Raw genomic sequence first — 44643 nt, forward strand, 5'->3', positions numbered from 1 at the left:
AAGCAAAAAAAGAAAAGAAAGGTAATAGTAGTATTAGTAGGTCTTTTATATCTTAGTTGAACACATTATCTGTCCTACATATAGGGTACATTATACAGGTCAACGACCAGAAGCTGGCAGAACAAGCTTATACAGCATTGCAAGCCGCCAGCGTTGCATTGCCGGTACAATGGACTTTTCAACCTGCTGAACATTTGTTCAGCGCAGTGGTTGCTTACCCTGTTTCCCACGCCCCTCCCCGAGGCATTGTTCAGCCCATCTATTTGCTAAACAGCAATTTCAGAATTTGATTTCGTAATGGTTATTAGAGCCAGGCATTACTACATGCCCGGCTATAGGCATTTGTGGCCGTCATCCTGAGCGAGCGCAGCGAGTCGAAGGAGCTGCTGAACACTCGGTCAGATCCCTCGGCTGCGCTCGGGATGACGACGCAAAATGCGCTCGGGATGACGATCAAATCAATCAATACATTATTCTTTATTTATTAAAACGATAAACATGAAAAAGATCAAAGTACTGCTCGCAGCAGCGTTCAGCGTATTCGCAATGGCGGCATTCGCCCAGTCTAAAACAGAAACCTTTAAAGTCTATGGCAATTGCGGTATGTGCAAAAAGCGTATCGATAAAGCGGCGGCTGTGGATGGCGTTAGCAAAGCCAACTGGAACAAAGACACCAAGATCATGTCGGTAACTTATGATGCTTCTAAAGTTAGCATGGATGCTATCCAGAAAAAGATTGCAGGTGTTGGATACGATACAGAAAAGTTTACAGCAGACGATAAATCGTACAATCAACTGCCCGACTGTTGCCAGTACGATCGTAAGAAGACCAGTAAGAAGAGTAAGTAAAATTTTCTTCCGTCATCCCGAGCGCATTTTGCGTCGTCATCCCGAGCGCAGTCGAGGGATCTGCCTGAAATTACAGCAGCTCCTTCGACTCGCTGCGCTCGCTCAGGATGACGTGCTTCGACTCGCTGCGCTCGCTCAGGATGACGACCTAAGGATGAAGTTTCAAAAACTTTAAGCTAACGCTATGGTACATCGAATCATTGAATGGAGTTTACGCAACCGCTTTATTGTGCTGTTGCTCTCGGCCGGTTTGTTTGTATGGGGCTATTTTTCCGTGAAGAAAAATCCCATCGATGCCATTCCCGACCTGTCTGAAAACCAGGTGATCGTTTTCACCGAATGGATGGGCCGGGCGCCGCAACTGATCGAAGACCAGGTTACCTATCCATTGGTAACCAACTTGCGGGGATTGCCACGCATCAAATACGTGCGCGCGAGTTCCATGTTCGGCATGAGTTTTATCTATGTGATCTTCGAAGACAATGCAGACATCTACTGGGCGCGCGAACGGGTGCTGGAAAGACTCAGCACCGCAAGCCGCTCCCTGCCGCAGGGCGTAACACCACAACTAGGCCCCGATGGAACAGGCGTGGGACATGTGCTCTGGTACACGCTTGATGCACCTGGTATGGACCTGGGCGAGCAGCGTGCGTTGCAGGACTGGTATGTAAAATTTGCGTTGCAGAATGTATCCGGCGTTAGCGAGATCGCTTCTTTCGGCGGCTTCCAAAAACAATACCAGGTAACCATCAACCCCGATAAATTGCTGTATTACAAACTGCGCATTTCAGATGTGATCAATGCCGTTAAATCGAACAACAACGAAAGCGGGGGAAGAAAATTCGAGATGAGTGATATGGGGTATATCATCAAAACAGATGGCTACCTGCGTTCCACACAGGAAATAGAAAACCTGGCGGTTGCAAATCAGAACGGTATACCGGTACGTGTATCGGACCTGGCATCGGTACAAATGACCGGTGAAAGCCGGCTGGGCATTTTCGATCAGAACGGAGAAGGAGAACGGGTAGGCGGTATTGTGGTGATGCGATACGGAGAGAATGCCGCGGCTGTGATCGATAAAGTGAAAGCGAAAATGAAAGAGGTTGCCAAAGGCCTGCCACCCGGCGTGAAGTTCGATATCATTTACGATCGCGGAGAGCTGATCAAAGAATCGATAAACAGCGTAAAACGAACGCTGATCGAAGAGATGATCGTGGTATCGTTGGTGGTATTGGTGTTCCTGTTCCACTGGAGAAGCGCACTCAGCATCATCATACAGATACCCATCACGCTGGCCGCCAGTTTTATCCTGCTCAATGCTTTTGGTATCAGTTCCAATATCATGTCGCTCACCGGTATTGCACTCGCTATCGGCGTAATTGTCGATAACGGCATCATCATGAGTGAAAACGCTTATAAACACCTGGCAGAGAAATACGAAGCCTGGCAAAAACAATCATCTGCACAATCTTAATGTACTCCATCATGAAACAACGATTCAACCCATTCAGGAAAAAAGAAAGCTGGATCAGCGAAGAAGAAAGGATGGCTACCATTGAACAAAGCAGCAAGCAGGTAAGCCGGGGTGTTTTCTTTGCTACGGTTATCATCATCACTTCTTTTCTTCCTGTATTCATGCTCACAGGACAGGAAGGCAAACTATTCCATCCACTGGCTTTCACCAAGACCTTCATCATGATCGTTGATGCATTATTGGTGATCACATTGGCGCCGGTGCTGATCTCTTTTTTCATGAAGGGCAGGTTCAGGCCGGAGCACAAGAACCCGGTGAACCGCTTGCTGGAAAAGATCTACACGCCCATCATCCGTTGGGTATTGAAATGGCGCAAGACCACGATCGCTATCAATATCATTGCCCTCATTATTACCATCCCCCTGCTCAAAAGCCTGGGCTCTGAATTCATGCCACCGCTCGACGAACAAAGCATCCTGTTCATGCCGGTTACATTGCCCGATGTGAGCAACACGGAGATCAAACGCATTTTGCAGGTGCAGGACAAACTGATCAAATCGGTTCCGGAAGTAGATAAAGTATTAGGTAAAGCAGGAAGGGCCAGTACTGCTACAGATAACTCTCCCATCAGCATGATAGAGACCATCATTGTGCTCAAACCAAAAACGGCATGGCGTAAAGGCATTACTAAAAAAGATATCATCCATGAATTGGATGACAAGTTGCAGATCCCTGGTGTGGTGAACGGGTGGACGCAACCCATCATCAACCGCATCAATATGTTGTCTACCGGTATCCGCACTGATGTGGGTATCAAAGTATTCGGACAAAAACTGGATACGATCGCTTCGGTAAGTGAACGGGTAAAAAAAGTATTGGAAGGAACGCCGGGTATCCAGGACCTGTATGTGGAGCCCATTACAGGAGGCAAGTACCTCAACATACATATAAACCGCGAAGCGTTGAGCCGGTACGGACTGAATGTAGATGATGTGAACCAAACGGTGGAATCGGCCATTGGCGGAGCGCCTGTTGCGCAAACCATTGAAGGAAGACAACGATTCAACATCAGCGTAAGGCTGGCGCAGGATTACCGCAACAGCCTCGAACGCATCAGGCGCATACCGTTGATGAGTCCATCGTCCGGCACTGTAGCATTAGGTGAAGTAGCGGATGTGGCATTGGAGGAAGGGCCGCCCATGATCAGTTCGGAAAATGCGTTGCTCCGGGGCGCCGTGCTGTTCAATGTACGCGAGCGAGACCTGGGCAGCACCGTACAGGAAGCCATCCAAAAGATCAATGCATCAAAAGATATCCTTCCCGAAGGGTATTTCCTGGAATGGAGCGGACAGTACGAGAACCTGATCCGCGGCCAGCGAACATTGTTATGGATCGCCCCGATTGTACTGGTGGTGATTTTTCTTTCACTCTATTTTGCTTTTCATTCTATCCGCGAAGCATTCCTCAGCCTGATTACAGTTCCTTTTGCACTGATAGGTGGCGCTTATGCCATATACCTCTACCAGGTTCATCTCTCCGTTGCTGTTGCAGTAGGGTTCATCGCGTTGTTTGGCATTGCAGTGGAAACAGGAATTGTGATGGTCATCTACCTGAACGATGCCATGAACCAGTTAATCAAAGCTAAAGGTAACAGCAGTGAATCTATTACGCGGGCCGATCTGGCAGCGTATGTGATCATAGGCGCCGCCAAACGTCTCCGGCCCAAACTCATGACGGTTTGTGTATCGCTGTTCGGACTGGTGCCGGTAATATGGGCTACAGGCGTGGGCACAGATGTAATGAAACCCATTGTGCTGCCCATGATCGGCGGCGTACTCACTTCATCAACACATATATTGCTGGTAACACCCCTGATCTTTTTACTCACCAAAGAATATGAATTGCGCAAATACGGTAAACTCGAAGTATATGCAACGAATCACTAAATACATATTGGCCGCTGCCATGGCATTCCCCTTGTTCTCCTACGCGCAGCAGGCGCCGGTATTAACACTCGACAGCATCCTGCAACGCATCGACAAGCAGAATGTACGGCTACAATCTTATGCGTTGAAAGCGCAAGCATATCAATCAAGTGCAGAAGCGGCAACAGCCTGGACGGCGCCGATGGTAGGTGCTGGTACTTTCATGACGCCTTATCCGTTGCAGTCTGTGATGGAGTCCCGGGATAAAGGGCAACTGATGTTGCGTGTAGAACAGGATATACCCAATGCCGCTAAACTGAAAGCAAAAAAAGAATACATCGCTTCGCAAGGTGCTATTGCCAGTGCCGGGAGAGATATTACGCTGAACGATTTCAGGGCCAGGGCCAAAAGCCTGTACTATACCTGGTTGGTGAATATAGAAAAGATCAAAGTAGCGGGAGAAACAGAACGGTTGATACTGGTGATGAAAAAGATGGAAGAAGTACGGTACCCGTATAACCAATCACAACTCAGCAGCATCTTCAAAGCCGATGCAAGGATAGAAGAGAACCGGAATATGATAAAAATGTATGAAAGTGAAATTGCGAAGAGCAGGGCCTGGCTCAACGGCTTGATGAACCAGACCGGGGATTATATGTTCAGTATTGATACAGCAGCTATTCCTGAATACAAAGAACAGTTGCATGATACCGCTTTGCTTGCAGGCAAACGAAAAGACATTGTACAGATGGATGCTGCTATCAATAGCCTGAAATTGAATATCCGGAGCATGGAACTGGAAAAGAGACCTAATTTCAAAATACAGTTCGATCACATGTCGCCTTTGGCGGGTATGATGCCGCAGGCTTTCAGTGTCATGGGAATGGTATCCATTCCCATTGTGCCATGGAGCAGTAAAATGTATAAACAGGAAACCAGGGCCATACAATACAATGTGGCGTCCATGCAAAAGGAAAGAGAGGCGATGCTAAACGAAACACATAGCATGTTGATTGGTATGCAATACGAGATCATTGCAACGCAGCAACGTATCAGCAATTTTGAAAACAGGATCATTCCTGCTTTGCAAAAAGTGTTCGATGCCGATTTCCAGTCTTACGAAGAAAATAAGCAAACTGTTACTACTGTATTGAGCGATTGGGAATCGTTGATTATGATGCGGATGAATGTATTGGATGAAAAATTGAAATTGTATCAAATGATCGTCAGCCATGAAAAAGAAGAATATCAATAAATACTGGATACCAGGTTGGATGCTGCTGCTGGCATTTGCCTGCAAACAACCGGCTGATATCAAGGGCCACGAACACCATGCGCATACAGCCATGCGTTCCGTTGTTGCAGATACCGGTATCTCGCATTTGATCAGGCCTGTAAATGAAGAAGTACTTTCCAAAGTGCAGGTGCTCACACCTGCTAAAACCACTAAAGCAATTACAGTAAAAGTACAGGGCGTGGTAGGCTATGATACCAGGGAGAATACCAGCCTTTCGGCAAGGGTGGGGGGAAGGATTGAAAAATTATATGTCAAATACAATTACCAGCCTGTACAAAAAGGACAACTGGTATTAACCATTTATTCGCCCGACCTGGTAGCGGCGCAGAGAGAATTGATTTTGCTGGTAAGAACAAATGGAGAAGATCAGCTCGTTCAGTCCGCCAGGCAACGACTGCGATTACTGGGCATAACAGAAGCGCAGATAGAAACCATTGCCCGTTCAGGCAATCCTGTTTACAGCATACCGGTATATGCAAATGCCAGCGGATACATACTGGAGCAATCCGCACCTGCCAATTCAGCTATTGCTACCCGTGAAGGGCAGTACGTTACAGCGGGACAAACACTGTTTACCATTTATACCAACCAGGCGCTGGTAGCAGATTTTTCTTTTAGCCCTGCACAGGCGGCGTCTATTGCAAAAGGAAAGGAGTTGTCGTATTACCCGAGCAGCAATCCCAATCTCAGTTATACTGGAAAGATCGGTCTGGTGCGGCCTGTATTGGGATCGGGACAAAACTTCACACAAGCAAGGGTATACCAGGTGCCAAGGAATCTTAAGCCCGGTCAGCAGCTTACCGCTGAAATGACCATCGTCACCGGATCGCACTACTGGCTGCCACAGGAAGCAGTGTTGGATATGGGAAATCATCAAATGGTATTGTTCAAAAAAGAAGGACCGGTATTTACGCCTGTATACATTCAAACGGGTATAAAGGCAGATGAACAAATAGAAGTGCTGGATGAGATCGGCAACTGGCAGGTTGCTGCCAATGCTTATTATTTGGTAGACAGTGAAGGCTTCATACCTCAAACACAAAAACAAACCCCATGAAAAAATTTGTTCTCTTATTCATAGTGTTGTTCCCACTTTTTGTTTTTGAATCCTGCAAGGGGAAAAAAGAACAGCCCGTTACTACAGCCGTTCAGCAGCTTACCTATACCTGCTCCATGCATCCGCAGATTGTGCAACATCATCCGGGTACCTGTCCCATTTGCGGAATGGACCTGGTGCCCTTCGATAAGGACAACCAGATCCCCTCGCTCACACTTAATAAAACGCAGCAAGCCCTGGCCAATATACAGGTAGCCGAAATTGGATCCGCTACTTTCAGCGACGCTGTAAGACTGAACGGCCGGCTGGTAGTAGATCCACAACAAACAACTGTCATCAGCAGCCGGGTGGCCGGGAGAATAGAAAAATTATTCGTGAAAGAAACCGGTGTTCATGTTACAAAAGGACAACCGCTTTATGAGATCTATTCAGAACAATTGCTCACACTGCAACAGGAATTGCTGGTAGCGGGTGCACAGGCAGCTGCTTTTCCCAATAACAACCGGTTAGTAAAAATGGCGGAAGGAGCCAGACAAAAACTGTTGTTGTATGGCCAGTCGGCCAACGATATAGATAAGCTGTTGCAATCCAAACAAACACATCCATATATCCTTTATACTGCCCCGGCATCGGGTGCCGTATCAACACTGGATATTACACAAGGACAATATGTTGCCGAAGGCGGCATGATCATGCAACTGGAAAACTATGAGCAGTTATGGGTGGAAGCAGACCTGTACCCCAATGAAGCGTCACTCATCAAACCGGGCGAAAATGTACAGGTGATCATACCGGGCTTTGAGCAGGAGCCACAGCAAGTGAAAATTAATTTTACACAACCGGCTTTACCGGCCGGAACACAGCTATTGCAGGTGCGTGGCACCATTGAAAATAAAGGAGGCCGGTGGCAACCTGGTATGCAGGCCCTGGTCATCGCGCCGCGCAGCAGCGGAAAGAAAGATATGGTATTGCCAGTTGATGCTGTGATACGCAACGGACAAACCAATCATGTATGGGTAGCAGTGAGCGATGAGCAATTCGAACCGCGGGAAGTAACCCTGGGTGCAGAAAATGCCGACAGGGTTGAGATCACAGACGGACTAAAACCAGGCGATAAAGTAGTGGTCAGCGGAGCCTATCTGTTACACAGTGAATTTATATTGAAGAAAGGATCCAACCCCGAAATGCATCATCATTAAAATGAACAGTTCTTATTTCTCTTTTCGGATTTCTTTTATATCAGCCAAATCCTGGGCTCTTCCAGAGGCCATTTTGTTTCGAATAAAATCTTGTAACCCTATATAATGAATACTTAAATCATCTTCAAGAAGGATGACTTGCATATTCTTCTTTGCCTCTTCGAAACTTAAGCCGTCAATTTCATTAAGAATATCAATACGTAATGGAGGATATCCGATGAAATGCTAATGCATATCCTCCAACTACCATATAGTCAACATGGTGTTGGTTCAATAGTCTAATAAAGTCTTCGAAGTCTTTTTCAAGTATCATGAATGCATTTTACGCCGACTAGCAAAAGTGCGGTCCATCGTCTGACCAGGCTTTAAAGTCTGCTTGATCAGCATCGTAACAGCAGCGACCCTTTCTTGCGGGCTGCGAGACAACCAGTATTGCAGATCTTCTTCTTTTTCTTCAAAACCTTTTACTGGTCTTTTATGTGCTACAGCTGCAATTTTTCGCATGCCTAAGGGTAGGCGAATTTTCCGGGTTTTATATGGTAAATCCTGTTAATTTCTTGACTTTGTTAACAGGTTCGCATGCGGATGTTGACACCCGGTTATGATCTCCGGATTACGAGAGACAGTGTAGTGGCTTACCTGCCTTATTTTGGAAGGGCTTACTCGGCACCGCTTAATTTAATGGGAGGAGGTGTTCAGTTCACGTCTGTTAAATTTGATTACAAAGTAGAAGAACGCAAAAAAGGCGGTTGGAACATCATCATCAAACCCAACGATGTAGATGATAATCAGCAATTGAACCTCACGGTTTTCTCAAATGGCAGCGCTTCGGTACAGGTCACCAGCAATAACCGGCAAGCCATCCAGTTCAACGGATACATATCAATGGCACAATAAAAAAATCCGTTAACGTTTGGTAATAATCTTTGTGCCATCCTTCAGTTCTTCACTGGCTTTTGCAACCAGGGTATCACCAGCTTTGATATCACCAAAAAGTTCCTGCTTATCACCCATGTTGAAGCCGGCCCTTACATCTACCCAGTGAACAGTATTACCTGTTACTTTGATCACAAATTTTCTTTCCTGTGTAGTAACAATCGCAGATACAGGTGCTGTCAATGACCGGCCGCTTCTTACGAATTGAAGTTTCACATCTGCGTAACCACCTGCTTTGAGTTCTCCTGTGGTGTTGGGAATTTCAAATTCCCACAATTCGCTGCGTGTATCACTGCTGATGCTACCCGATTTGCGCATGAGTGCGGCTTTGAATTTTTTATCGGGTAAAGAACGGGTGGTCAATTCCCCGGTATTGTTGAATAATCCAGCGTTGGTATACACTTCGGGAACGGCTACCTGCAATCTTAATTTGCCATTGCTTTCCAACTCAAATAGGGGTTTGTCGGCAGGGTTTCCTACGAAAGAACCTACTACTACATTCCTTTTGGTGATAGTGCCGTTATAAGGAGCAATGATGGCCAGGTAATTGCCCACCTGCCGGTAAGACTTTGCCGCCAACACTGCTGCATTGTATTCAGAACTGTCGGCCATCATTTGGTTTTTGATCCTCTCCAGTTCCAGAGGAGCTATTACACCATCTGATTTGGAAGCAAGTGCAATGCGATCGAAATAATCTTTGCTGGCATGATAACGGGCCATCGCCGCTTTTACTTTTTCATTCAGTTCAAGCACACGGGTGTTTATTTCCGGTGCATCGATCAATGCCAGCACCTGTCCTTTATTTACTTTGGAACCAATGTCTACAGAAAGCTGGCGTACATATCCTTGTATTTTAGATCTTACCTGCGCGTTCTCATAAGGTAATAATTCGCCGGGCAGCGAAATGGCTTTTTTTGCAGAATCCAAGGAGAGTACCAACACTTTTACCGTATCGGTTTTGGCATCTTCTTTAGGTATGCCGGCTGCTTCCTGCGGTTGGTTACAGGCCGCCGCAGCGCTCAACAAAACAGCGGGAATAAGGTATTTCATTCCTATCGTATGTTTATTTACTCTTGTCATAATGAATGGAATTTTCATCGTTGGGATCAAGTGATACAGGAACCGGTTTTTTACGGCCGGTCAATCGGTCGTATACAATGGGTACCAACCAAAGACTGGTGAAAACGCTGAACAATAATCCTCCTACTACTGCAATACCCAATGGAGCCGTTTGTTTACCGGTATCGCCCAGTCCCAGCGACATGGGCAGCATACCGGCAATCATTGCAATGCTGGTCATGATAATCGGACGGAAGCGGTTGAATGCAGCCTGTGCCCCCACACTCATATTATGATCGGGCAGTTGACGCAGTTGCTCTGCTTTCGATACCAGCAGGATGGCATTCGATACGGCTACACCTATTGCCATGATGGCTCCCATGAACGACTGGATGTTCACCGTATTACCTGTGAGCCATAACAGTAATAATGAACCGGCCAGTACGCCGGGAAGAACAGACAGCACCACCAATGCTGTTTTGAAAGACTGGAAATAAGCGGTCAGCATCAGGCAAATCACCACAACTGCCAACAACAAACCGGTAGATAATTCAGTGTTGATCTGCGTTAATATGTCGGACTGCCCGCGGAGATACACTTTTACACCCTGTGGTAACGCTCCCAACTTTTTGATAGCGCCATTTACTTCTTTGATGGTATTGCCCAGGTCTTCCTTGTAGATATTTGCTGTGAGTGTGATGAAACGTTGCTGGTTGATGCGATCATATTCGCCAATGGAGTTTCCTTTTTTCCAATCGGCGATATCCCTCAGGTAAATATTGCGATCACCTGCTTTTCCTACAGGTATCTGTTCTACTTGTTCCGGACTGTTCATGGCCAGCTGCGGATATTCTACCTGTACCTGGTAAGAGTTGCCGGATGATTTATCGAGCCAGTACACGGGTTGTACCAGGCGACTGGATGATGAACCTTCGGTCACCGATCTGCCGGCCTGCTCCAGGTTCAAGCCCATCTGGCCCAGCCTGAGCCTGTCATAATTAATTTGTATGGTTGGATAATCGAGCGGCTGTGATACCTGTACATCGCGCAGGTAAGGAACAGTATGCAGCGATTGTTTGAGTTTGTTGGCAATATCCCTGCTCTGTTGTATGTTTTTTCCCTGCACTACTATTTCAACCGGGTTATTGGCGCCCATACTCATCACCTGGTCTACCAGGTCGGCCGGTTCGAAAGAAAGCAATATGCCGGAATCGGTTTTGGTAACGGCAGCACGCAATTGTTCTTTCAGCGTTTCAATGTTGATGTTTGCATGCTGAGCAAGGTTTACTTTGATCACAGATTCATGCGGACCGCTCGTATACAGGAAGATGGGATTGATGGCGTACGACTGTCCCTGCAATCCTACAAAAGCCGATGTGATGGATACGTTTTGCTTACCAGCCAGGCTATCAATGATGTTCAATACTTTTTTAGTAGCATCTTCTGTTCGTTCAATTCTCGTGCCAACGGGCATCCTTAACCTTACCTGCATTTGTCCGGCATCTATTTTCGGGAATATCTCCGTTCCTGCATTCCTGTAACCAATAAATGCCAGTAACAATAAAAGAATGATCACAACAGGAACGACAACCGCACTTGTTGTTTGAATACCCGATACAAGGCGTTGTTTTAATTTTTCAAACAAACCTTCACTTGCCGCTGCATGACCGGCTTTCATGATCCAGTTAGATAATACCGGTACCAGTGTTTGTGATAAGAGGAATGAAGCGATCATGGCAAAAGCCACTGCCATGGAAAGCGGCATAAACATTGACCTGGGCACGCCCGACATGAACAGGGCGGGTACAAACACGGCCAGTATACTGAGCAATATCAACAATTTGGGTATGGCTATCTCTCCGCAGGCATCCCATATGGCCCGCGACCTCGACTTGCCCATCTCCACATGGTGGTGAATGTTTTCAATCGTTACCGTGGATTCATCTACCAGGATACCTACTGCCAGGGCGAGACCGCCCAGGGTCATGATATTGATGGTTTGTCCGGTGAGGTAAAGGCATACCACCGATGTAAGCAGTGCCAGTGGAATGTTGATGATGACAATAAAAGCGCTGCGTAAATCTTTCAGGAACAGCCACACCATCAGTCCCGTAAGCAAAGCGCCCAGCAACCCTTCAAACAAAAGGCTTCGCAATGAGTTGACCACATAGCCCGATTGGTCGAATTCGTACGACACTTTAATATCGCCTGGTATCGCGGCCTGCATGTCGGGCATGGCTTTCTTGATAGATTGTACCACATCCCAGGTAGACGCATCGGCTCTTTTGGTAACCGGTATGTACACGGAACGTTTGCCATTGATCAGCGCATATCCTGCGGTAATATCTGCGCCGTTGTCAACACTGGCCAGGTCCCGCACCAATATAGGGGTGCCATTGACATCCCTGACAGTTACATTTTCGAGTTCTTTGAAATTATCCGCTACACTGTTTGAAGCAGTGATGATGGCTTTATCGGCTAGGCGGATATTACCGGCGGGAAGGATGGGGTTGTTTTTTGCAATGGCAGTAACCAGTTCATCTGCCGTGATATTATAACTCCTTAACCTGTCGGGGTCGGCTTTCACTACAATGGTCCGCTGGTTACCACCAAAGGGCGGAGGAGCAGATACCCCGGAAAGGGAAGCAAACATCGGACGCACTTTGAACAGCGCCAGGTCCTGTATCTCATTCAGTGAACGGGTGCTGCTGCTGAAAACGAGCTGACCAACCGGTACCGACCCGGCATCATACCGCATGATAAACGGAGGCAATGTACCCGGCGGCATGAATGAGCGGGCACGCGTGGCATAAGAAACCACTTCAGCCATCGCCGCTGCCATATTGGTGCCTTCATGGAACTGTAATTTGATCAGTGATAAACCCTGGATCGATTTACTCTCTACCGCTTTGATGCCGGTGATATAAAGAAAGTGGTATTCATAATAAGAAGTGATGAAACCTTCCATCTGCTGGGGCGATAACCCGCCATAAGTTTGCGCCACATAAATAGTAGGCGCATTAACAGCCGGGAAAATATCGATAGCCGATTTGCGAATAGCCAGAATGGAAAACAATATCACGCCGAATACCAGCACAATGATGGTAACAGGCTTACGAAGTGCAAATTGTATGAGACGAAGCATGGTATTACCTGGTTTCATTTAAAAAAATAGACAGATCTCCTTTTACCGCAGCCTGTAGTAATAAGGCTTTCCAGGCATCCCAATAAGCCTGCTTAACGTCCAGCTCTGCTTTTAACAGGTTATACTGTGCTTGTACCAGGTCGGCAAAATTCACCAGCCCGGTATTGTACCGCACCTGCATGGCATTGAAAGCATACAGGCTCGATCTGTGCTGCTGTATTGTTTCGGCAGCTACCGCCAGGCTGTTCTGAAAAGTAGTATTGGCAATGTGCTGGCGGGTAGAGAGCGCCGATTTATTTTCCATCAATCTTTCTTCGGCGGCTTTGGTAAGTAAGTTTTGTTGTTGCAATTGCCGCTTCACTTCACCATACTTCATAATGGGGAAAGCCAGTTGCAGTCCGGCGCCATAATTATACCGGCTCAGGCCCAGTCCGTCCCAGGTTTTAATAGAACCATCGGCTAAAAATCCCGATCCCCGTGCAAAAGCGGTGCCCCACACATTCAGTTTGGGCAGGTACGATTTTTTCAGCACCGCTTCTTTTGAATTGTTCAGCAATACCTGGCTCTGTGCATATTGAATGAGCGGGTGATTGGAAAAAGCGGAATCGGTTCCCGAAAAGGATGGGGGGAGCCGATCCAGGAAGCCGATATCTGCCGGTACCGGCAACGTGTCTGTTACGATGAGTTGCGCCAGTAACCATTGTTGTGTCTCTAATTGTTTTTGCGCATTTAGCCGGTCAACTTTCGCTTTGGAAAGTTCCGATAAGAAAAGCGCGGTATCCACGCCCGGCTTGATGCCGGTATGCGCCAATACCCTGCTTTGCTGCAGGCTGGCCTGCACCCTTTCAATGTTGTGCAGGTGTATAGCTACCATGTCCTCCGCCAGCAATACATCGAGGTATTTGCTGATGACATTGATGGTGTGGTTGAATAAGTTCTGCTTGTAATTGGCTTCCTGGCTGCGTGCTTCAGCCGCGGAAAGATTGATTTTGGCATTGCGTTCTCCAAATGTAGATGCCTGCCAGTTCAATAAAACGCTGGCGGCGCTGCTCGCAGCGGGACTATAATTATTGTTTGCAGAAGGCGGACCTGTCATGGGCACTAGACCATTCGGATAAAATACGCCGATGAGGTTATTGGCTGTAGCAAAGCCGGCCTGATAGGTAGCATCGATAGAAGGTAACCTGCTGTATTTGGCAACGGCTACATTTTGGCTGGCGGCTTCTGTTTCATACCGACCTGCCGCTAAGAGGTGGTATCTGCTCTCCGCCATCTGCACGGCGTCTTTCAGGTGTAAAAGGGTGTCGGCAGTTTTTTGTGCTGCAACACCGGAACAGATCAACGAAGTGAAAACAGGCACTAATCCATATATCATGCGGTATCTCTTATTCATTGAACCGGGTGATTTAAACGAAACGTAAAGCTATTGCAGGATTTTGGAGAAATTTAGATGCCAGATTTACCGAAAAGTTACTTTTATCATATGCCATCCATCCAGGTATTGATAGCTGATTTGATATTGATACAACAACACAATTTGTTTCACCAGCGACAGTCCCAGTCCTGTTGTTTTGGTTTGATAAGAACCTTTTTTAAATCGCTCAAACAGTTCCATCGGATCAATATCCGGTTTAGGTCCTGTATTTTGTATGAGGAGATAGGATGAGGAAAGGGTAACATTCATTTCTCCATTCTCCTTATTGTGTATGATGGCATTGTTGACAAGATTGGAGAGGAGTATTTCTATCAATGATCTGTTTGCCTGTAATACAACATGGTCTTCAATGTTGCAGGTGAGCGCCGGGAAATATTCATAATGCTCCTGGAAGCTATTCAGTAAATGACGGAGCATTTGCGATACATCTATGGGGCCGGCATCGGGAAACTGGTTGTTCTCGATCTTGGACAATAAAAGCAGGTTGCGGTTCATCTGGCTCAGGTGGTCATTGGCTTCTGTAATATCCTGCAGCATAGATGCGCTCTTTTCTGTAAGGCCGGGCTGGTTGATGAGCAATTCCAGTTTTGAACGTATGATGGCCAGCGGCGTTTGCATTTCATGCGAAGCATTTTCTACAAACTGTTTCTGATTGAAATAAGCCGTATTGGCATTATTGACGAAACTGGTCATGCTTCCATTCAATTCGTCGAACTCGGTTGTACCCGTATGAGTGGCCAATGCAAGCGGCTGGTTGCGGGCGATATCATAATTGTTTGCTGCATGCAGGGTAGAAAAAAATGGCTTCCACAACAACTTTGAACTTTTCCGGTTCAGTATTACGATGGCAACCAGCAGCAGCAATAAAATAAATGCCTCCGTAATGAATACCTTGATGATGAGGTGGGATATTTCTGTTGATGAAACATAAGTGGTAAGGTTATAAGAAGTATTGTTCCACTGCATGCGACCGGTGAGGATCTCAAAAGGAAGAGACTTCTTTTCATCGGCATAATAAACGAGAGTATCCCTGGATGCATTCAATGCAACAGGCTGCGTTGCTTCAACGATATCGTATTCTCCGATGATATGCTTTTCAATATTGCCCTTGTTGGCTACAAAAGTTTTCCAGACATTTTCTTGTTTAAGCAGCAGTTGCTTTTCCTGCATGTGATGAGCCTGCATGCGTAACATCACATAAAATAAAAAAGAGCAGAACAGCAACACGACGGGCAGCCATGTGAGCAGGTAGCGGGTATTTCTTTGCAGCAACGGTTTGCTCATAACGATAATTTATAGCCCAGTCCGTATACGGTTTGTATCAGGTCATCGCATCCTTTTTCCTTCAGTTTTCTTTTGAGGTTCTTTATCTGCGAATAAACAAAATCGAAAGAAGGCATATTGTCCGACTGGTCTCCGTAAATATGCTCTGCGATGGCCTGCCTGCTTACTACGCGGTTAGGGTTATTCATCAGGTAAGCCAGCAGATCGAACTCACTTTTGGTAAGCGATAATTTTTGCTGGCCGCAACTGGCGGTACGTGAAAAAAGTTCTATTTGCAGGTTGCCCAGCTCCAGTGTATCAGTACCATGCACATATTTGCGGCGCAACAGCGCTTTTACCCTCGCGTTGAGTTCCGAGAGGTGAAAGGGTTTGGTAATATAGTCATCGGCCCCGTAGTCGAGCCCTGTGATCTTATCCTGCAAGGAATCCCGCGCAGAAATGATGATCACGGCATCGTCTTTTTTTTGCTTGCGCAGGTGTTGCAGCAGGCGGAGACCATTGCCATCCGGCAGGTTGATATCGAGAATGATGCAGTCGTAACTGAAATCTTCTATTTTATTAAGTGCGTCGGCATGGGTGGCAGACCCTTCGCAAAGGAATTCTTCCTGCGTAAAATATTCCAGAATACTTTGCAGCAGTGTGTGTTCATCCTCTACCACCAATAACTTCATCTGCCAATTTTAACACTAAAGTACTGTGTAAATTTGGAGAAATTTGGATACGATATTTCCGGCCTCTTACTGCTATTTTATTTTTACTACTGCTGCGGGACGCAGGCCTGTACCGGTTTGTTTGGTAAGGTCATCACCCAATTCTTTCCTGTATTGATCGGCCAGTGCATTGAGTTGCGCTACGATGTCTTTGTGCTTCTCCTGCACATCCAGTGTTTCTCCCGGGTCGGTTCTCAGATCGTACAGAGCGAGTTGCACCGAATCTTTGGCGTATTTGCCGGGCCAGCCATCATTACCAATCGCAGATGGTTTTTTGTAGGTCTGTGATATGCAAGGGAAAGTAAGTTTCCATTGTCCCTTCCGGATGGCTTTAAGACTGTTGTTATCGTAATAATAAACAAACTCATCGCGTGGGTTGGCTCCAGGCCGCCGGAAAAGCAGTGATTGAATATCTACTCCGTCGATCTTTTTAGCAGGTTTGCCGGCGCCGCAAATATTTGCCACCGTAGGTAATATGTCCATGGCAGCTACTATATTATTACAGATGGTGCCTGCTTCGATCTTGCCCGGCCAGCGTATAATACAAGGTACTCTCAAACCGCCATCCCATGCTGTTCCTTTGCCTTCGCGCAGCGCGCCGGAGTTGCCGGCATGGTTACCGAATGTAAGCCAGGGGCCATTATCACTGGTAAAAATAACCAGTGTGTTTTTAGTGAGTCCCTGCTCTTCCAATGTTTTCATAATGGTTCCTATAGACCAGTCTACTTCTTCCATTACATCTCCAAACAGGCCGGCCCCGCTTTTGCCCCTGAATTTTGCAGAGGCGGCAATAGGTACATGCACCATCGCATGTGCCAGGTATAAAAAGAAAGGATGTTGTTTATTTTGTTTGATGAACTGCACAGCCCGCTCAGTATAAAGCGTGGTCAATAATGATTGGTCTTCGAGTGTATTGATCTCCCGTATTTTTTTATTGCCTTCCAGTAATGGCAATGGTGGATATTTAGATTTCCAGTCGCTGGTATCGGTGATGGGTTTGCCATCATAATTCACCGGCCACATATCATTCGAATAAGGCAACCCAAGGAATTCATCAAAACCCTGCTGCAATGGCAGGAAAGGCTCTTTATCTCCCAGGTGCCATTTTCCTATTATTCCCGTTCTGTATCCTTTGGCTTTCACCAATTCTGCAATGGTCTCTTCGGAAGGGTTCAGCGCTTTGGTACTCCATGGATTCAATGCCCCTGAAATACCTAAGCGATTGGGATAACAACCGGTTAGTAACCCTGCCCTTGAAGCGCTGCACACCGCCTGGGCTGCATAATAATTGGTGAAACGCATGCCCTGCGCAGCGAATTGGTTGATATGGGGGGTGTGATAAGGGAAGCCTCCATAACATTCCAGGTCGCCATAGCCCATATCATCCATCAAAATGATGATGATGTTAGGAGGTGTATCCCCTTTGCCGGCGCCTGGCAATGGCTGGTGGTAACTGCTGCACAAGAAAAGCAAAGGCAGCAGGAAAAACAAGCTGTTTTTCGATTGAAAAATGACAAGTCGTTTCATGAGATATGCTATTGATGATAATAATGCTAAAAATTCCATTCATCTATTGTGGAATGCGTGTGTGCATGCTTTGCCAACCCGCTGATCTTTTTTGCCAGATCCGGATGTTGTGCTGCTATGTCATGCGTTTCATGTGCATCGGCGGCAAGATCGTACAGTTCCCAGCGGGCGTTTTTATCTTCTTTTACGCGATACTTCACTGCTTTCCAGTTACCCATCCGGATGGCCTGCCGGCCTCCGTTCTCATGGAATTCCCAGTAGAGGTATTCATGCTGTTGCTGCCGGCCTTTGTTCAGCAGTGTTGGCAAAATCGAAATACCATCTATCTTATCTGTTACCGGCACGCCTGCCAGGGCCGCGAATGTTGGGAAGAAATCCCAGAAAGCGCCTACGAAGCCGGATGTCTCTCCTGCTTTGATCATCCCCGGCCATCTTGCGATCATAGGTTCCCGCATCCCTCCTTCATACAGATCTCTTTTGATGCCCCTGAACCCACCGCTACTGTTGAAGAAAGTGGGGTCGTTGCCGCCTTCTGCATGCGGACCGTTATCGCTGCTGAAGATCACCAGCGTGTTCTCGTCAATGTGTAAGGCTTTCAGCTTCGCCATCACTTCACCCACATAGTTGTCGAGCTTCGCTACCATTGCCGCATAAGCTGCATGTGGGTATGCCTGGGGCTGGTAGCCAATTCCATTCCATGCTTTGATGGCTACAGGCTGCTCGTTGAATTTGTGCTTATACCATTCAAACAAACTGTCGCCTGCGGGCAGTTGAAGGGCTGCATGTGGCAATGTATAAGAAAGATAGAGAAAGAAAGGGCGGGACTTGTTGTCGTCTATAAAAGAAAGGGTTTTTTGTTGTATGAGGTCACCGGCATAGGCAGGCTGCTTGCCGGGTGTATTGGGCAGATCGATTTTTGTATCGTTATCCCATAAATGATCCGGAAAATAATTGTGCGCCTGCGCCTGGCAATTGTATCCGAAGAAACGATCAAAACCCTGTTTCACTGGATCGCCTTCAGAGCCAACATAACCCAATCCCCATTTGCCGAAATCACCGGCGGTATAGCCGGCTTTTTTAAACATTTCGGCCATGGTATAAGTACTGTCGGGAATAGGCCACTGGCCTTCGGGCTTCACTTCACGGTTGCCGCGTATCGGTGTATGACCTGTATGCAGGCCGGTCATTAATGAAGCGCGCGAAGGAGCGCATACCGATGTGCCCGAATAGAACTGCGTAAACCGCATGCCGGAAGCGGCAAGCTGGTCGATATGAGGTGTTGCGATCAATGGTTGCCCGTAACAACCCAGGTCGCCATAGCCGAGGTCATCTGCCAAAATGAAGATCACATTGGGACGATTGGCTGTTTTTTGAGCGACAGTCTTATCTAAATGGAGTGATAAGATGAAGATAATAGCAAGAGATCGCAATAAGGATTGTTTCACTGGATGCAATTGGTTGAAGGCGGTTTAGATGATGGGCGTCAAATGCGCTAAAACTACTTAAAAATCAAACAAATATTTCAGTATGGATTCGCTGTAATTATCTACACTTTATATGTAATTAGATATAAAAGTGGGTTTTATTTATTTTTATATGTAATTGAATATAATTATTGCTATTTTTACACTATTATATCTTTAAGCATATAAATATAAAGATGGAACGACTAGCTGAATTTGTCAAACGCAGGCGTAAGCAGACGGGGATGAGCCAGCAGGAGTTCGCCGAACGCTCGGGCGTAGCCCTTACTGTTGTGCGCAAAATCGAGCAGGGGAAAGAGACCCTCCAGTTGGAAAAAGTGAACCAGGTACTTAAAATGTTTGGGCATGAACTGGCCCCGGTCAGCAGCCGTGAGCTCGGTAACCTGCCTGAAAAAAATGAAAACCCGGCGACATGAGAAAAGCGGCCGTACTATATGGTACCATCATGGCTGGAACGCTCACAGAGACGGATGAGGGAGAATATATCTTTCGCTATGACCGGGCTTACCTGGCATTAACGGCGGCGGCACCCATCACGCTTACCATGCCACTTCAAGCGGAGCCCTATGTTTCTAACCGCCTGTTCGCTTTTTTTGAAGGCCTGATACCAGAAGGCTGGTTGCTGGATATTGCAAGCAAAAACTGGAAGCTCAATCCCAATGACCGTATGGGTCTCTTGCTGGCCTGTTGCAGGAATTGCATAGGCGCTGTCAGTATTCAACCGATCGAACTCAACAATGAATAAGCGTTGTCTATATTGTTATGAGGAACTACCGCCGGAAGCGGAGGGTGATTTTCATGCCCATTGCAGTAGCAATTTTTTCGGAACAAAGGATGCGCCGCAGTTCAACTATACACTGGATGATATGTCTTCGCTGGCACAACAGGTAGTAGCAAGAAGCATTGCCGTACCAGGTGTTCAACCTAAACTTTCGCTGACCCTTGTACGGCAGTCCCTTGCCGAAGGCGGATATAACCGGTTGACGGTTGTAGGTGCATTGGGCGGTAATTATATTTTCAAACCTCCATCCGAGCATTATCCCGAAATGCCACAAAACGAACACCTAACAATGCGCATCGCAGCGGCTTTTGATATCCGGGTGGTGCCTTCAAGCCTGATACGGTTAAAAACAGGAGAATTGTCATACATCACCCGGCGGATCGATCGTACGGAAAAAGGTAAAAAGATCCACATGCTAGATATGTTCCAACTCCTGGAAGCTGTAGACAAATACAAGGGATCTATGGAAAAGATAGGTAAGGCGATCAACACCTATTCTGATAATACGTTGCTGGATCAATTGTATTTTTTCGAGATTGCAGTCTTCAGTTTCCTAACCGGCAACAACGATATGCACCTAAAGAATTTTTCGCTGATCCATACGCAAGGGCAATGGCAGCTTGCGCCTGCTTATGACCTGCTCAATGTCAGCATCGCCAACCCTGTTGACAGCGAAGAACTGGCTTTGACACTGGAAGGAAAAAAGAAGAAGTTGCACAGGGAACATTTCGAACGGCTTGGGCAAGGGTTGGGGTTAAATACCCGACAAGTGACGAGTGTATTCCGTCGGTTCGGAAGAAAACGCGCGCTTGCACTTGATTGGATCGAGCGCTCATTCCTGTCCCGGGAAATGAAAGATGCTTACCTGAACGTGTTCAATGAACGATACCGGCGATTGGGAATCTAGGATTGTATTAAAAACACAAAACCCACCGAAGCGGGTCTTGTGTAAGAGATTGAAAGTCTATCGGTGCGGATGATAGGAGTCGAACCTACATGCCGTAAGGCGCTAGATCCTAAGTCTAGTGCGTCTGCCAATTTCGCCACATCCGCAGAAAGCGGGAATGATCTCCCACCGGGACGCAAAAGTAGGGGTTTTAGTCGTTAGTTGGGCAATGCTTCCAACACGGCTTTCACCACATTATCCATTGCATTTCTCTCGATCCAGCGCATCACTACAACCAGGTTGTGTTCGGGATCTACATAGATTACATTGTTACCGTTGCCCAGGTGTGCAAAAGCGGTGGCGGGTGCACTGGGCAGGAATTTTTTATCGGTATTGAGAAAAAAGTTCATGTACCCATAGTCTGTCTTTACAGGTGTAGGCGTCAACGCCTGCTGAATCCATTGCTTGCTCAGCAATTGTTTGCCATTCCAGCTGCCTTTGTGCAGGGTCAGCAATCCAAACCGCGCCATATCATACGCGTTGATAAACATGCCACTACCCCAATGGCCGCCCCCACTCACACCAGTAGGCTCGCCACGTTCGGCAAAAGGACCAATGCCTTCCCCAAATGGTTCTTTACCAAACGTGCGGTAATGGTTGACCTCCATGTTGCGGGGATTCTTGCTCTCACCCGCCTGGGCCAGTTGAATGGCTTTGGAAATACCAGCTTCCTTCAATTGCAGCGCAGCAAGTGTTCTGCGTTCCCATTGTTGTGCCGTGGGAAAATAATCAGCAGTCTGGGCATGTATCTGCATTGAGAAAAGACATGCCAGCAAGCAATAAACAGTTCGCTTAGTCATACAACTAAATTAGGCGAAATATTTTTGCCGCCACAGTATGTTAATGCTGCCTCCATTGCTGGTTATTGCCGCTGTATCGCCTGCTGTCGCCACCCCTGAAAGACCTGCGCTGCGGCCGATGTTCGTTCTGCGCCGGCGCTGGTTTTTTTGCCTCTTGAAGTGAAGTATTGCGCATGGCATAAGGCTGGTCTGTAACAACCGCGATGTTCATGCCAATCAGTTTCTGGATGTCTTTCAGGTAAGCTTTTTCTTCCTCATCGCAGAAGGAAAAAGCAATGCCCGCCGCGCCAGCCCTGCCTGTACGTCCGATCCGGTGTACATAGGTTTCGGGAACATTCGGTAATTCGAAGTTGATCACATGCGAGAGATTGTCTACATCAATACCCCTCGCTGCAATATCGGTAGCTACCAGTATGCGGGTTTCGCCGCTCTTGAAATTGGTCAATGCCCGCTGTCGTGCATTCTGCGATTTGTTGCCGTGAATGGCTTCGGCTTTGATGCCTGCTTTGTGCAGGTCCTTCGCCACTTTATCTGCCCCGTGTTTGGTGCGTGCGAATACCAACACCGATTTGATGGATGCATCCAGCAACAGGTGTTTCAGCAATAAACGCTTGTTCTCTTTTTCAACAAAATAAACAGATTGCTGAATGGTTTCTGCGGTGGATGATACCGGTGTTACTTCCACTTTCGATGGATGCTTCAGAATGGTATTGGCCAGTGAAGCAATCTCGGGAGGCATGGTAGCGGAGAAGAAAAGGGTCTGTCTTTTAGCCGGTATTTTGGCAATCACTTTTTTTACATCGTGAATAAAACCCATGTCCAGCATGCGGTCCGCTTCATCCAGTACAAATATTTGCAGTTGGCTGAGGTTGATGAATTGCTGCTCTATCAGGTCCAGCAGCCTGCCCGGTGTAGCGATCAGGATATCCACGCCATGTTTTAATGTGCTCACCTGCGGTACCTGCGATACACCGCCAAAGATCACCGTATGTTTCAACCCTGTATGGCGTCCATAAGCCGCGAAACTTTCGTCGATCTGTATGGCCAACTCGCGTGTAGGTGTAAGTATCAATGCTTTGATACCCTTGTTGTGATTGCCCGCTTTCCTGTCTTCATGTAATAACTGTAATACAGGAATGGCGAAAGCGGCAGTCTTGCCGGTACCTGTTTGGGCACAACCTAAAAGGTCTTTGCGCTGCAATACAATGGGAATAGATTGCTCCTGGATGGGAGTAGGTTCTGTGTAACCTTCGGTCTGAAGGGCTTTAAGAATAGGCTCAATAAGGCCTAATTGATCAAATGTCAATGGAATGAAATTTATTGTAAAAACACCCAAAATGGTATCAGGTGGTATATACCTTGTCCGTTATTCTGACTTGATGAACTTTGTCACGGAAGGAAATCTAAGTCGCGTAGAAAGCGTATATGAATGGCGCAAAGGTAAGAAATAAATGCGAAATGGTTTTTTGATCAGGGAATCAGGGCCACGATGGACTCAAGGAAATGCCTGTCGGTCTCATCGAACTGGTCCAGTTCATCGCTGTCTACATCGAGCACACCCATCACTTCATCGCCTTTAAACAACGGCACTACGATCTCTGATTTGGATAAACTGCTGCAGGCAATATGCCCCGGAAATTTTTCTACATCGGGTACAATGAGGGTACTGGCTTGTGCCCAACTGGTACCACAAACGCCACGTCCTTTGCGGATGCGCGTGCAGGCTACGGGTCCCTGGAAAGGCCCGAGTACCAGCTCATCGCCCTTCACCAGGTAAAACCCTACCCAGAACCAACCGAACTGTTCTTTCAGTGCAGCGGCTACATTGGCCAGGTTGGCCACCTGGTCGGGCTCACCCTCCAGCAAGCCTTTGATCTGGGGAATCAGCGACTCGTATTGTTCCTGTTTGGTGCCCTGTGCAATGCTGAGGTCTTCTGCCATGTGTACTCCTTTTGAATTGTAATGCAAAGGTACGTCATCCTGAGCGAGCGAAGCGAGTCGAAGGACCTGCTGAACACTCGGTCAGATCCCTCGGCTGCGCTCGGGATGACGATCGAACAACGCTCGGGATGACGGGTGAATTAATGGATGTATTTACCGATGACAGGTAATTTCTGAAATTCTTTTTTCTCTACTTGTAAAATGAACCAGCCATACGCGCCCAACAATAACAATCCCAACATGAGTTGGAACCAGATTTTCGGATAGAGCAGGGTAATGCCTTTGTGCAGGAAGAACAGCAACACCACTATCATTATGTACGCCATCAGCTTTTTAGTGGCGTAGGGAATGCGGTATTCTTTTTGTCCCCATTGATAACAGATCACCATCATGGTACCATAGCAAAGGAAAGTAGCCCAGGCGCCCGCCATATAACCGATATGCGGGATGAGAAAATAATTGAAAGCAAGGGTGATGGCTGTTCCTGTAAGCGTAATATAAGTACCGGCAATGGTTTTATTGCTCAGCTTGAACCAGATGGTGAGGTTATAATAAATGCCCAGGAACATATTGGCCAATAAAAGAATGGGTACAATTTTCACTCCAACGCGGTATTGCGGACCAATCAGTTTCTCCCAAATTGGCAGGAAGAGACTCACCGCCAGGAACATGAAAGTGATCACAATTACAAAGAATTTCATCACACGGGCATAAGTGCGTTGCGGGTTCTGTGCCTCTGCCTGTTTGAAGAAAAACGGCTCGGCGCCCATGCGAAAAGCCTGTATAAATAAAGTAATGAGCAACGAAAGTTTATAACAGGCGTTGTAGATACCTACCTGCTCCTCGCGGTATATTTCGGTTCCGGGAAGCCATGCTTTGAGCATAAGCCTGTCGAATGTTTCATTTACAATGCCACCCAGGCCCACGATCAGCAATGGCAAAGCATATACCATCATCTCTTTCCAAAGGCGGGTATCGAACTGTAGTTTTACCATGCGAATCTCTTTCGAGAGTAGGAGCAAGGTGAGAATACTTTGAATAAGATTGGCTAATACCACATATACGATGGGGTTGCGATCGGGGTCGAAGAAAAGGCCTACCCAACTGTTTGGGTTTTGTTCATACTTAGCCGGACAATAATTCACAAAAAACCACACCAGCAAAATATTACAGAGGATACCCGTAATGTTCACGAACGCATATTTCATGGGCCGGTCTTCCTGACGCAGTTTGGCAAAAGGAATACGGTTCAGGGTATCGATGGCGATGATGAAAATGGTAAGTTGAATGATCAGCGGCACATCGGTAAAGCCGGTGATCTTTTCAAACGGTGTACGGAATTGCCAGAGCACCAGCGAAAGCAGGATGGTGCTTACGAAGATGGACAAAAAAGAGGTACTGTAAATGCTCTTCTTGTATTCCTCCCTGCTTGAAAACCGGAAATAAGCTGTTTCAAAACCATAGGTGAAGATCACGCTCAATACCGGTATGGCCGAATACAAAAGGCTCTGCCTTCCGAAGTCGGCCGTTTTTACAAAACTGGAATAAGTAAGTAAAGGCGTGAGTAAATAACTGATGAAACGGGCCGCAATGGAGCTGAGCCCGTACCAGATAGTTTGTCCCGCTAATTTCTTTATGCCACTCAATGGATATTCTTTTATTGCACGTCATCCCGAGCGTAGCCGAGGGATCTCATGAAGTTTTCAGCAGGTCCTTCGACTCACTTCGTTCGCTCAGGATGACGACCTCGCTCGGGATGACGGAAATGCAAAGTAACGAAACAGAGCCTTACAGATGTATATCAACTGGTGCTTTACCAATGTTTTCACTACCGGGCGGAGCAAAACGCGGGTTGGTAAGGAAGCTGGAATCGGTGAGGGTATAGAGAAAAGCCGTGAGCTGTCCGATCTCGAAATTCGACAAGGCCAGCTTGTGTTGCAGCAATGAATCGGTATTGTGCATCACCGTCATCCCGTTGCGATAGTGTTCAAACACACTGGAGAGGGAAAAGAAACGCCCATCATGCCCATAGGGAAAAGTGCGGGCCACATTGCGCAGGCTGGGCACCCTGAATTTGAGCGAGTCGGCCGGGTTGCCGGTGATCTTCATCCTGCCAACATCGTTGAGGTAAGGGTCTGCTTTGAGGCCGGTATTACGGTAAGAAAAGTCGGTAAACAGCGGCTCGGTGTGGCAGCTGTTGCATTTCTTTTTGAAGATATCATAGCCCAGTTGTTCCGGTAAGATGAAACTGGCTTCGCCACGTTTTACCTTATCGTATTTGCTGTTGCTGCTCACCAGCGTGAGCACGAACTGACTGATGGCTTTGTTCATGCGCTGGGTATTGATGGTTTCATCGCCGAAAGCGGCTTTGAACATAGCCCGGTATTTTTTATCGGCTTTGAGTTTGGCCATCACGTTCTCCAGGGTTTCCGCCATTTCATTGGGCGCCGTGAGGGGCGCCAGGGGTTGCAGGTCGAGGTGGTTGATGCCGCCATCCCACATGAATTCCTTCTGCCAGGCCAGGTTGAAGAGGCCCGGCGCATTGCGCGTAGTAAAAGAGTTATCGAACCCGTGGCTGAGGTTATGATCATAAGTATCGAAAGCGCCGAACTGCTGGTGACAGCTACCGCAGGAAAAATTACCGTCTTTGCTCAGCCGGCCATCGTAAAACAGTTCGCGGCCCAGTGCAATGCCTTCCTGTGTGAGCGGGTTGCTTTTAAAATCATAGACAGGTTGCGGCCACCCGGCCGGTACTGTAAACTTCACAGGCCTGGGCCTGAAATAAGCATTATCGGCTGCAACCCATGCTATGCCTGTAACCAATAACAACACTACTACCCATATGGTCTTGCAAAACCTCATTAACGAACAGATGAAATGGAAAACATGCCCTTGTAATTATCGGCAATTTGTACGGCCAATCCACCCGGACTATGACATATCGGATGCTCCCCAATCTTAAGTAAAAAGCCGCCTTTGAACCATGCATTGATATCGGCCGCAATGTTGATCTCATCAACCGGTGCAGTGCCTGGAGGCAGGTCCAGTGTAATAACTCTTGCAGTATTGTCCGCCGCTTTGAAGCCACCCACATGATAAGTGAATTGTTGTCCCGGCACATGCGCACTGCTGGATACGCCTTCCAGCTTAGCCATGATGTACCCGCTGTTCCAGGTCCAGAACATACCATGCAGCGGATCAAGCGCACCGGTTTGTACGCCCGATACATTGCGGATGCTGTCGACACCCAACGTAAAGCGTACCTGCTTCAAGGGTAGTGCAGGTATCTTTAGTTGGATAGATTGAGAAGCGCTGTCTTCTGCATCTACCAGATAATAACGCCGGGGAAATAAATACACATCCTTGCCAACCGCATCAGTGATAATGATGTTGGATACATAGTATTTGAACCGTTGCACCGCAATGGTATCTCCCAGCGCATTCACATAAGAACGGCCGAGTTCCAGCGAATGATTACCTATTACGGAATGAAAGCGTAAGGTTACTACATGAGGCTCGGGTGGGTGTTTGCCGGTAAAAGACAACAACAGGGCCAGGCAACCGGTAAAAGCAATGTATTTGGCAAAGCGGTTCATCAGTAATCGTTGCGGTTGATCTTTTTGCGCATGTCTTTGTTGAAAGTATTGCGTTTCTTGGTATCCAGCCTTTTTTCTTTGGAAGCCCTGGTAGGACGTGTAGGCCGGCGGATCTTTTTCTTCACCAGCGCCGAAGCCAGCAACTGGTGCATTTTGCGAATCACTTCCTGTTTATTGCCCAGTTGCGATCTTTCGGTTTGCGATTTCACCAGCAACAAACCTTCATCGGTAATCTTGTTCTGCAGCCGTTCCCTGATCTGTTCTTTTTGTTCGGCAGAGAACAGCAGCGATGCATCGATATTCCACCGGCCCTCTACCATGGTCTCCACTTTGTTCACGTTCTGTCCGCCTTTGCCGCCACTGCGGGCGGTCTGAAACTGTATCTCCGGTGTAATGTCTATCTTCATCAAAATAAAGTTCGCATAAAAATCGGTAACAGCTATGAGAATTGTGATCCAGCGTGTAACGGAAGCATCGGTAACGGTAAACGAACAAATTACCGGCGCTATTGGAACAGGATTATTGGTATTGATGGGAATAGAAGATGCCGATACGGAGGAAGACATCCAATGGCTCAGCAACAAGATCGTGAACCTGCGCATTTTCAATGACGAGAACGGCGTGATGAACCTGGGTATCAAAGAAGTGAATGGCGATGTGTTGCTGGTGAGCCAGTTTACGCTGCACGCCAGCACCAAGAAAGGCAACAGGCCTTCTTATATCAAGGCATCTAAACCGGAAACGGCGATACCGATGTATGAAAAGATGATCAAACAACTGGAGACCGACCTCGGCAAAAAAATCCAGACCGGCATCTTCGGCGCCGACATGAAAGTGCGGTTGCTGAACGACGGACCTGTGACCATTGTAATCGATTCGAAAAATAAAGAATAATTTTCTACGTCGTCCCGAGGTCGTCATCCTGAGCGAGCGAAGCGAGTCGAAGGAGCTGCTGAATATTCGGGCAGATCCCTCGGCTGCGCTCGGGATGACGATCGTGAATGCTCAGGATGACGAAAGAAAAAACTTAAAACATTGCATTATGACAATCCTGGAGGCACAACAACAGGTAGACAGTTGGATCAAAACAGTGGGGGTGCGTTATTTCAACGAACTCACCAACCTGGGTATTCTCATGGAAGAAGTGGGGGAACTGAGCCGGTTGATGGTGCGGCAATACGGCGAACAATCCTTCAAAGAGTCTGATAAAGGCCGTGATATCGCCGATGAGATGGCCGATGTACTCTGGGTGCTCATCTGCCTGGCCAATCAAACAGGGGTGGACCTCACCGCCGCGTTGCAAAAGAATTTCGAGAAGAAGCATATCCGCGATGCTAACAGGCATAAGGATAATGAGAAATTGCAGTAAGGCTAAAACCCATATTTTTGCTGCGTTATGAGCACGCAACAAGAGAACAAATTCCAGGCAATTATTTCCCACGCCAAAGAGTATGGCTTTGTATTTCCCAGTAGTGAAATTTACGACGGCCTCAGCGCCGTTTACGATTATGGTCCGAATGGATGTGAGCTGAAGAAAAACCTCCGCGACTACTGGTGGAAGAGCATGACCCAACTGCACGAGAACATCGTAGGGGTGGATGCCGCCATTTTCATGCATCCTACTACCTGGAAAGCGAGCGGTCACGTAGATAATTTCAGCGACCCCATGATCGATAACAAAGACAGCCAGAAGCGCTACCGGGTAGACCACCTGTTGGAAGCCAGGGCCGATGCGTTGCGTGAGAAAGGCGCCGAAAAAGAAGCCGATGCGCTGATCGCTGAAATGGATCGTTTGCTGGCGGCAGAAGATTTTGTAGCGCTCAAACAACTGATCGCCGATCAACAGATTGTCTGTGCCATCAGTGGTACCGGCAACTGGACCGATATCCGCCAGTTCAACCTGATGTTCTCTACCCAGCTGGGTTCAGTAGCGGGAGAGGCCGATACCATTTACCTGCGTCCCGAAACCGCACAGGGTATATTCGTGAACTTCCTCAACGTGCAAAAAACCGCCCGGATGAAAATTCCTTTCGGCATTGCACAAACAGGTAAAGCTTTTCGTAACGAGATCGTGGCCCGCCAGTTCATTTTCCGCATGCGTGAATTTGAGCAGATGGAGATGCAGTTCTTCATCCGCCCCGGCACACAGAAAGAATGGTATAACTACTGGAAAGAGACCCGCCTGCAATGGCACCTGAGCCTGGGCATACCGGCCGAAAAATACCGTTACCACGACCACGTGAAGCTGGCGCATTATGCAGATGCTGCGCTGGACATTGAATATGAATTTCCTTTTGGTTTCAAAGAAGTGGAAGGCATACACAGCCGCACCGATTTCGACCTGAAAAACCACCAGGAGTACAGTAAAAAGAAACAGCAGTATTTCGATAACGATATAGACGAAGCTACCGGCAAGCCTTATGGCAACTATATCCCTTATGTGATCGAAACATCCATCGGTTTAGACCGTATGTTCCTGCTCATCTTAAGCCAGTCTTACGAAGAAGAAACCCTCACCAAAGAAGACGGTACTGCCGACAGCCGCGTGGTGATGCGCATCCCTGCTAAGATCGCCCCCAATAAACTGGCCATCCTGCCGCTGGTGAAAAAAGATGGTCTCCCCGAGATCGCGCGTGAGCTGATGAATGAATGCAAGCAGCATTTCAAATGTTTCTACGAGGAAAAAGACGCTATCGGTAAACGTTACAGGAGACAGGATGCTATTGGTACGCCTTTCTGCGTAACCATCGATCATCAAACCAAAGAAGACAACACGGTAACCATTCGCCACCGCGATTCCATGTTGCAGGAACGAATACCCATTTCGAAGGTTAAAGAAATCGTGCAAGCCGCTTTATAAACATAACGTCATCCCGAGCGAGCGAAGCGAGTCGAGGGATCTGCCCGAATGTGAAGCAGGTCCTTCGACTCGCTTCGCTCGCTCAGGATGACGGAGCTATTTATCCATACAGCTCTTGGTGGATGTCTTTCTTCTCATACCCCATCGCAACAATCCGTTGCTTGGCTTCATCGATCATATTCTTCCAGCCGCATAAGTAGAAATTGGCGGGGCGTTTGTTTTGTTGTAGGATGGATTCGTACACGGCGTGCACATAGCCTTTATAAGCGCCATCACCCACATTTTCTTCGCGGGAGAAAACAGGATGATAATAAAAATGACGCTCGTCTTTTTGTAATTGTTCCAGCTCCTCGCGATACAGGCAGTCGCTGAATTTGCGGCAGCCGAAAATGAGGTGGATTTCGCCGTGTGTTATTTTATGCTTGTGCAGGTAATGCGCCATGGAACGGAAGGGGGCCACACCGGTGCCGGTACAGATCAGGAACAGGTCTTTCTCCAGCGGATCGGGCAGGGTAAAAACACCCTGAGGTCCGCGCAGCACCAGCTCACTGCCTTCATGTATTTCGTTGAAAAGATAATTGGTGCCCAGGCCGCCTTCGAGCAAAACGATCACCAGTTCAATAATATTGGTGCCGTCCGGTGCAGAAGCGATGGAGTAGCTGCGCCATCTTTTGTTTTTCTTTTCGTGTATGGGCAGGTCGAGCGTAACGAACTGGCCCGGTTTGAAATCGAAAGAAGCGGCATCGGGAATTTCAATCCAGAAGCGGCGGGTAGAAGAATTGGCATTTTCAATTTTAATCACCTTGCCGGTGCGCCATGGTTCAAGCATCGGTTATATTTTACACAATATAAAGAAATGTCCGGGATGACGTTCAGATCAGATATTTATTGCTTGGGATCCAATGCACGTTTGATCCTTTCAGACACATCCTGCAAATGATACTTGCTCATGCGATCTCCGGTGCCGGGAATGGCAGCGTTGATCTCGGCTTGTAAAGCCTTGAGCTGTCCTCTCGCAACAGATGTTACATCGGTATTCTTGGTTTCTGTTGTGGTTATCTGAACGCCGGATGAAGTGAGGCCGGTTATTGCAGTGATAACATTCGGATTCAGCAGGCTGATCAGTTTATCGGCATAAGCTTTCTGCAAATTGCGGCGATAAGCGTCGATGGGTTTGTGAGAGCTCAATTCACTCCACACACCTTTTTTAACATCGTCGATCATTTCATCGATGCCGTAGGTGTTGGCCACTCCGTAACGGTTGCCTGCGACCACCATGCGGTACAGCCGGGCGCCATCGAGCAAACCGTTGAGGGCATTCACCTGGATGGTCTGCACCCTTTCATTGGCAACAGGTGAAGCGATCTTATTGAGGATATTTTTATCGAACAGCCAGTTGGGTGTTTCAAACACTTCTTTGTTCAGGTAAGCCACTGCAGTTTTCTGGATGGCTTTGGGTGTGGCTTCGTACACATCGCCGGGCTGTTCTATGCTTTTGAAAGTCTCGTACACGCCACCTACGTTTTTGAGCACATGGCCGGTATAGCGACTGAACTGGCCTACTACCTGCATGTACATGTCTGACAAGTTCTCGTATCGATCGGCTTCTTCTTTGGTCCATTCGGGCAGTCCTGCTATTACACGCTTGAGGTTCTTAATACCATATTCGCTGGCTTTAACGCTGTTATCACCCAGGTCTTCCATTTGCGCACGCGGGTCTGTATTGTACGATTCACCGCCAAACCACAGGCGGGGATTGGCGCCCAGGCGATTAACGATCCACTTGTTGTTGATGCGCTTATCTTTCTCCACATCGCCTTCGCCGGTATAGCGGTAGCCCCATTCAATAGCCCATTTGTCGTAATCGCCAATGCGTGGGAAGAGACCCGCTTCAGAGATATTGTCTTCAGGCTGCGCTACGTAGTTGAATCGGGCATAGTCCATGATAGAAGCGGTATGTCCGTTGGCTTCCACCCATGCTTTGTTGCGCAGGTTCTCCACAGGGGTTTTGCTGCTGCTGCCCATATTGTGACGCAGCCCCAGGGTATGTCCCACTTCGTGGCTCGATACAAAGCGGATGAGTTGACCCATCAGTTCATCATCGAATTTCATTTTACGGGCTTTGGGATCTACGGCAGCGGCTTGTACCATGTACCAGTCGTGCACCAGCTTCATCACATTGTGGTACCAGCCGATATGGCTCTCGAGGATCTCACCACTGCGGGGGTCGTGCACTTGCGGACCATAAGCGTTCTCTATATCGGAAGCGAAATAACGGATCACGGAATAACGCGCATCTTCCAGGCTCATGGTGGTATCGTTCTCGGGCCATTCTTTACCAACGATGGCATTTTTAAAACCGGCTTTTTCAAAAGCTTTCTGCCAGTCGTTGATACCGGCAATCAGGTATGGCCTCCATTGTTTGGGTGTGGCAGGATCGATATAGTACACGATCTGTTTGGCAGGTTCTACGAGCTCTCCGCGCTTGTATTTCTCCATGTCTTCGGGCTTGGGCTCCAGGCGCCAGCGAACGGCGAAAGTCTGGTTGTCTACTTTCTGCTGGTCGTCGCTGTACACGGTGAAATCATCGGCAAAGAAACCCACGCGCGAATCGAAGAGGCGGCGGTGCATAGGCACTTTGGGCAGCAATATCATAGAAGTATTCAGTTCTATGGTAATAACGCCCGCGTTGCGTGCGGCCGGTAATGAAGGCGTAGGGAAAGGGGATGGCATACCCGTGGGCGAAGGAGCCATCGCGCCGAAAGTCTTCACCGTACGGATCTCTGTATTGATGGGGTAGGTGTTGATGCTTTGTATGTACGACCTGTCGGGCATGAGACCGGTGAGACCGAACTGCCTTTTATCGTTGGGGTCGAGGCCCACGATCTGGTTATCGCCTTTGAAAAAATCTGTCACGTCGATCACATAACCGGAAGAATCTTTTCCCAGCGATTTGATATCGAATGCAGCGGCGATGGGATCGAGGTAAGAATTTTTAACAGCTTTGGAAATCACATTGGTTGAATCGGCCGAGCTGATCAGGGTTACCACCCTGATGAAGATATTGTTATTGGGACCTTTCTCGAATGTGAGCGATTGCTGGTTGATCTCTTCCCCGCCATATTTACGGGCGCCGCCGGGAACTTTCACCAGGCGAGTAACGGCCAGGATCTCGCTGCCCAGCAGGTTTTCGGGGATCTCGAAATAAAATTTATCGTCTACTTTATGAACAGTGAACAGCCCTTTTTGGGTGATGGCCTTGTCGGTAATGATGTCCTTATAAGGCTTTGGACCGGGTTTGGGGATGACCGGCGCTATTGCGGGCGGACCAGCTTTGGCACGGGTTGTGTCTGGATGTTGTTGTGCCAAAGCCGCTACAGCAAATAACAGCGCAGAAACGGTGGTAAAATGTTTTCTCATAATAGTATGTCTATAAATGTTTTAGAATGACCGCTAAATATAGCCGAGTATTCCATATAATGGAATTTTAAGGTGAAGAAATGGATGAGTGGTTGAATAACGGGATAATGCCCCCGGAAGATCAAATTTGTGGTTTTCGGGAAAACCGCTAATTTGGAGGCCCCTTAGGAAACTTTTGAACGAATGTTTTGTCATTTCAAAACTTTTTTCATTAGAATTGCGAGGACATTTTTTTTTAAATCAACTGTAATTTCTAAAAAACAAAAACAATCGAATCATGGCTGAGACAAAACCAATCGCAACAGCTGTTGTAAAAAGCTCATCTTCCGCTCAACCGAAGAAAGGCTCCAACACAATTTCATGGCTTGCGCCAATTTTATGTATTGCTCTGGGATATACCATCTGGCGTTTTGTGTTGGGTGCTCCGAGTAACTTTACACAACCCGATCTTTCTGGTGGTTTCTGGCCACAGCACAAAGGACCTAAAGCCTCTGCTACATTTGCCAAAATGTATGAAGGTGGTATCATCGTTCCTATCCTGATCGGTTGTTTCTTCATTGTACTGACTTTCGCTATCGAAAGGCTCACTACCATCACCAAAGCTGCCGGTTCCGGTAATATTGCAGAGTTCGTTCGCAAAGTGCAGTTCCATCTTGCTAATAAAGATGTGGACAAAGCCATTGCTGAGTGCGACAAGCAAAAAGGTTCTGTAGGTAATGTAATGAAGGCTGGTCTGAAAAAATACAAAGAGATGATCAGCAATGCAGAACTGAGCACCGACCAGAAAGTACTGAACATCCAGAAAGAAGTAGAAGAAGCTACTGCGCTGGAACTGCCTATGCTGGAAAAGAACCTGGTGTTCCTGTCAACCCTGGCGTCTGTATCAACCCTGCTGGGTCTGCTCGGTACCGTATTGGGTATGATCAAATCGTTCTCTGCACTGGGTGATGAAGGTGGTGGAGACGCTGCCCGCGAACTGTCGAAAGGTATCTCAGAAGCGTTGTTTAACACCGCCCTGGGTATCGGTACTTCAGCAGTAGCGATCATCATGTATAACGTATTCACTACCCGTATCGATGCCATCACTTATGGTATTGACGAATCTGGTTTCACACTGACTCAAAGTTTCGCTGCCAACTACAAATAATCTTCAGGAATAATTTCCTCAGGAATTTGTATGGAAAACGGAGCATTTTGAATCTTAATTAGTGATAATCAATATAAATAATTAACAATGGGTAGAGCCAAATTACCACGGAAGAGTACCATCATCGACATGACGGCGATGTGTGACGTGGCTTTCCTGCTGTTGTCGTTCTTCATCTTAACAACAAAGTTCAAGCCGGCTGAAGCCATTACGGTAACCACCCCTAACTCGGTGGCTGCCAAGGTTGCCCCCGATAAGAATTTTGTGCTGATAACGATCGACAAGGACGGGAAGGTATTTCTTTCGATGGATGATAAACAAAAGAAAGAAACCATAGCGAATACCTTGAATACCACCAAGAACCTGGGCCTGGACGTGAAGGCTTTTGCCGCCGCTGATTTCATCGGAGCGCCGCTTGCGGGCCTGAAATCATTCCTGGCAATACCGAGCGACCAGCGTAAAGGTGCGGCGTTACCGGGTATTCCTGCGAAGGATTCCACCAATAATGAAATGACCACCTGGATGCGCCTGGTAAGTGATGCTTATATGGGGCAAACCGCGCCGGCTTACCTGGTGAAGGGTGATAATGCAGCCAAATACCCCGCTTTTAAAGGGGTGGTGGATGCATTCAAGAAAAACGACATCCTGAAGTTCCAAATGGTAACCAACCCGCAGAATGTACCCCAGGGGTCTGAATTGTATAAGAGTGTTATGAAAGGAGAGAAGCGTTCAGACTAAGGGTCTGCCGCGAACTATTATTAACTAAAAAAATCTACCGCAATGGCAGAAATGGATACCTCGAGTGGCGGTGGCCATAAAAAAGGCCCCGGGGTCAAGAAAGGGAAGAAGCTGTCTACCAGGGTTGACCTTACACCCATGGTGGATCTGGGCTTCCTGCTCATTACTTTCTTCATCTTCACCACTACGATGAGTCAGCCTACGGCCATGAGGCTCTTTTTACCGAAAGATGCCGATAAGCCGGAAGACCAAAATAAGGCGAAGCAGTCCGGTGTTATCACCCTTCTCCTGGGAAAAGACAATAACGTTTTTTACTACGAAGGAGAGTTGACCAACAACGGTTCCAACTTCAAGTCATCTAATTTCAAAGAGATCCGTAACGTGTTGCTCGACAAAAAATCGCGCACGCCTGAGAAGGACCTGGTGATCATCCTGAAGCCATCTTCAGAATGTACGTACCGGAACGTGGTGGATATCCTGGATGAGATGACCATCGACGTGCTGAAGCGTTATGCGTTGGTGGATATCACCGACGTGGAAGAGAAGCTGGTGGTAGCATCGGAGAAAGCCGGCGCTGCAACAGCATCAAACTAAACATTACTTTAAAAAATCCATAATAATGGACGTAAACAAAATTTTATCCGCGGATATACTCGATATTATATTCGATGGCAGGAACAAAGATTACGGGGCTTACGAGCTGCGCAGGACCTACAATAAAAGGATGGTGACTGCACTCGTGGCTACTGTAGCTGTTTGTTTGCTGTTTCTCGCGGGTTCCATTATTGCCAACTCTGCCAAGAAGAAGACCACTTCATTGGTAGTGCAGGCGGATGTGCAGCTGGAGAAGGTGCAGGAAGAGAAAAAGCCTGAGCCGCCACCACCGCCACCACCGCCCAAGCAGGAGCCCCCGAAAGTGGAGATCACCAAGTTCACTCCTCCCAAAATTGTGAAGGATGAAGAGGTGAAACCCGAAGAAGAGATCAAAGAAGTAGAAAAACTGCAAGACACCAAGATCGGTACCATCAACCAGGAAGGTACCAAGGATGAGGGAATTGTAGCGCCGCCCGTTGAAGCCAAGGGTACCGGTGTGGTAGCGGCTCCCAAGCAGGAAGAAGACTACGATAAAGTATTTACCGTAGTACAGATACCCGCTGAATTCCCCGGTGGTATTGCCGGCTGGACCAAATACCTGGAGCGTAACCTGAACAGGGATCTGCCTGTTGAGCAGGGCGCGCCTCCCGGCAAGTACACAGTGTACGTTTCCTTTACCGTAGACAAAGCGGGTAATATCAGCGACGTAAAAGCTGAGAACGACCCCGGCTATGGTACCAAAGACGAAGCGGTACGTGTAATTAAGAAAGGCCCCAGTTGGAAGCCTGCCGTGCAAAACGGACGTAATGTGATCTATCGCCACAAGCAGGGTATCACATTTGTGGTAGCAGAAGAATAATCATTCTTACTTTCTTACGAACGAGTATATAAATCTCCCGTAGCAATACGGGAGATTTTTTTATGATTTTCTGCGAAATGTTTATGGAATTTTTCGGGTGTGGAATTTTTTTGGGGCGGCGTCCCATTTAAAAACCTACACATATGGAAAAGAAAGACATTCTTGCTGCCGATTTTCTCGACCTGTTGTTCGAGGGACGGAACAAAGCCTATGGCGCTTATGACCTGCGCAAAACTTACAACAAACGTATTACTTATGCATTGGGTGGCACCACGCTCGTGTGCATGCTTTTTATTGCTGGCTCTATCTGGGCACATGCAAAAAAGAAAAGCGATGCGGTGCTGCTCGTTGGCCCCACAGTGGTGTTGGAGAACATCAAACAAGATGAACCCAAGCCGGAAGAAATCAAGCCGCTGAAGCCCGAGCAGCAGAAAGTGGCTACCACGCAGTATGTGGTGCCCAAGATTGTACAGGATGACCAGGTGAAGCCTGAAGATGAGATGAAAGATATGGCGGTGCTGGAAGACACCAAGATTGGAACAATGACTGTAGAAGGAACGAAGGATGATAATATCATAGCGCCGCCAGTGGAAAAAGGTACAAGTAAGATAGAGGCTCCCAAGAGCAAGGACGAAGATTTGGACAAGATCTTCTATTCGGTACAAATCCCCGCTTCATTTAATGGGGGCGAACAAGCCTGGCGCAAATACCTCGAGCGCAACCTCAACAGCGATGTGCCTGTTTCTAACGGTGCTCCTCCTGCAAAGTACATTGTGATCATTTCTTTTGTGGTAGACAGGTTCGGTAAGATCAGCGATGTAAAAGCCGAGAACGATCCGGGCTATGGCACCAAAGAAGAAGCGTTGCGTGTAATATTGAAGGGGCCCGATTGGGTACCTGCTGAACAGAATGGAAGAAAAGTGGCATACCGCCACCGCCAGTCGATTGGATTCGATCTACGTGACGCAAACTAATACCACCTTCGCTAAAGCTACGGTGGGCAAGCAAGTAAAGAAGCCCCCAGAGAATTTGTGTTATTTTTGGCGAAACGAACAAGCGCATGAGTCAACAATTAATGGGCTGGGACGATACGATCGTGGCGCTGGCTACCCCTCCGGGTATCGGCGCCATTGGCGTGATAAGGGTAAGTGGTAAGAAAGCCATTGAAGTGGTGAATGCATTGTTCCCTTCCAAAGACCTGCAGCAGCAGCCTTCGCATACGCTGCATGTAGGGTTGCTCAAAACCGGCGCTACGGTGTTGGATGAAGTGGTGATCTCTCTTTTTAAAAACCCGCGTTCTTATACGGGCGAAGACGTGATAGAGATCAGCAGCCACGGTTCTCCCTTTGTGCAGGAGAAGATCATTCAGGCCATTGTTACGCGCGGTGTGCGCCTGGCCAAGCCGGGTGAGTTCACGCAGCGTGCTTTCTTAAATGGCAAGCTCGATCTGGCCCAGGCCGAAGCAGTGGCCGATCTCATTGCCAGCAATACCGAAGCCAGCCGCAAAGCGGCTTTGCACAATATGCGTGGCGGTTTCTCTTCAGATCTTTCTGAGCTGCGGGAACAACTCATTCGTTTTTCTGCAATGATAGAATTGGAACTCGATTTTTCGCAGGAAGATGTAGAGTTCGCCGATCGTTCGCAGCTCAATGATCTCATTGGAAACTTGACCATTGCAGTGCAGAAACTATTGCATTCTTTCCAGTTGGGTAATGTAATCCGTAATGGCGTGCAAGTGGCCATCATCGGCAAGCCCAATGCGGGCAAGTCTACTTTATTGAATACATTACTGAATGAGAACCGCGCCATTGTAAGCGATATCGCAGGCACTACGCGCGATACAGTGGAAGAAGTGCTGAACATCGATGGCATACTGTTCCGGTTGATTGATACTGCCGGTATCCGCGAGCACACGCATGATGTGATTGAAAGTATTGGTGTAGAGAAGAGCCTGGAGAAAATGCGGGCGGCTGATATTGTGTTGTATCTGTTTGATGTGAACAATACTACTGTTGCTGAGCTGGAAGCCATTGTGCAGCAGTTCAAACAGGAAGCGATACCTTATTTATTGGTGGGCAATAAAGCAGATGTGAACGTACAGGCTTCTTCTGCATTTACAGCTTTCCCCGATGCCATTTATATTTCAGCGAAAGAAAACCATGGAGTAGAAGCCCTCAAAAAATCCCTGATAGCTCGCACTATCAGCGGTGATATCCACACCGAAGCTACCATTGTGACCAATGCACGCCATTATGAAGCTTTACAAAAGCTAGCGACTGCCCTCAATGATGTACAACAAGGCCTCGATACTCACGTGCCGGGGGATTTGCTAGCCCTGGATATTAGGCAGTGCTTACACTATCTGGGTACTATTACAGGGCAAATCACCAATGAAGATCAATTGGATTTTATCTTTTCCAAGTTTTGCATCGGAAAGTAACCAACAAAAACACCAAACTAAAAAACATCTAATACACTATCATAAATTGATATAAATCAGTGTATTATGTTGATTTTATGATACTTGTTGGTAATAGTTGTTACTCGGTTATTTTGCGAATATTTGTACCTTATTTGTACCTTTAAGTCATAATTAATCGTGAATGCCCCTTTTTGTACCTCGAAAGATGAATTATGGCACACAAAGGCACACAGGGGCACATAGAGGCACGCATAGACACATTATGAGTACAAACATCCAGGTGCAAAGGATTTGCCAGCATTGCGGTAAAGAGTTTACGGCCCGAACCACTGTTACCCGTTTCTGTTCCAATGCTTGCAGTTCCAAAGCATACAAGGCGAATGTTAAGACTTTAAAGATTAGGTTAAGTAACCGGGAAACTCAACAAATAGCATCCAGGCCTTTTGGGGAACTGATGGCAAAACCTTTTTTAAGCATTTTGGAGGCCAGTAGACTTTTAGGGGTAAGCAGACGAACAATTTACCGGATGCTGGGCAGGGGAGATATTAATTCAGGCAAAGCGGGAACGCGGACGATAATTAAGCGATCAGATATTGATAGTATTTTTCAAAAGCAGAAAGACAATGGCAACTAAAAAGTTAAACTTAGAACAAAGGCAATTTCAGGAAACCGGCAAAGCCTATACCTTGACTTTTACCCGGCTATACCCCATCCTGAAACGGGCGAACCCACCCGAAGGGAATTTTTAGGACTATACCTATTTGATAAAGCAAAGGGGCCTGTTGATAAACAGCATAATAAAGACACTTTACAGGTCGCCGAACAGATAAGGCAGAAACGGGAAAACCATTTGAATAAGCCCGAAGTTTATACTGGATATGAACTGGAAAAGCTAAAAATTAAGGAGAAGGCTGAAAAGAACTTTGTTGAGTATTTCAAAAAGCTTGCCGATAAACGTAAAGCCAGTAACCATGACAACTGGATTTCAGCTTATAATTACCTTGAAACGTTTACCAGGGGGATCTTGAAATTCGCGGACCTTGACGAAAAATTTTGTAATGCGTTTAAAGACTATTTACTCACTACCAAAAGCAATAAGAGCAGCAAAACAACTCTTTCCCAAAATTCAGCGTTTTCCTATTTTAATAAGCTAAAAGCAACACTGAAACAGGCCTATAAAGACGGGTATTTGCAAGCCGACTTAAATGCGAAAGTAGAACCTATAAAACAGGCTGAAACAAGAAGGAATTTCTTAACCATAGAGGAATTGAACAAACTTGTAAAAACAGAATGCAACAACCCTTTACTGAAACGGGCGGCCTTATTTTCAGCTCTCACCGGGTTAAGGTTTTCAGATATTCAAAAACTGGTTTGGGGCGAAATATACCATAGCGTTGAAAATGGTTATTCAATACAGTTTACCCAGCAAAAGACAAAAGGTGTTGAGGTGCTACCCATTTCACAGCAAGCATATCAGTTGCTGGGAGAACCCAAACGATCCACTGATAAAGTATTTGAAGGGCTTACCTACTCGGCATACGAAAACAAGCATCTTTACCAATGGATAGGGGCAGCAGGGATAACTAAGGATATTACGTTTCATTGTTTCAGACATACGTTCGCTACCCTACAGCTATCAAAAGGAACAGATATTTACACCGTTTCAAAAATGCTGGGCCACCGCGAACTGAAAACCACACAGATTTATGCAAAGGTCATAGATCAAACCAAACGTGAAGCAGCCGATAAAATAAAACTTGAATTATAATCATACACTTTTAAAACAAAAATTATGCTTACAAACACTATTACAAATGAGATCGAAAAAAGAATCTTAAGTGATGTTTCCCTTTTTGAGGATGACATACGTTCATCAATTGAAGATGTAAATGGTCTAAAAGCATGGTATAAGGCATTTGTTTGCAGTGAAGCGTTCACAAAGCTTTCAGAAGAAAAAAAGTCTGAAACTTTTGATTTGTTCAATAACCTGAAAGACTTTTTGAGACTCACAGGCGAGAATTTAAGCAGGTTAAGCGATTAAAATTGATTTCTTGAGTTAAATGGGGCTATTCCCGAAAAGGAGTTAGCCCTATTGTTTTAAACATGTCGGAATGCTGGTAAATTCAAAATTACTTATCCAATAAAATAAACACATGGAAAACATTCTTTCTCTCATTCGTTTCGATGTCGGTTTTTGGTTAGGTAAATTCCAAGAACAAATTAAGAATAAACAAATAAATCATTGGTTTGTAAAAAGCAACAGGGACTTATTAGATGTTGATGCTTTGGAGGAGTACCTTTCAAGAGAAGGATCAAAGAATACTTTTTCGTTACAAGAAACTTTGAATAGATCAATTCAAATAATAGAGCTTAATAATAAAGAAATATACGATTTGATACAGGGTGGAGGAAAAACTGGAATTAGATATCTTAAATTTTCTGACGAAAGAATAACAGCGGAAATCACAGATAAGGATGGCATTAATCTATTTTCAGAAGAAGGGAATTATGAAACATATCTTAATCAGGATATTGCTAAGAAATGTGCAAGAATTGTAAATGTTATAACCGCTGCATGTCCTGAACTGACTTCCTCAATTCAAAATGATGAAATAAAAGCAGAGAACAAAATAGAATCGAAACCCGCATTAAAACCTGAAGCCGTGCAAATTGTATTTGATATTCTCAAAGATTTTTTCAGCCCGGAACAGCAAATTGAATTGAAACGAGTTATTGAATGGGGTGACAACGCCAATGGAAAACTATTATTCAAAGGGAATGGAAACAGGCTTACCGATACATTTAAGAAATTAATTGAACATGATTTTATTGCAGGTTGCCAAAAGCAGGATTTAATTAAGTGGGTTATTTCAAATTTTACTTATGCTAATAGAAATACGATGAAAGAGTTTGTTTACGATACTGTTGAAAAAACGATTTCACGAAATTATTACCCTTGTAAAAGCCCTTTGATTGAAGTAAAGAAAGGACAAATACAAAGGGTCGAGCAGCCCCGAACTAAAAAGTACAGATAAGCATTAAAAAATCTTTGTGCTGTTACAATACCTGGATTATAACAGCATTGTAACCGACCTAAACATCCCAATAATATTGTAGCATTATTCATTAAATAATGCCGCAATGGAACATTTCACAGAGGGTTTAACCCTTGAAACATTACCGAAAGCTTTTACACACCTTACCAATGAAGTAAGAGAAATAAAAAGGCTGTTACTTGAAAAGAGTAACGAACAACCAACCGAAACCGACCGTTGGTTTGACCTCAACGAACTTTGCCAATACCACCCGGACAAACCCACAAAGCCGACCGTTTACGGCTGGGTGTTCGCTGGTAGAATTCCTGTACATAAAAGCGGCAAGAAATTGAGGTTTCTGAAATCGGAAATTGATACCTGGCTGAAGCAAGGTAGAAAGAAGACATTGGCAGAAACAGCCATCGAAGCCGAACGGTATTTGACCAAAAAGAAAGGAGGGCGTCATGAATAGCATGAACACCCCCCAGCAGAAAAGACAAAGTGAAGGTAATACACCCTTAACCCAGCTGCAAACCATATTTCAGTATTTACAGGAACATATTGCCACTGCTTCAATGATTTCAGAGGCAACAGGCGTTCCGCAAAAGTGTATCTGCCGCTACAAACGGGATCTTGAAAAGTCCGGCCAATTGTGGGAACTGTTCAAAAAGACATGCAAAAGGACGGGCTTTAAAGCATGGTATTTAACGACTGATCTTACTAAAGCCCCCAAACGCCGACAATTAGGCCTATTTGACAAAGGAGGGCAGGATTATGCGTAGCATAGCATTACAGAGGCTTATAGACCTATCAATGGCTAATAAGCGGGAACGTTACCCCAACGTTCCGGTAGAATGGCTGCCACGCCCAAATTACAAGCCCAATACTGCTAACGGTTTGACTAAGTGCATCATTGACTTTCTGCGGTTTAACGGCTGGCAGGCGGAACGGATCAATAATACGGGTCGTATGTATCAGGGTAAATGGATCCCAGGGACGGGAACAAACGGAACAGCAGACATTTCAGCAACAGTTAAAGGGCGATCTGTGAAAATTGAAGTTAAGATAGGAAGGGACAGACAAAGCTTGGAACAATTGAAATACCAATCAAATATTGAACGCGCAGGAGGATTGTATGTTATTGCAAAAGAATTTGACGGGTTTTATTCATGGTATGTTAAAACATTTGAACCATGAAGTATTTGACCTTTCCGATCATAATATTAAATCCAGGCCCAGCACATATTAAAGATGTTTTGAGTAATGCAATGGATTACTGTTTGTATTGTGAATATCTAAAACAAGAAGGTTCACATCTTGAACGGTCAAAACTTGCCGCAAAAGAATTAGGTTTAAGATTCTCGGGATTAGAAAGTGCAGTAAAGAATGGTAGATGTTTATTTGATAGCATACCGGAAGGAAGCCCCAAAACCTCAATTGATAAGGATCGGATATTTGATTTTTACAAGCAGGGCCGGGATGAGTTTGAAATCGTTTGCTTTCTGGCTTATGCTGCTTTGCGGTCAATAATTCAGAAACAGAGTTGTAAAAAGGTTACGAATGATTACTTGTTAAGCCGAATGGCAGGAAACAGTAAAAAGGATGAAGCCCTTCCTGAATGGTTGAAGAAATACCAAAAAGAATATTGGCTAAATAAAATAAAAGATGAACTGCAAATAAGCCATTGGGGACTAAAATACTACAGTCATTATACACGCGGTTTTTGGGTTTCGTTCAGTATGGATCTTGAAAAATTGACTTTTTATGCAGAAAAACAGCGGAAAGAATATAAAATTAGGCAGTTAAAAAAACTCAAAACAGAGGCCAGAAAAGCAGCCCTGAATGCTTTACAATGAACACGACCTATAAAAAGGAAAATAACAGCTATGACATCGACAGCACTTTTAAAATCGTATGAAATAGACACTTACCACCACACGAAATTTACACAAAAAATACACGACCTATAAAAAGTAACTATAGTAAGTAACTGTAGAAAGAATTTATAAAAAGAAACTGTAAAAGCATTAACGTGTTGTGCTATTGAAAACTCAGGGCATGTTTAATCTGAGCTAGTTTTTTTCCGTTTAAATGATTAATCCAGTGTAAGATTGACATTG

At 46.4% G+C, this 44643-nt stretch carries 44 protein-coding genes, 1 tRNA gene and 2 pseudogenes; 29 read left to right on the plus strand and 18 right to left on the minus strand.

Annotated elements, in window-relative coordinates; translation table 11 throughout:
* Positions 1 to 56 precede the first annotated feature (56 nt).
* The 7 genes from BLU98_RS18200 to BLU98_RS16575 all read left to right on the plus strand — a co-directional run bounded on the left by BLU98_RS18200 (position 57) and on the right by BLU98_RS16575 (position 7804).
* Positions 57 to 290 (plus strand): HYC_CC_PP family protein, encoded by a 234-nt coding sequence (locus BLU98_RS18200; RefSeq protein WP_092726920.1) that lies wholly within the window; start codon positions 57 to 59, stop codon positions 288 to 290.
* A gap of 208 nt (positions 291 to 498) precedes the next feature.
* Positions 499 to 849 carry a heavy-metal-associated domain-containing protein gene (locus BLU98_RS16550; RefSeq protein WP_092726921.1) on the plus strand — a complete coding sequence of 117 codons (351 nt, stop codon included), beginning with the start codon at positions 499 to 501 and terminating at the stop codon, positions 847 to 849.
* 184 nt (positions 850 to 1033) lie between these two features.
* Positions 1034 to 2326 (plus strand): efflux RND transporter permease subunit, encoded by a 1293-nt coding sequence (locus BLU98_RS16555; protein ID WP_092726922.1) that lies wholly within the window; start codon positions 1034 to 1036, stop codon positions 2324 to 2326.
* Between the two features lie 11 nt (positions 2327 to 2337).
* Positions 2338 to 4272, plus strand: a complete 1935-nt coding sequence (locus BLU98_RS16560) for an efflux RND transporter permease subunit (RefSeq protein ID WP_092726959.1) — start codon at positions 2338 to 2340, stop codon at positions 4270 to 4272.
* The gene (locus tag BLU98_RS16565) at positions 4256 to 5506 is read left to right on the plus strand and encodes a TolC family protein (RefSeq protein ID WP_257575074.1); all 1251 of its coding nucleotides are present in this window, start codon (positions 4256 to 4258) and stop codon (positions 5504 to 5506) included. The genes BLU98_RS16560 and BLU98_RS16565 overlap by 17 nt, the downstream gene beginning before the upstream one ends.
* Positions 5484 to 6605: an efflux RND transporter periplasmic adaptor subunit gene (locus BLU98_RS16570; protein WP_092726924.1), complete on the plus strand. Its 1122-nt coding sequence runs from the start codon at positions 5484 to 5486 to the stop codon at positions 6603 to 6605. Before BLU98_RS16565 ends, BLU98_RS16570 begins: the two co-directional genes overlap by 23 nt.
* Positions 6602 to 7804 (plus strand): efflux RND transporter periplasmic adaptor subunit, encoded by a 1203-nt coding sequence (locus BLU98_RS16575; protein ID WP_092726925.1) that lies wholly within the window; start codon positions 6602 to 6604, stop codon positions 7802 to 7804. The genes BLU98_RS16570 and BLU98_RS16575 overlap by 4 nt, the downstream gene beginning before the upstream one ends.
* 309 nt (positions 7805 to 8113) lie before the next feature.
* Here the strand turns inward: BLU98_RS16575 and BLU98_RS16580 are convergent, their stop codons facing one another.
* The gene (locus tag BLU98_RS16580; RefSeq protein ID WP_092726926.1) at positions 8114 to 8308 is read right to left on the minus strand and encodes a hypothetical protein; all 195 of its coding nucleotides are present in this window, start codon (positions 8306 to 8308) and stop codon (positions 8114 to 8116) included.
* A gap of 75 nt (positions 8309 to 8383) precedes the next feature.
* Here BLU98_RS16580 and BLU98_RS16585 point away from each other — a divergent pair, with 75 nt between their 5' ends.
* Positions 8384 to 8701 (plus strand): DUF4251 domain-containing protein, encoded by a 318-nt coding sequence (locus tag BLU98_RS16585; protein WP_092726927.1) that lies wholly within the window; start codon positions 8384 to 8386, stop codon positions 8699 to 8701.
* Positions 8702 to 8710: 9 nt separating this feature from the next.
* Here the strand turns inward: BLU98_RS16585 and BLU98_RS16590 are convergent, their stop codons facing one another.
* From BLU98_RS16590 to BLU98_RS16620, 7 genes are all read right to left on the minus strand, one after another.
* Entirely contained in the window at positions 8711 to 9820 is a 1110-nt protein-coding gene (locus BLU98_RS16590) for an efflux RND transporter periplasmic adaptor subunit (RefSeq protein WP_257575075.1), read from the minus strand.
* Positions 9804 to 12962: an efflux RND transporter permease subunit gene (locus tag BLU98_RS16595; protein ID WP_257575076.1), complete on the minus strand. Its 3159-nt coding sequence runs from the start codon at positions 12960 to 12962 to the stop codon at positions 9804 to 9806. Before BLU98_RS16595 ends, BLU98_RS16590 begins: the two co-directional genes overlap by 17 nt.
* A complete protein-coding gene (locus tag BLU98_RS16600) occupies positions 12949 to 14337 on the minus strand; it encodes a TolC family protein (RefSeq protein WP_092726929.1) in 1389 nt (462 codons plus the stop codon). The genes BLU98_RS16595 and BLU98_RS16600 overlap by 14 nt, the downstream gene beginning before the upstream one ends.
* Before the next feature lie 66 nt (positions 14338 to 14403).
* Positions 14404 to 15663: a sensor histidine kinase gene (locus BLU98_RS16605; RefSeq protein ID WP_092726930.1), complete on the minus strand. Its 1260-nt coding sequence runs from the start codon at positions 15661 to 15663 to the stop codon at positions 14404 to 14406.
* On the minus strand, positions 15660 to 16334 hold the full coding sequence (locus BLU98_RS16610) for a response regulator transcription factor (RefSeq protein ID WP_092726931.1): 675 nt from the start codon (positions 16332 to 16334) through the stop codon (positions 15660 to 15662). The genes BLU98_RS16605 and BLU98_RS16610 overlap by 4 nt, the downstream gene beginning before the upstream one ends.
* A gap of 72 nt (positions 16335 to 16406) precedes the next feature.
* Entirely contained in the window at positions 16407 to 17900 is a 1494-nt protein-coding gene (locus BLU98_RS16615; RefSeq protein ID WP_092726932.1) for a sulfatase family protein, read from the minus strand.
* Positions 17901 to 17926: 26 nt separating this feature from the next.
* On the minus strand, positions 17927 to 19249 hold the full coding sequence (locus tag BLU98_RS16620; protein WP_257575077.1) for an arylsulfatase: 1323 nt from the start codon (positions 19247 to 19249) through the stop codon (positions 17927 to 17929).
* A 311-nt stretch (positions 19250 to 19560) separates the two neighbouring features.
* Here BLU98_RS16620 and BLU98_RS16625 point away from each other — a divergent pair, with 311 nt between their 5' ends.
* Genes BLU98_RS16625 through BLU98_RS16635 form a run of 3 tightly spaced genes read left to right on the plus strand, consistent with a single transcriptional unit; the run spans position 19561 to position 21072 of the window.
* Positions 19561 to 19800 carry a type II toxin-antitoxin system Y4mF family antitoxin gene (locus BLU98_RS16625; RefSeq protein WP_037360731.1) on the plus strand — a complete coding sequence of 80 codons (240 nt, stop codon included), beginning with the start codon at positions 19561 to 19563 and terminating at the stop codon, positions 19798 to 19800.
* Positions 19797 to 20129 (plus strand): HipA N-terminal domain-containing protein, encoded by a 333-nt coding sequence (locus tag BLU98_RS16630; RefSeq protein ID WP_092726933.1) that lies wholly within the window; start codon positions 19797 to 19799, stop codon positions 20127 to 20129. Before BLU98_RS16625 ends, BLU98_RS16630 begins: the two co-directional genes overlap by 4 nt.
* A complete protein-coding gene (locus BLU98_RS16635; protein WP_092726934.1) occupies positions 20122 to 21072 on the plus strand; it encodes a HipA domain-containing protein in 951 nt (316 codons plus the stop codon). The genes BLU98_RS16630 and BLU98_RS16635 overlap by 8 nt, the downstream gene beginning before the upstream one ends.
* 64 nt (positions 21073 to 21136) lie before the next feature.
* On the opposite strand, the gene BLU98_RS16640 is transcribed toward BLU98_RS16635, so the two are convergent.
* The 8 genes and pseudogenes from BLU98_RS16640 to arfB all read right to left on the minus strand — a co-directional run.
* Positions 21137 to 21218 (minus strand) — tRNA-Leu (locus BLU98_RS16640).
* Positions 21219 to 21269: 51 nt separating this feature from the next.
* Positions 21270 to 21911, minus strand: a complete 642-nt coding sequence (locus tag BLU98_RS16645) for a serine hydrolase (RefSeq protein ID WP_092726935.1) — start codon at positions 21909 to 21911, stop codon at positions 21270 to 21272.
* Positions 21912 to 21951: 40 nt separating this feature from the next.
* On the minus strand, positions 21952 to 23217 hold the full coding sequence (locus BLU98_RS16650) for a DEAD/DEAH box helicase (RefSeq protein WP_092726936.1): 1266 nt from the start codon (positions 23215 to 23217) through the stop codon (positions 21952 to 21954).
* Between the two features lie 164 nt (positions 23218 to 23381).
* Entirely contained in the window at positions 23382 to 23852 is a 471-nt protein-coding gene (gene msrC, locus BLU98_RS16655; protein ID WP_092726937.1) for a free L-methionine (R)-S-oxide reductase MsrC, read from the minus strand.
* Positions 23853 to 23992: 140 nt separating this feature from the next.
* Positions 23993 to 25498, minus strand: a complete 1506-nt coding sequence (locus tag BLU98_RS16660) for a lipopolysaccharide biosynthesis protein (protein ID WP_257575078.1) — start codon at positions 25496 to 25498, stop codon at positions 23993 to 23995.
* Between the two features lie 142 nt (positions 25499 to 25640).
* On the minus strand, positions 25641 to 26714 hold the full coding sequence (locus BLU98_RS16665; RefSeq protein WP_092726938.1) for a cytochrome-c peroxidase: 1074 nt from the start codon (positions 26712 to 26714) through the stop codon (positions 25641 to 25643).
* Complete coding sequence (locus tag BLU98_RS16670) at positions 26714 to 27448, minus strand: MbnP family protein (RefSeq protein WP_092726939.1); 735 nt, start codon at positions 27446 to 27448, stop codon at positions 26714 to 26716. Before BLU98_RS16670 ends, BLU98_RS16665 begins: the two co-directional genes overlap by 1 nt.
* Positions 27448 to 27855 (minus strand): annotated as a pseudogene (gene arfB / locus BLU98_RS16675) (alternative ribosome rescue aminoacyl-tRNA hydrolase ArfB); the annotation flags it as partial. The gene BLU98_RS16670 and the pseudogene arfB, both read right to left, overlap by 1 nt.
* 34 nt (positions 27856 to 27889) lie before the next feature.
* Here arfB and dtd point away from each other — a divergent pair.
* The 3 genes from dtd to BLU98_RS16690 all read left to right on the plus strand — a co-directional run bounded on the left by dtd (position 27890) and on the right by BLU98_RS16690 (position 30308).
* Entirely contained in the window at positions 27890 to 28342 is a 453-nt protein-coding gene (gene dtd / locus BLU98_RS16680; RefSeq protein WP_092726941.1) for a D-aminoacyl-tRNA deacylase, read from the plus strand.
* 148 nt (positions 28343 to 28490) lie between these two features.
* A complete protein-coding gene (locus tag BLU98_RS16685; protein WP_092726942.1) occupies positions 28491 to 28817 on the plus strand; it encodes a nucleotide pyrophosphohydrolase in 327 nt (108 codons plus the stop codon).
* A gap of 27 nt (positions 28818 to 28844) precedes the next feature.
* Complete coding sequence (locus BLU98_RS16690) at positions 28845 to 30308, plus strand: glycine--tRNA ligase (RefSeq protein WP_092726943.1); 1464 nt, start codon at positions 28845 to 28847, stop codon at positions 30306 to 30308.
* Between the two features lie 100 nt (positions 30309 to 30408).
* On the opposite strand, the gene BLU98_RS16695 is transcribed toward BLU98_RS16690, so the two are convergent.
* The gene (locus BLU98_RS16695) at positions 30409 to 31137 is read right to left on the minus strand and encodes a ferredoxin--NADP reductase (RefSeq protein WP_092726944.1); all 729 of its coding nucleotides are present in this window, start codon (positions 31135 to 31137) and stop codon (positions 30409 to 30411) included.
* Positions 31138 to 31193: 56 nt separating this feature from the next.
* A complete protein-coding gene (locus tag BLU98_RS16700; RefSeq protein WP_092726945.1) occupies positions 31194 to 33728 on the minus strand; it encodes a zinc-dependent metalloprotease in 2535 nt (844 codons plus the stop codon).
* 277 nt (positions 33729 to 34005) lie between these two features.
* On the opposite strand from BLU98_RS16700, the gene BLU98_RS16705 reads away from it, so the two are divergent.
* The 15 genes and pseudogenes from BLU98_RS16705 to BLU98_RS16770 all read left to right on the plus strand — a co-directional run bounded on the left by BLU98_RS16705 (position 34006) and on the right by BLU98_RS16770 (position 44379).
* A complete protein-coding gene (locus tag BLU98_RS16705) occupies positions 34006 to 34875 on the plus strand; it encodes a MotA/TolQ/ExbB proton channel family protein (protein ID WP_026769098.1) in 870 nt (289 codons plus the stop codon).
* A gap of 87 nt (positions 34876 to 34962) precedes the next feature.
* Positions 34963 to 35613, plus strand: coding sequence for an ExbD/TolR family protein (locus BLU98_RS16710; RefSeq protein ID WP_092726946.1), 651 nt, complete (start codon positions 34963 to 34965; stop codon positions 35611 to 35613).
* Positions 35614 to 35655: 42 nt separating this feature from the next.
* Entirely contained in the window at positions 35656 to 36207 is a 552-nt protein-coding gene (locus tag BLU98_RS16715; protein WP_092726947.1) for an ExbD/TolR family protein, read from the plus strand.
* Positions 36208 to 36232: 25 nt separating this feature from the next.
* Positions 36233 to 37066 (plus strand): energy transducer TonB, encoded by an 834-nt coding sequence (locus BLU98_RS16720; protein ID WP_092726948.1) that lies wholly within the window; start codon positions 36233 to 36235, stop codon positions 37064 to 37066.
* A 143-nt stretch (positions 37067 to 37209) separates the two neighbouring features.
* Positions 37210 to 38040 (plus strand): energy transducer TonB, encoded by an 831-nt coding sequence (locus BLU98_RS16725; RefSeq protein ID WP_092726949.1) that lies wholly within the window; start codon positions 37210 to 37212, stop codon positions 38038 to 38040.
* 86 nt (positions 38041 to 38126) lie between these two features.
* A complete protein-coding gene (mnmE, locus tag BLU98_RS16730) occupies positions 38127 to 39506 on the plus strand; it encodes a tRNA uridine-5-carboxymethylaminomethyl(34) synthesis GTPase MnmE (RefSeq protein WP_092726950.1) in 1380 nt (459 codons plus the stop codon).
* A gap of 436 nt (positions 39507 to 39942) precedes the next feature.
* Positions 39943 to 40122, plus strand: coding sequence for a helix-turn-helix domain-containing protein (locus tag BLU98_RS18150; protein ID WP_371937966.1), 180 nt, complete (start codon positions 39943 to 39945; stop codon positions 40120 to 40122).
* A 15-nt stretch (positions 40123 to 40137) separates the two neighbouring features.
* Positions 40138 to 40323, plus strand: a pseudogene (locus tag BLU98_RS18155) (site-specific integrase); the annotation flags it as partial.
* 15 nt (positions 40324 to 40338) lie between these two features.
* On the plus strand, positions 40339 to 41256 hold the full coding sequence (locus BLU98_RS18160) for a tyrosine-type recombinase/integrase (RefSeq protein ID WP_371937965.1): 918 nt from the start codon (positions 40339 to 40341) through the stop codon (positions 41254 to 41256).
* A 24-nt stretch (positions 41257 to 41280) separates the two neighbouring features.
* Positions 41281 to 41529 (plus strand): hypothetical protein, encoded by a 249-nt coding sequence (locus BLU98_RS16745; protein ID WP_092726953.1) that lies wholly within the window; start codon positions 41281 to 41283, stop codon positions 41527 to 41529.
* A gap of 112 nt (positions 41530 to 41641) precedes the next feature.
* Positions 41642 to 42523, plus strand: coding sequence for a hypothetical protein (locus BLU98_RS16750; protein ID WP_092726954.1), 882 nt, complete (start codon positions 41642 to 41644; stop codon positions 42521 to 42523).
* A 106-nt stretch (positions 42524 to 42629) separates the two neighbouring features.
* Complete coding sequence (locus tag BLU98_RS16755) at positions 42630 to 42995, plus strand: helix-turn-helix domain-containing protein (protein WP_092726955.1); 366 nt, start codon at positions 42630 to 42632, stop codon at positions 42993 to 42995.
* Complete coding sequence (locus BLU98_RS16760) at positions 42988 to 43305, plus strand: hypothetical protein (RefSeq protein WP_092726956.1); 318 nt, start codon at positions 42988 to 42990, stop codon at positions 43303 to 43305. Before BLU98_RS16755 ends, BLU98_RS16760 begins: the two co-directional genes overlap by 8 nt.
* Before the next feature lie 31 nt (positions 43306 to 43336).
* Entirely contained in the window at positions 43337 to 43720 is a 384-nt protein-coding gene (locus BLU98_RS16765; RefSeq protein ID WP_139173995.1) for a hypothetical protein, read from the plus strand.
* Positions 43717 to 44379, plus strand: a complete 663-nt coding sequence (locus BLU98_RS16770; protein WP_092726958.1) for a hypothetical protein — start codon at positions 43717 to 43719, stop codon at positions 44377 to 44379. The genes BLU98_RS16765 and BLU98_RS16770 overlap by 4 nt, the downstream gene beginning before the upstream one ends.
* The last annotated feature ends 264 nt before the right edge of the window (positions 44380 to 44643 follow it).

The organism is Hydrobacter penzbergensis, from assembly GCF_900106985.1.
Taxonomy (GTDB): Bacteria; Bacteroidota; Bacteroidia; order Chitinophagales; family Chitinophagaceae; genus Sediminibacterium; species Sediminibacterium magnilacihabitans.

Bases quoted from the DNA above. Each gene is read 5' to 3' on its own strand.
- BLU98_RS16550 (WP_092726921.1), top strand. From the start codon at position 499: ATGAAAAAGATCAAAGTACTGCTCGCAGCAGCGTTCAGCGTATTCGCA.
- BLU98_RS16555 (WP_092726922.1), top strand. From the start codon at position 1,034: ATGGTACATCGAATCATTGAATGGAGTTTACGCAACCGCTTTATTGTG.
- BLU98_RS16560 (WP_092726959.1), top strand. From the start codon at position 2,338: ATGAAACAACGATTCAACCCATTCAGGAAAAAAGAAAGCTGGATCAGC.
- BLU98_RS16565 (WP_257575074.1), top strand. From the start codon at position 4,256: ATGCAACGAATCACTAAATACATATTGGCCGCTGCCATGGCATTCCCC.
- BLU98_RS16570 (WP_092726924.1), top strand. From the start codon at position 5,484: ATGAAAAAGAAGAATATCAATAAATACTGGATACCAGGTTGGATGCTG.
- BLU98_RS16575 (WP_092726925.1), top strand. From the start codon at position 6,602: ATGAAAAAATTTGTTCTCTTATTCATAGTGTTGTTCCCACTTTTTGTT.
- BLU98_RS16580 (WP_092726926.1), bottom strand. From the start codon at position 8,308: ATGCGAAAAATTGCAGCTGTAGCACATAAAAGACCAGTAAAAGGTTTT.
- BLU98_RS16585 (WP_092726927.1), top strand. From the start codon at position 8,384: ATGCGGATGTTGACACCCGGTTATGATCTCCGGATTACGAGAGACAGT.
- BLU98_RS16590 (WP_257575075.1), bottom strand. From the start codon at position 9,820: ATGACAAGAGTAAATAAACATACGATAGGAATGAAATACCTTATTCCC.
- BLU98_RS16595 (WP_257575076.1), bottom strand. From the start codon at position 12,962: ATGAAACCAGGTAATACCATGCTTCGTCTCATACAATTTGCACTTCGT.
- BLU98_RS16600 (WP_092726929.1), bottom strand. From the start codon at position 14,337: ATGAATAAGAGATACCGCATGATATATGGATTAGTGCCTGTTTTCACT.
- BLU98_RS16605 (WP_092726930.1), bottom strand. From the start codon at position 15,663: ATGAGCAAACCGTTGCTGCAAAGAAATACCCGCTACCTGCTCACATGG.
- BLU98_RS16610 (WP_092726931.1), bottom strand. From the start codon at position 16,334: ATGAAGTTATTGGTGGTAGAGGATGAACACACACTGCTGCAAAGTATT.
- BLU98_RS16615 (WP_092726932.1), bottom strand. From the start codon at position 17,900: ATGAAACGACTTGTCATTTTTCAATCGAAAAACAGCTTGTTTTTCCTG.
- BLU98_RS16625 (WP_037360731.1), top strand. From the start codon at position 19,561: ATGGAACGACTAGCTGAATTTGTCAAACGCAGGCGTAAGCAGACGGGG.
- BLU98_RS16630 (WP_092726933.1), top strand. From the start codon at position 19,797: ATGAGAAAAGCGGCCGTACTATATGGTACCATCATGGCTGGAACGCTC.
- BLU98_RS16635 (WP_092726934.1), top strand. From the start codon at position 20,122: ATGAATAAGCGTTGTCTATATTGTTATGAGGAACTACCGCCGGAAGCG.
- BLU98_RS16645 (WP_092726935.1), bottom strand. From the start codon at position 21,911: ATGACTAAGCGAACTGTTTATTGCTTGCTGGCATGTCTTTTCTCAATG.
- msrC (WP_092726937.1), bottom strand. From the start codon at position 23,852: ATGGCAGAAGACCTCAGCATTGCACAGGGCACCAAACAGGAACAATAC.
- BLU98_RS16665 (WP_092726938.1), bottom strand. From the start codon at position 26,714: ATGAGGTTTTGCAAGACCATATGGGTAGTAGTGTTGTTATTGGTTACA.
- BLU98_RS16670 (WP_092726939.1), bottom strand. From the start codon at position 27,448: ATGAACCGCTTTGCCAAATACATTGCTTTTACCGGTTGCCTGGCCCTG.
- dtd (WP_092726941.1), top strand. From the start codon at position 27,890: ATGAGAATTGTGATCCAGCGTGTAACGGAAGCATCGGTAACGGTAAAC.
- BLU98_RS16685 (WP_092726942.1), top strand. From the start codon at position 28,491: ATGACAATCCTGGAGGCACAACAACAGGTAGACAGTTGGATCAAAACA.
- BLU98_RS16690 (WP_092726943.1), top strand. From the start codon at position 28,845: ATGAGCACGCAACAAGAGAACAAATTCCAGGCAATTATTTCCCACGCC.
- BLU98_RS16695 (WP_092726944.1), bottom strand. From the start codon at position 31,137: ATGCTTGAACCATGGCGCACCGGCAAGGTGATTAAAATTGAAAATGCC.
- BLU98_RS16700 (WP_092726945.1), bottom strand. From the start codon at position 33,728: ATGAGAAAACATTTTACCACCGTTTCTGCGCTGTTATTTGCTGTAGCG.
- BLU98_RS16705 (WP_026769098.1), top strand. From the start codon at position 34,006: ATGGCTGAGACAAAACCAATCGCAACAGCTGTTGTAAAAAGCTCATCT.
- BLU98_RS16710 (WP_092726946.1), top strand. From the start codon at position 34,963: ATGGGTAGAGCCAAATTACCACGGAAGAGTACCATCATCGACATGACG.
- BLU98_RS16715 (WP_092726947.1), top strand. From the start codon at position 35,656: ATGGCAGAAATGGATACCTCGAGTGGCGGTGGCCATAAAAAAGGCCCC.
- BLU98_RS16720 (WP_092726948.1), top strand. From the start codon at position 36,233: ATGGACGTAAACAAAATTTTATCCGCGGATATACTCGATATTATATTC.
- BLU98_RS16725 (WP_092726949.1), top strand. From the start codon at position 37,210: ATGGAAAAGAAAGACATTCTTGCTGCCGATTTTCTCGACCTGTTGTTC.
- mnmE (WP_092726950.1), top strand. From the start codon at position 38,127: ATGAGTCAACAATTAATGGGCTGGGACGATACGATCGTGGCGCTGGCT.
- BLU98_RS18150 (WP_371937966.1), top strand. From the start codon at position 39,943: ATGGCAAAACCTTTTTTAAGCATTTTGGAGGCCAGTAGACTTTTAGGG.
- BLU98_RS16745 (WP_092726953.1), top strand. From the start codon at position 41,281: ATGCTTACAAACACTATTACAAATGAGATCGAAAAAAGAATCTTAAGT.
- BLU98_RS16750 (WP_092726954.1), top strand. From the start codon at position 41,642: ATGGAAAACATTCTTTCTCTCATTCGTTTCGATGTCGGTTTTTGGTTA.
- BLU98_RS16755 (WP_092726955.1), top strand. From the start codon at position 42,630: ATGGAACATTTCACAGAGGGTTTAACCCTTGAAACATTACCGAAAGCT.
- BLU98_RS16760 (WP_092726956.1), top strand. From the start codon at position 42,988: ATGAATAGCATGAACACCCCCCAGCAGAAAAGACAAAGTGAAGGTAAT.
- BLU98_RS16765 (WP_139173995.1), top strand. From the start codon at position 43,337: ATGGCTAATAAGCGGGAACGTTACCCCAACGTTCCGGTAGAATGGCTG.
- BLU98_RS16770 (WP_092726958.1), top strand. From the start codon at position 43,717: ATGAAGTATTTGACCTTTCCGATCATAATATTAAATCCAGGCCCAGCA.